At 62.2% G+C, this 57671-nt stretch carries 50 protein-coding genes and 2 tRNA genes (2 of these 52 running past the window's edge); 23 read left to right on the top strand and 29 right to left on the bottom strand.

What is annotated here, in order from left to right:
• From lptG to J2S32_RS13595, 5 genes are all read right to left on the bottom strand, one after another.
• A protein-coding gene (lptG, locus tag J2S32_RS13575; protein WP_253522171.1) for an LPS export ABC transporter permease LptG crosses the window boundary here: on the bottom strand, positions 1 to 115 show its 5' end (the start). Its footprint begins 983 nt before the window's first position; 115 of the gene's 1098 nt are visible here — the first part of the coding sequence; the start codon lies at positions 113 to 115; the stop codon falls past the left edge of the window.
• Positions 116 to 124: 9 nt separating this feature from the next.
• On the bottom strand, positions 125 to 1345 hold the full coding sequence (locus tag J2S32_RS13580; protein WP_253522173.1) for an LptF/LptG family permease: 1221 nt from the start codon (positions 1343 to 1345) through the stop codon (positions 125 to 127).
• Positions 1346 to 1428: 83 nt separating this feature from the next.
• Positions 1429 to 1791: an ATP-dependent Clp protease adapter ClpS gene (gene clpS / locus J2S32_RS13585; protein WP_253522175.1), complete on the bottom strand. Its 363-nt coding sequence runs from the start codon at positions 1789 to 1791 to the stop codon at positions 1429 to 1431.
• A 208-nt stretch (positions 1792 to 1999) separates the two neighbouring features.
• On the bottom strand, positions 2000 to 2749 hold the full coding sequence (locus tag J2S32_RS13590) for a phasin family protein (RefSeq protein WP_253522177.1): 750 nt from the start codon (positions 2747 to 2749) through the stop codon (positions 2000 to 2002).
• Positions 2750 to 2856: 107 nt separating this feature from the next.
• Complete coding sequence (locus J2S32_RS13595; RefSeq protein ID WP_253522178.1) at positions 2857 to 4722, bottom strand: PHA/PHB synthase family protein; 1866 nt, start codon at positions 4720 to 4722, stop codon at positions 2857 to 2859.
• A 135-nt stretch (positions 4723 to 4857) separates the two neighbouring features.
• Between J2S32_RS13595 and J2S32_RS13600 the strand changes: the two genes are divergently transcribed.
• The 4 genes from J2S32_RS13600 to J2S32_RS13615 all read left to right on the top strand — a co-directional run bounded on the left by J2S32_RS13600 (position 4858) and on the right by J2S32_RS13615 (position 8501).
• Positions 4858 to 6045 (top strand): LL-diaminopimelate aminotransferase, encoded by a 1188-nt coding sequence (locus J2S32_RS13600; RefSeq protein WP_253522179.1) that lies wholly within the window; start codon positions 4858 to 4860, stop codon positions 6043 to 6045.
• A gap of 107 nt (positions 6046 to 6152) precedes the next feature.
• Entirely contained in the window at positions 6153 to 6806 is a 654-nt protein-coding gene (locus J2S32_RS13605; RefSeq protein ID WP_253522180.1) for a winged helix-turn-helix domain-containing protein, read from the top strand.
• 80 nt (positions 6807 to 6886) lie between these two features.
• A complete protein-coding gene (locus J2S32_RS13610; protein WP_253522181.1) occupies positions 6887 to 7684 on the top strand; it encodes a crotonase/enoyl-CoA hydratase family protein in 798 nt (265 codons plus the stop codon).
• Positions 7685 to 7754: 70 nt separating this feature from the next.
• Positions 7755 to 8501: a hypothetical protein gene (locus tag J2S32_RS13615; RefSeq protein WP_253522182.1), complete on the top strand. Its 747-nt coding sequence runs from the start codon at positions 7755 to 7757 to the stop codon at positions 8499 to 8501.
• Between the two features lie 136 nt (positions 8502 to 8637).
• Here J2S32_RS13615 and J2S32_RS13620 read toward each other — a convergent pair whose 3' ends face one another.
• Positions 8638 to 9564: a hypothetical protein gene (locus J2S32_RS13620; protein ID WP_253522183.1), complete on the bottom strand. Its 927-nt coding sequence runs from the start codon at positions 9562 to 9564 to the stop codon at positions 8638 to 8640.
• Between the two features lie 68 nt (positions 9565 to 9632).
• On the opposite strand from J2S32_RS13620, the gene J2S32_RS13625 reads away from it, so the two are divergent.
• On the top strand, positions 9633 to 10130 hold the full coding sequence (locus J2S32_RS13625) for an RrF2 family transcriptional regulator (protein WP_253522185.1): 498 nt from the start codon (positions 9633 to 9635) through the stop codon (positions 10128 to 10130).
• Between the two features lie 56 nt (positions 10131 to 10186).
• Here the strand turns inward: J2S32_RS13625 and J2S32_RS13630 are convergent, their stop codons facing one another.
• Positions 10187 to 10591, bottom strand: coding sequence for a GFA family protein (locus tag J2S32_RS13630; protein ID WP_253522186.1), 405 nt, complete (start codon positions 10589 to 10591; stop codon positions 10187 to 10189).
• A 544-nt stretch (positions 10592 to 11135) separates the two neighbouring features.
• Between J2S32_RS13630 and J2S32_RS13635 the strand changes: the two genes are divergently transcribed.
• Entirely contained in the window at positions 11136 to 12302 is a 1167-nt protein-coding gene (locus J2S32_RS13635; RefSeq protein ID WP_253522187.1) for a hypothetical protein, read from the top strand.
• 259 nt (positions 12303 to 12561) lie between these two features.
• Positions 12562 to 13218 (top strand): hypothetical protein, encoded by a 657-nt coding sequence (locus J2S32_RS13640; protein WP_253522188.1) that lies wholly within the window; start codon positions 12562 to 12564, stop codon positions 13216 to 13218.
• A gap of 79 nt (positions 13219 to 13297) precedes the next feature.
• Here the strand turns inward: J2S32_RS13640 and J2S32_RS13645 are convergent, their stop codons facing one another.
• A complete protein-coding gene (locus J2S32_RS13645; protein WP_367398984.1) occupies positions 13298 to 14089 on the bottom strand; it encodes an acyl-CoA thioesterase in 792 nt (263 codons plus the stop codon).
• A gap of 112 nt (positions 14090 to 14201) precedes the next feature.
• Here J2S32_RS13645 and J2S32_RS13650 point away from each other — a divergent pair.
• Together J2S32_RS13650 and J2S32_RS13655 are read left to right on the top strand one after the other, a co-directional pair.
• Positions 14202 to 14275: transfer RNA gene (locus tag J2S32_RS13650), tRNA-Cys, on the top strand.
• Between the two features lie 194 nt (positions 14276 to 14469).
• Positions 14470 to 18075, top strand: coding sequence for a YobI family P-loop NTPase (locus tag J2S32_RS13655; protein ID WP_253522189.1), 3606 nt, complete (start codon positions 14470 to 14472; stop codon positions 18073 to 18075).
• A 50-nt stretch (positions 18076 to 18125) separates the two neighbouring features.
• Here J2S32_RS13655 and J2S32_RS13660 read toward each other — a convergent pair whose 3' ends face one another.
• The 4 genes from J2S32_RS13660 to J2S32_RS13675 are packed head-to-tail and all read right to left on the bottom strand — an operon-like array spanning position 18126 to position 20972.
• Positions 18126 to 18959 (bottom strand): hypothetical protein, encoded by an 834-nt coding sequence (locus J2S32_RS13660; protein ID WP_253522190.1) that lies wholly within the window; start codon positions 18957 to 18959, stop codon positions 18126 to 18128.
• Entirely contained in the window at positions 18959 to 19693 is a 735-nt protein-coding gene (locus J2S32_RS13665) for a hypothetical protein (RefSeq protein ID WP_253522191.1), read from the bottom strand. Before J2S32_RS13665 ends, J2S32_RS13660 begins: the two co-directional genes overlap by 1 nt.
• A 36-nt stretch (positions 19694 to 19729) precedes the next feature.
• Positions 19730 to 20602, bottom strand: a complete 873-nt coding sequence (locus J2S32_RS13670) for a 3'-5' exonuclease (protein WP_253522192.1) — start codon at positions 20600 to 20602, stop codon at positions 19730 to 19732.
• Positions 20595 to 20972, bottom strand: coding sequence for a hypothetical protein (locus J2S32_RS13675; RefSeq protein ID WP_253522193.1), 378 nt, complete (start codon positions 20970 to 20972; stop codon positions 20595 to 20597). Before J2S32_RS13675 ends, J2S32_RS13670 begins: the two co-directional genes overlap by 8 nt.
• A gap of 139 nt (positions 20973 to 21111) precedes the next feature.
• Between J2S32_RS13675 and J2S32_RS13680 the strand changes: the two genes are divergently transcribed.
• Complete coding sequence (locus tag J2S32_RS13680) at positions 21112 to 21387, top strand: ArsR/SmtB family transcription factor (RefSeq protein ID WP_253522194.1); 276 nt, start codon at positions 21112 to 21114, stop codon at positions 21385 to 21387.
• A gap of 12 nt (positions 21388 to 21399) precedes the next feature.
• Here the strand turns inward: J2S32_RS13680 and J2S32_RS13685 are convergent, their stop codons facing one another.
• From J2S32_RS13685 to J2S32_RS13715, 7 genes are all read right to left on the bottom strand, one after another.
• Complete coding sequence (locus J2S32_RS13685; RefSeq protein ID WP_253522196.1) at positions 21400 to 22734, bottom strand: MFS transporter; 1335 nt, start codon at positions 22732 to 22734, stop codon at positions 21400 to 21402.
• 18 nt (positions 22735 to 22752) lie between these two features.
• Positions 22753 to 23226: a YqaA family protein gene (locus J2S32_RS13690; RefSeq protein ID WP_253522198.1), complete on the bottom strand. Its 474-nt coding sequence runs from the start codon at positions 23224 to 23226 to the stop codon at positions 22753 to 22755.
• Positions 23223 to 23825 (bottom strand): transmembrane anchor protein, encoded by a 603-nt coding sequence (locus J2S32_RS13695; RefSeq protein ID WP_253522200.1) that lies wholly within the window; start codon positions 23823 to 23825, stop codon positions 23223 to 23225. The genes J2S32_RS13690 and J2S32_RS13695 overlap by 4 nt, the downstream gene beginning before the upstream one ends.
• Before the next feature lie 25 nt (positions 23826 to 23850).
• Entirely contained in the window at positions 23851 to 24573 is a 723-nt protein-coding gene (locus J2S32_RS13700; RefSeq protein WP_253522202.1) for a HupE/UreJ family protein, read from the bottom strand.
• A 65-nt stretch (positions 24574 to 24638) separates the two neighbouring features.
• On the bottom strand, positions 24639 to 27800 hold the full coding sequence (locus J2S32_RS13705) for an efflux RND transporter permease subunit (RefSeq protein WP_253522203.1): 3162 nt from the start codon (positions 27798 to 27800) through the stop codon (positions 24639 to 24641).
• 13 nt (positions 27801 to 27813) lie between these two features.
• Positions 27814 to 29055 carry an efflux RND transporter periplasmic adaptor subunit gene (locus J2S32_RS13710; protein WP_253522204.1) on the bottom strand — a complete coding sequence of 414 codons (1242 nt, stop codon included), beginning with the start codon at positions 29053 to 29055 and terminating at the stop codon, positions 27814 to 27816.
• Between the two features lie 2 nt (positions 29056 to 29057).
• Positions 29058 to 30281: a TolC family protein gene (locus J2S32_RS13715; protein ID WP_082835580.1), complete on the bottom strand. Its 1224-nt coding sequence runs from the start codon at positions 30279 to 30281 to the stop codon at positions 29058 to 29060.
• Positions 30282 to 30914: 633 nt separating this feature from the next.
• Between J2S32_RS13715 and J2S32_RS13720 the strand changes: the two genes are divergently transcribed.
• Positions 30915 to 34631, top strand: a complete 3717-nt coding sequence (locus J2S32_RS13720; RefSeq protein ID WP_253522205.1) for a hypothetical protein — start codon at positions 30915 to 30917, stop codon at positions 34629 to 34631.
• 39 nt (positions 34632 to 34670) lie between these two features.
• Here J2S32_RS13720 and J2S32_RS13725 read toward each other — a convergent pair whose 3' ends face one another.
• The 5 genes from J2S32_RS13725 to J2S32_RS13745 all read right to left on the bottom strand — a co-directional run bounded on the left by J2S32_RS13725 (position 34671) and on the right by J2S32_RS13745 (position 38403).
• Positions 34671 to 35366: a hypothetical protein gene (locus J2S32_RS13725; protein WP_253522206.1), complete on the bottom strand. Its 696-nt coding sequence runs from the start codon at positions 35364 to 35366 to the stop codon at positions 34671 to 34673.
• Positions 35353 to 35943 carry a 7-cyano-7-deazaguanine synthase gene (locus J2S32_RS13730; RefSeq protein ID WP_253522208.1) on the bottom strand — a complete coding sequence of 197 codons (591 nt, stop codon included), beginning with the start codon at positions 35941 to 35943 and terminating at the stop codon, positions 35353 to 35355. Before J2S32_RS13730 ends, J2S32_RS13725 begins: the two co-directional genes overlap by 14 nt.
• Entirely contained in the window at positions 35940 to 37130 is a 1191-nt protein-coding gene (locus tag J2S32_RS13735) for a PfkB family carbohydrate kinase (protein WP_253522210.1), read from the bottom strand. Before J2S32_RS13735 ends, J2S32_RS13730 begins: the two co-directional genes overlap by 4 nt.
• Complete coding sequence (locus J2S32_RS13740) at positions 37127 to 37339, bottom strand: hypothetical protein (RefSeq protein ID WP_063505038.1); 213 nt, start codon at positions 37337 to 37339, stop codon at positions 37127 to 37129. Before J2S32_RS13740 ends, J2S32_RS13735 begins: the two co-directional genes overlap by 4 nt.
• A gap of 248 nt (positions 37340 to 37587) precedes the next feature.
• Positions 37588 to 38403: an 8-oxoguanine DNA glycosylase gene (locus tag J2S32_RS13745; protein WP_253522211.1), complete on the bottom strand. Its 816-nt coding sequence runs from the start codon at positions 38401 to 38403 to the stop codon at positions 37588 to 37590.
• Between the two features lie 13 nt (positions 38404 to 38416).
• On the opposite strand from J2S32_RS13745, the gene J2S32_RS13750 reads away from it, so the two are divergent.
• Positions 38417 to 38752 carry a helix-turn-helix domain-containing protein gene (locus tag J2S32_RS13750; protein WP_253522212.1) on the top strand — a complete coding sequence of 112 codons (336 nt, stop codon included), beginning with the start codon at positions 38417 to 38419 and terminating at the stop codon, positions 38750 to 38752.
• Between the two features lie 106 nt (positions 38753 to 38858).
• On the opposite strand, the gene J2S32_RS13755 is transcribed toward J2S32_RS13750, so the two are convergent.
• Positions 38859 to 39368, bottom strand: coding sequence for a GIY-YIG nuclease family protein (locus J2S32_RS13755; RefSeq protein WP_253522213.1), 510 nt, complete (start codon positions 39366 to 39368; stop codon positions 38859 to 38861).
• A 272-nt stretch (positions 39369 to 39640) separates the two neighbouring features.
• On the opposite strand from J2S32_RS13755, the gene J2S32_RS13760 reads away from it, so the two are divergent.
• Both J2S32_RS13760 and J2S32_RS13765 read left to right on the top strand, forming a co-directional pair.
• Positions 39641 to 40111 (top strand): Panacea domain-containing protein, encoded by a 471-nt coding sequence (locus J2S32_RS13760; RefSeq protein WP_253522214.1) that lies wholly within the window; start codon positions 39641 to 39643, stop codon positions 40109 to 40111.
• A complete protein-coding gene (locus tag J2S32_RS13765; protein WP_253522216.1) occupies positions 40101 to 40529 on the top strand; it encodes a hypothetical protein in 429 nt (142 codons plus the stop codon). The genes J2S32_RS13760 and J2S32_RS13765 overlap by 11 nt, the downstream gene beginning before the upstream one ends.
• Before the next feature lie 37 nt (positions 40530 to 40566).
• On the opposite strand, the gene J2S32_RS13770 is transcribed toward J2S32_RS13765, so the two are convergent.
• From J2S32_RS13770 to J2S32_RS13780, 3 genes are read right to left on the bottom strand one after another with little or no spacing between them, the layout of a single operon-like run.
• On the bottom strand, positions 40567 to 42258 hold the full coding sequence (locus J2S32_RS13770; RefSeq protein WP_253522220.1) for a VRR-NUC domain-containing protein: 1692 nt from the start codon (positions 42256 to 42258) through the stop codon (positions 40567 to 40569).
• Between the two features lie 18 nt (positions 42259 to 42276).
• On the bottom strand, positions 42277 to 42651 hold the full coding sequence (locus J2S32_RS13775) for an excalibur calcium-binding domain-containing protein (protein WP_367398985.1): 375 nt from the start codon (positions 42649 to 42651) through the stop codon (positions 42277 to 42279).
• Positions 42642 to 43073 (bottom strand): hypothetical protein, encoded by a 432-nt coding sequence (locus tag J2S32_RS13780; RefSeq protein ID WP_253522224.1) that lies wholly within the window; start codon positions 43071 to 43073, stop codon positions 42642 to 42644. Before J2S32_RS13780 ends, J2S32_RS13775 begins: the two co-directional genes overlap by 10 nt.
• Before the next feature lie 152 nt (positions 43074 to 43225).
• Here J2S32_RS13780 and J2S32_RS13785 point away from each other — a divergent pair, with 152 nt between their 5' ends.
• Positions 43226 to 44170, top strand: a complete 945-nt coding sequence (locus J2S32_RS13785; protein ID WP_063511382.1) for a hypothetical protein — start codon at positions 43226 to 43228, stop codon at positions 44168 to 44170.
• Positions 44171 to 44205: 35 nt separating this feature from the next.
• Here J2S32_RS13785 and J2S32_RS13790 read toward each other — a convergent pair whose 3' ends face one another.
• Positions 44206 to 45276, bottom strand: coding sequence for a hypothetical protein (locus J2S32_RS13790; protein ID WP_253522227.1), 1071 nt, complete (start codon positions 45274 to 45276; stop codon positions 44206 to 44208).
• A gap of 368 nt (positions 45277 to 45644) precedes the next feature.
• On the opposite strand from J2S32_RS13790, the gene J2S32_RS13795 reads away from it, so the two are divergent.
• The 8 genes from J2S32_RS13795 to J2S32_RS13830 form a co-directional block, all read left to right on the top strand.
• Positions 45645 to 46556, top strand: coding sequence for a hypothetical protein (locus tag J2S32_RS13795; RefSeq protein WP_253522229.1), 912 nt, complete (start codon positions 45645 to 45647; stop codon positions 46554 to 46556).
• Positions 46553 to 48031 carry a hypothetical protein gene (locus J2S32_RS13800; protein WP_253522231.1) on the top strand — a complete coding sequence of 493 codons (1479 nt, stop codon included), beginning with the start codon at positions 46553 to 46555 and terminating at the stop codon, positions 48029 to 48031. Before J2S32_RS13795 ends, J2S32_RS13800 begins: the two co-directional genes overlap by 4 nt.
• Positions 48028 to 48951 (top strand): hypothetical protein, encoded by a 924-nt coding sequence (locus J2S32_RS13805; protein ID WP_253522233.1) that lies wholly within the window; start codon positions 48028 to 48030, stop codon positions 48949 to 48951. The genes J2S32_RS13800 and J2S32_RS13805 overlap by 4 nt, the downstream gene beginning before the upstream one ends.
• Entirely contained in the window at positions 48951 to 49967 is a 1017-nt protein-coding gene (locus J2S32_RS13810; RefSeq protein WP_253522236.1) for an ATP-binding protein, read from the top strand. Before J2S32_RS13805 ends, J2S32_RS13810 begins: the two co-directional genes overlap by 1 nt.
• A 3-nt stretch (positions 49968 to 49970) precedes the next feature.
• Entirely contained in the window at positions 49971 to 51869 is a 1899-nt protein-coding gene (locus J2S32_RS13815) for a hypothetical protein (RefSeq protein ID WP_253522239.1), read from the top strand.
• Between the two features lie 230 nt (positions 51870 to 52099).
• Positions 52100 to 52175, top strand: a tRNA-Thr gene (locus J2S32_RS13820).
• A 273-nt stretch (positions 52176 to 52448) separates the two neighbouring features.
• Positions 52449 to 54206, top strand: coding sequence for a ShlB/FhaC/HecB family hemolysin secretion/activation protein (locus J2S32_RS13825; protein WP_253522241.1), 1758 nt, complete (start codon positions 52449 to 52451; stop codon positions 54204 to 54206).
• Position 54207: 1 nt separating this feature from the next.
• Positions 54208 to 57671: the 5' portion of a beta strand repeat-containing protein gene (locus J2S32_RS13830; protein ID WP_253522244.1), read on the top strand. It continues 1594 nt past the right edge of the window; only the first 3464 of its 5058 coding nucleotides appear in the window; the start codon lies at positions 54208 to 54210; its stop codon lies beyond the right edge, outside the window.

Consider the following 57671-nt stretch of genomic DNA (forward strand, 5'->3'; position numbering starts at 1 on the left):
GGTCGAGCATCATCAGCACCAGCACCAGCACGAACAGCATGGCCGCGATGCGCACGGCAAAGAGTTTCGCCAGATACAGCGTCAGCGTGCGCGAGGGAAAGAAGTCGAGCTGCATGGGTTCCTGCTATTCGGCGGCTGCGAGGTCGATCTTGAGCCGCCGTCGGCGGAACAGCCGCCCGATCCGCTTGGCGACCTTGTCGAACCAGATTTCCAGCGCCCCGATCGCCTGTCCGCCGGGGACATGCGCAACGCGCCAGTACATCCACCCGATCAGCGCGGCAAACAGCAGGAACGGCCCCCACAGCGCAAGGAACGGGTCGAGCCGGCCGAGCGCGGCGATATCCTCGCCGTACTGGTTCACCTTGTGATAGGCGACCACCATGATGATCGACAGGAACACGCCGAGCGCGCTGGTCGATCGCTTGGGCGGCACGCCCAGCGCCACGGCGAGCAGCGGCAGCAGCGCCATCATCACCACTTCGACCAGCCGGAAGTTGAAGCTCGCCTGGCTGGCATCGCGTTTGTCGTCGGGCTGCTCGTCGCTCCACCCGACGCGGAGCAGTTCGGGCAGGATATATTCGCGCTCGGCATCGCCCCGGTCGCGGAATTGCTCGATCGCGGGCAGATCGATCGGCAGATCGTGACGGGTGAAGGTCAGCACGCGCGGCGTCTGGCTGCCCGTGTCCTGGACGATCGTGCCATTGGTCAGCCGCAGGATGATCGTGTCGGGGCTGTCGGTGGTGGCGAGAAAGGCGCCTTCCTTGGCGGAGATCGACAGCACCTGGTCCTGGTCGTTTGCCACGCGCGCGAAGATGCCCTTCAGGCGGCGCCCGTCGTCTTCGCTTTCCTCGATCCGCAGCGCCATGCGATCCGCCAGCGTGGTAAACTCGCCGACCTTGATCGAGGCGCCGAGCGCGCCCGAGCGCAGCTCGTATTCCATCTGCTCGTAATAATAGCGGCTGACCGGCTGGATAAAGAACACCAGCGCGACATTGACGATCATCAGCACTGCAGTGATCGCGTACGGCACCCTCAGCAGCCGCCCGTAGCCGAGCCCGACCGCGCGCAGCACATCGAGTTCGCTCGATGTCGCCAGCTTGCGAAAAGCGAGGAGGATGCCGAGCAGCAGGCCCAGCGGGATGGCGAGGCTGGCATATTCGGGCACCAGCGCGATCAGCATCTTGAACACGACCCCCACGGGTCCGCCCTCGATCGCGACGAAATCGAACAGCCGCAGCATCTTGTCGAGCACGAGCAGCGAAGCGGCGATGGCGAACACCGAAAGCATCGGCACGATCACGAGCCGGAAGATATAGCGATCTATGGCGGGCAGGAATCTGAGCAAGGTGTCGCCGGTCAGTTATTTTCGCCGGACGCCCTAGCGCGCTTTTCGGCGCAGGTCATGTCCCTTGTGCCGCGCCGCGGGGCTCAGGCTTTCTCGAGCGTGCACTGCAGCGGGTGCTGGTTCTGGCGCGCGAAATCCATCACCTGGTGCACCTTGGTTTCGGCGACCTCATAGGGGAAGATCCCGCAGATGCCGACGCCCTTCTGGTGGACATGCAGCATCACGCGGGTCGCCTCTTCCATATCCATCTTGAAGAAGCGCTTGAGCACGATCACGACGAATTCCATCGGGGTGTAATCGTCATTGAGCAGCAGCACCTTGTACTGGCTCGGCTTCTTGGGCTTGGCGCGGGTCTTGGTGGCAATGCCGACCTGACCCTCGCCTTCGCGCGTGTCGTCATTGTCGTCGGCAGCGCAGATCGGGAAGGGGGGCAGAATCTCGGTCATTGCGGAGCCCAATATCGTATCGCATCGCCAAATCGCAAGCCGCGAGCGGCGCGCGCTGCCGATTGCGCGGCGGGAACCGCGCGCGGCGAGGGCGGAGAAGGATAGAAAAAGGGCCGGATGGCAAATACCATCCGGCCCACGGTATCCAATTTCACCGAGCGAGGGAGAGAGGAGAGAGCCCGGCGGAATTGAAGCTGGTTGACGCCGTTCAGGCGGCCTTGCCGACCTTTTCGGCAGCAAGGCTCATGCGGTTCGACATCGGGGCGAACGCCTCGTTGACGAGCTTGAGCATGGTTTCGGTGTTCTTCGACGTGGTCGAGACCATCGCGTCGAAATTGCGGCGGGCAATCTCGCCCTGCAGCTGGAACATCTCGGTCGGCGACTTGATCGCGGCGAACTTCTTGACGTCGTCCTGCGTGGTCTCGGCAACCGACTTGGCTTCCTCGACGCAGGTGCGGCCCATGTCCTGGATGCCGCTGGCAAGGATCTTGCCCGATTCCACGAGCGCTTCGAGATTGCCCTTCTGGAACGCGACGGCTTCCTTGGTCATCTCGGTGCCCTTGTCATAGGCCGACTTGACGCGGGCCTGCATGTCGGCGGCCAGTTCCTGGGCCTTGGCGGTGTATTCGGTGGTGGTGTCGTTCTTGGCGGTGGCCATGATGGTTTCCTTCAACTGGGGGATCGGGGTGGTCGGGGCAGCAGCGGCCTTCGCGGGGGCAGCCTTGGACGTCGGGGCAGCGACCGGCTTTTTTGCCGGGGCGGCCTTCTTGGCGACGGCCTTTTTCGGTGCGGCTTTCTTCACCGCGACCTTCTTCGGCGCCGCTTTGGCGGGCTTCGCAACCGCCTCGGCGACCTTTGCGGTATTCACCGGGGCCGCCTGGTCCCCATCGACGGCCTGCGCGACCTTCGTGGTGCTCACCGTGGCGGCGGCATCGCTCTTGCTCGGGCTCTCGGCCATGGGGAAACCTCACTTTTGTTGCAGTGCACAAAATAGGCATTGCAACCGCGAAGTCAAGCAGATTTGTGCAGTGCACAATAAAGCGGATCGGCGCGTTTGTGCGCGCGTTAGCGCGTGGCGACGTAGCGTCCCGGCGCGTCTTCGATCACGGTGTCGCCGCGCCCCCCCGGCTTGCGCTTGCCCTTGGCGGGCACCGTCGCGCCATCCTGTGCGCGCAGCCACTCGATCCAGTCGGGCCACCAGCTGCCCTTGTGTTCGGCGGCGCCTTCACGGAATTCGGGCAGGCTGCGCGGCGCGGCGTCATTGGTCCAGTACTGGTATTTCTGCGCCTCGGGCGGGTTCACCACGCCGGCAATATGACCCGAGCCGGCGAGTACGAATTTGAGCGGGCCGGTGAAATGGTCGGTCATCCGCCAGACGCTTTCGGCAGGGGCGATATGGTCTTCCTTGCCCGCCTGGATATAGGCCGGGGTCGCAACCAGCCCGAGATCGATCGGAGTGCCGTCGACGCTCAGCGCATCCGCTTCGACCAGCCGGTTGTCGCGGTAGAGATCGCGCAGATATTGTTCGTGCCACTTGGCGGGCAGGTTGGTCACATCGCCGTTCCAGTGGAGCAGGTCGAAGGCCGGGTAATTCTCGCCCAGCAGGTAATTGTTGACCACGTAGTTCCAGATCAGATCGGTGCCGCGCAGCAGGTTGAAGGTCGCCGCCATGTACCGCCCGTCGAGATAGCCATCGGCGGTCATCGCCTTGACCACGCCCAGTTGCGGATCGTCGACGAAATTGAGCAGCTCGCCCGCTTTCTCGAAATCGACCTGCGCGGTGAAGAAGGTCGCGCTCGCGACCTTGTCCTGCTCGCCGCGGCGGTGGAGCAGCGCAAGCGTGGCAGCGAGCGTGGTCCCCGCCACGCAATAGCCGATCGCGTGGACCGCGGGCACGTCCAGCCGCGCGCGGATATGGTCGATCGCATCGATCTGCGCGCGGACGTAATCGTCCCACACCACGTCGCGCATGCTTGCATCGGCCGATTTCCAGCTGACCATGAATACGGTGACGCCCTGTTCGACCGCCCAGCGCACGAAGCTTTTCTTGGGGTTGAGGTCGAGGATGTAGAAGCGGTTGATCCACGGCGGGAAGATCACCAGCGGCGTTTCCATCACCGTGTCGGTGGTCGGCGAATACTGGATCAGCTGGTAGAGCGGGGTTTCGTGCACGACCTTGCCCGGCGTCACGGCGATGTTCTCGCCCAGCGTGAAGGCGCTGTCGTCGGTGTGGCTCAATTGCCCGCGCCGCAGGTCGGCGAGCAGGTGTTCCATGCCGCGCACCAGATTGTCGCCACGCGTCTCCAGCGTCCGCTCCATCACCACCGGGTTGAGCAGCGGGAAATTGGACGGGCTCGCCGCCTCGGTGATCGTCCGGGTGGTGAAGCGCAGCTGTTCGCGTTTCTCGTCCGACAGGCCCTCCATGCGGTCGACCATCTCGGCAACGCGTTCGGCGAGGAAGAGATAGGTCTGGTGGATCAGCGCATAGGCGGGGTGCGCGCGCCAGCGCGGGTCGGCAAAGCGGCGGTCCGAACGCGGCAGGTCGGGGTCGCCCTCGGCCACCGGTTGCCCCTCGGGGCTGAGCCCGTATTGCCCGAGCACCTGCTGCCACAGCGCCATGCCTTCCTGCATCAGCGCCTGCTGCCGCGCGGGATCGGCGAGCGGCATCTGGCGGTACCAGTCATCGGCCATGCGCATCCAGCGCGCCGGATCGAAATAGGCGGCGAAGGCCTGCGGATCGCCCAGCTGCTCGGTCTGGTATTCGAGCCACATGCCCTGCAGCTTCGTCCCGACTTCGGCCCAGTGCTGCATGTCTTCGGGTTTCAGCGCCGTGCCGGTGGTCGCTTCGGTCAGCGGCGCGAACAGCGCCCGCGCGAGTTTGGCCGGGGCTTCGAACATGTTCGTGAAGGGATCGGGGCCGTCGTCGGTCATCATCGCTCCTGCCTGCTGCCAAGCGTCTGTTGGGGGGACGATAGGATATTCCGCCGCCGCATGCACGCGTGCCGATTGCACCTGCATGATGAATAGGTAATCAGTGTGACTCGCCTACAGCCCGAAAGAGCCACGATGTCCGACGAATTCTACCGTATCAAGCGCCTGCCGCCCTATGTCATCGCCGAAGTCAACGCGATGCGGCATGCGGCGCGGCGCGCGGGACGCGACATCATCGATCTCGGCATGGGCAATCCCGACCATCCGCCGCCGCAGCATGTGATCGACAAATTGTGCGAAGTCGCCGCCAAGCCCAGCGCGCATGGTTATTCGCAATCGAAGGGGATCCCCGGCCTGCGCAAGGCCCAGGCCAATTACTACGCCCGCCGGTTCGAGGTCGAACTCGATCCCGAAAGCGAGGTGGTGGTGACGATGGGGTCGAAGGAAGGCCTGTCGTCGATGGCCACCGCGATCACCGCACCGGGCGATGTCGTGCTGGCGCCCAGCCCGTCCTATCCGATCCACACCTTCGGCTTCATCATCGCCGGGGCGACGATCCGCAGCGTGCCGACCACGCCCGACGAATACTACTGGAAGGCGCTCGACAACGCGATGGCCTATACCGTGCCGCGGCCGACGGTGCTGGTGGTCAATTATCCCAGCAATCCCACCGCCGAGACGGTCGATCTCGCCTTTTACGAGCGGCTGGTCGCCTGGGCGCGCGAAAACAAGGTCTGGGTGCTGTCCGACCTCGCCTATTCGGAACTCTATTACGACGGCAAGCCGACCCGCTCGATCCTCGAAGTGCCCGGCGCCAAGGACGTCGCGGTCGAGTTTACCTCGATGTCGAAAACCTATTCGATGGCCGGCTGGCGGATGGGCTTCGCGGTCGGTAACCCGACGCTGATCTCCGCGCTGTCGCGGGTGAAGTCCTATCTCGACTACGGCGCCTTTACCCCGATCCAGGCGGCCGCCTGCGCCGCGCTCAACGGCCCGCAGGACGTGGTCGAGGAAAACCGCGCGCGCTACCAGCACCGGCGTGACGTGATGGTCGAAAGCTTCGCCCGCGCCGGCTGGGACATTCCCTCGCCGCCCGCCAGCATGTTCGCCTGGGCCAAGCTGCCGCCGGGCTTCGAGGAAATGGGCAGTCTCGAGTTTTCCAAGCAATTGCTCGAGCATGCCGATGTCGCGGTCGCGGCGGGCGTCGGCTATGGCGAGGAAGGCGAAGGCCATGTCCGCATCGCCATGGTCGAGAACGAGCAGCGCATCCGCCAGGCCGCGCGCAACATCAAGCGGTTCCTCGCCGAACACGCGCGCCGCTAGCGCCAGAGATACATCCGGATCGGGCGCATCTCCGCGCCAGCCCGGTTTGCAAACGATTTCCTCTACTTAGTCTGCGACTCATATCGGAGTACCGAGAGGGTCGATTCGTGAGGGGTCCGACATTCGTATGGCTGTCGACCAGCCCGATTGTTCCGATCCGGTGGGATTTGCGGTTGGCGGACTGGTCGATGAAGCATGCGCGCGAGACCGGGGGGCTCCCCGGCATGCTCGATTGGCGCGCGGCCAGCAGGCCGGGCGACTGGCGCGAACTGGCGGCGCGTGGGCGGATCGTTGCGGTCGGCGTCGACAATGCGTGGGAACGCGCACGGCTGCTCGATCACGGGCTGGGCGATGCGCTTGCCAGCCATGTCGCGCATGTCGAACTCGATGCGCGGCTGTCGCGGATCCATGGCCAGGCGGCGGGTCTTCCGCGGCGCATCCAGGCCGGCCCCGTGCTGCTCGACCTGTTCCACCGCGACGGGCGGCTGCACGGTCGCTGGCTCGGCCTCCATCCGCGTGAATTCGCGCTGCTCTGGCGGCTGGCGGAAACCCCCGGTCAGCAGGTGACGCGCGCGCAATTGCTGCGCGATGTCTGGCGGCTCGACCACGTGCCCGAAACCAATTCGCTCGAAGTGCATGTCTCGCGGCTGCGCGCCAAGCTCCACGTCTCGCGCTGCGGCTGGCTGGTCGAAACGCACCCGGAGGGTGGCTACCGGCTGGCGGCTGACGGCGTCGCCCCGCCGCTCGCCCGTTCTGCGTGATCGCCCGCGGCGCAACTGGACTTGTCCCGCCCGATGGCTACCAAGGCGCCAAGGGATAATTTCGGAAGAGAGGCACTGCCATGAATTTCAACGACCGCGTTTCCATCGATCTGGCCGACAATGGCGTGGCGCAGGTGCGCTTTACCCGCGGCGACAAGATGAACGCGCTGGACCCGGCACAGTTCGAGGCGGTGCTGGCCGCGGGCGAGGCGCTGCGCGACATGCCGGGCCTGCGCGTGGCGGTGCTGTCGGGCGAGGGCCGTGCCTTCTGCGCGGGTCTCGATACCGCGAGCTTCGGCGGCGAACCGGCGGGCTCGGCCGCGCTGGCCGAGCGGACGCATGGCAATGCCAACCGCGCGCAGGAAGCCGCAATGACTTGGCGCAAGTGCCCCGTCCCGGTCATCGCCGCGGTCCACGGCGTGTGCTTCGGCGGCGGGCTGCAGATCGCCAGCGGCGCCGATATCCGCGTGGTGCACCCGCAGACGCGCATGGCGGTGATGGAAATGAAATGGGGCCTCGTCCCCGACATGGGCGGCTATGCGCTGTGGCGCGGCCTGGTGCGCGACGACACCTTGCGCGAACTGACCTACACCAACCGCGAATTCATCGGCGAGGAAGCGCTCCAGCTCGGCTTTGCCACCATGCTCGAGGAAGACCCGCTGGCCAGGGCCAATGCGCTGGCCGAAACCATCGCCAACAAGAACCCGCAGGCGATCCGCGGCGCCAAGCGGCTGTTCCGTGTGATGCACGAAGAGGGCGAGGACGCGATCCTGCTGGCCGAGAGCGAAGAGCAGGACGGCATCATCCGCCAGCCCAACCAGATCGAGGCGGTCATGGCCGAAATGCAGAAACGCGCGCCGGTGTTTACCGACGTCTAGCGGAGCGGGGGCGCCGCTCTGGCTGCGCGCGTTAACATAGCCATGAGGATCTGCGCCTAGGCACACTGCTATGCAGCAATTCGGCCAAATCATTCGCCGCATGTCCGGATGGGTCATGCTCTGCCTTGCACTGGCAACCTCAGCATGCGCTTCGGACGATACCGCGCCCGACTATCGCTATCGCCTCACGGTCGAGGTGGAGACGCCCGAGGGCCTGAAGACCGGATCGAGCGTGATCGAAGTGAAGCAGCGCCTGGTGCGCGCCGGCTCCAGCCCGGCAAATATGGCGGTGGAGCGTCGCGTGCGGGGCGAAGCGGTGGCGGTCGATCTGCCCGGCGGAAAGACGCTGTTCGCGCTGCTGCGGTCGGACAACAATGTCGATTGGGCATCCTATGTCATGCAGACGCTCGCCCCCCACCTCGACAGCGAAACCTTCGCGCAACAGCTCGACAACATGCTCTTGCTCAAGGGCGAAATCGTCCTGCCTCGGACATTCCCACCGGTCGGACATCTCAAGGAACGCTCGGCCTATCCGATGCTGGTAACCTTCGGCGATCTCGACGACCCGACCAGTGTCGAAGAGGTCGATCCTGACGATTTGGCCGCGACTTTCGGCAAAGGGATCAGTCTCAAGCGCATCACCGTTCAGATGACAGACGACCCGTTGACCGCTGGGATTGAGCGGCGCCTGGGGTGGTTGGAGGCGCACGGGCGTCACCACGCGAGTCTGAAGCCCAGCGGGTCCCGCTATTTAGACGAGGCCCAGTTGATCAATCTAGTTACTCACGGTGATTTCAGCACGGAGCTGTACAGATGAATCGCGCCGTCTTTCTGCCGCTGATGGCCCGCGACGCGCGCAATCGCGGCAACGCCAGAACGTCAGACTGACTTCGGCATTCTCCATATCACGGGACGAATTCGGTTCGTAGCTCTCCGCTTCCCGCACCCACCAATCACCCCGCCCGCGGGATAGCGCAGGCCGAGGCATAGCCGAGCCCGCGCTTGATCGCGGGGAACAGCCTGCCGCTGGCTGCGGCGAGCGTCATTTCGGTGCGGACGGGGCGCGAATGCTGCGCCTCGATCTCTTCGCCCAGTTCCGCCGCGCGCAGGATATCGCCGCTGGCGATGGCCTCGCCAAAGCCGAAGGCGAGCGCATCGGCTTCGCTTTCGGGTCTGCCCATCAGCGCGTTTTGCAACCGGTCCTTGTCCATGCCGTCGGCCAGCGCGAAATTGCGGACGATCTCGACGCAGGGCCCGCAATCCTCCGCGCGGGTGGAGCCGAGCCGGGCCATGTGGATCAACTCTTTGGGCGCATGGTAATAGTGCCCCGCCAGCAGCATGGAGTGCTGGAATTTCTCGACCGCGAAGCCGCCCGCAGCGGACAGATCGTCGTAATAGGGCTCGGCGTCGCCCACCATCCGCCTCATCCCGTTGATGAAAACGCCTTTGGGCAGGGGAACGGGTGAGACGCGCTGGCGGCCCAGCTGGATCGCCATCGCAACCAGCACCACCAGCGGCGGGCCGAGCACGCCGGGCGCGTCGCGCCAGAAGATGCCGGGGCCGCAGATCCCGGTGAGCACTTCGTAGATATGCAGCACGCCATGCGCGCCCAGCCACAGCGCACCCGCCAGCGCGCTGCCCCAGCGCAGCCCCGGATTGGCCGCGGCAAAAGCGATCAGCGCGCCCGAAACGAGATAGGCGAGCCCGATATCCCTGATGAAATGCGCATTGGCCGGACCGCTTGCCTTGACCGTGTCCACGAACTGGTACCACCCGAGCGGGTCGGCGAGCATGAACAGCCCGAAGACCAGTGCGAACAGCGCGGCGAGCGCCAGCAGGGCTTGCACCAGCCGGTCGAGCGCGTCAGGTTTGCCATACATTATCGGACTCCCTATATCCGGATATCGAATATCCATTTAAGGGGGGCCGCGCAAGAGGAATGTCGGGCATGCGGATCAACAAAGGCGTCGAATGGGCAGGCCATGCCTGCGCGCTGCTGGTGCCGCTGTGGCCCGACAAGGGCTTGCCGCTGTCGGCGCTGGCCGAATTCCACGCGCTACCCGAGCCCTATATGGCCAAGCAGATGCAGGCGCTGGCGCGCGCGGGAATCGTCACCGGCGGGCGCGGGAGGAGCGGGTTCTACACGCTCGCCCGCGCGCCCGCAGAAATCACGCTGCTCGACATATTGCTGGCGGTCGACGGTGACGAGCCGATGTTCCGCTGCAGCGAGATCCGCCAGAACGGTCCCTGCGCCAGCAAGCCCGCCGATTGCAAAGTGCCGTGCAATATCGCCGCGGGGTTCTGGCGCGCGGAGGAAGCCTATCGCTCCAGCCTGGCGCAAGTCGATCTCGCGACGCTGGCAGGTGCGGTGGCCGCGCAGCTGGGCCCCGAAAAAACCGCCCGGGCAGGCGCGTGGATTTCCGGCAATGTGCGGATGCGCGGCTGACCCGTAGGGGTTGGGGGCAGTGGTCAGGGGCTGGCGCGGATCGCGGGCGCTTCAGCTTACCCCAGCGATCGGGCCTCGCGCACATAGGTAAAGTCGCCGTCGCCCGACCAGTCGCGACCATTGGGGTGGCGCAGTTCGATCCCCGCCAGGTCGCCTGCATCGGCCAGCCACATGTTCACGCCCATCATCGTGTTGCCGTGAGCCGCGATGGCTTTCTCGGTCAGCACGAAATGGCTCGTTGCGCCGCATGTCGGACAGAATTGAACCTCGGCATTGGGTTCGTCCTTGTCGGCCCTGCGGAACCCCTGCGCCTGGCCGTGAACGGTGACCTCGGAAGGGTGGAAATAGGCCCAGCGCGCACCCGTCTTGCTGCACAATGTGCAATTGCACTCGTGAATGAATTCGGGTCGCTTTGTCAGCTCGAGACCGATCTGGCCGCACAGGCAGGACGTTTTTATCATCCGCGGGTGATAGCGCTGGCGGCGCGCGTTTTGCACCCGAATTCGGACACCTCCTCGCTGGAATACCTATGCGCCGCGTGCCGGGCCGCGTTCTCGCTCACCCTCGAAAGCCATCCCGGGGTTGGCCAATTCCGCCCAGCAGCCGCCCAACCCCGTCGCCGCGGCGCTGACCGGGCGGCATGAAGTTCCGCAATGGGACCGGAATGGACCTAGTGATCGTGCTGCAACGGCAGTGATTGCGTCCACGGAGGCGAGCGCGAAGCTTCCCGGTTGGGCCGGGCCAGTTCGCGCAATCATCCCGTCTATCGAGAATTGCCCGGCGAGTCGGGAAGTATATGATTGAACAGATCCCGCCGTTCTGGACGTAATTTAATTACCCTGCACAAGCGTCATGCCGTGGACGCTGTAAATATTCGAATGTATAAAGAAAAAACCACGCCGACTTAAAGGCGAACTTTGCACAGAGCGTTCGCGTTCTATGCTCGTTTGCGCGCCTGATCATTTGGATTCATCTTGTCGGTCTGGCAAACAGGAGGATGTTGCAATGGCTCTTCACCACGCATTCCGCAATAGCGCTCGGAATATCGCCGATGTTCAAAGCGCATATAAGCAAAGCGTCATCTTCGTGAATAACGAAGCGACCGGCGTTTACAGTTCGCAACTCGGTGTTCTGAACACCCTGCCTCCCGACTGGCAGGATTTCGTCAACGCGCACCAGGCCGCCCAGGCGGACGCGCTCGACTGGATCAACAATGTAATGGCTCGCTTGCTCACCGTCCCCGCCAGCGTCCAGAGCTATAACGCCACCATTTCCGCCGCCCTGCAGGATGCGAGGAATCAGGCTCAAGCGCTGATCCAGAACCCGGCAAACGCGGGTGCGAAATCAGCGCTGACCGCGGACCTGAACCTCATCAAGTCGCAGGTCTCGCTGGTGCTTGCCTTCGTCTCGGGCACGCTCTCGGCCGTGCAGAATTACCAGAACAAGGTGCCGGATATGGCGCAACAATTGCAGACGATCGCGAACAAATCGTCGGCCGACGCCGGGGCGGATCAGCAGAAGATCGATGATCTGAACACCGCGATCGAACAGCTCAAGGCGGATATCAAATCGCTGACCGCGGCCATCGTTGGTCTCGCTATCGCCGACGGCATCGCGCTTACCCTCGGTGTGGTCGCCACGATCGCTGCGTGGCCTGCCGGGGCGCTCGTCTGGATCGTGCTCGGGCCTGTCGTTGCGGTGGCCACCACGTACATCGCCCTCGATGCGATCAAGATCAAGGCGGACAAAGCGGAGATCGAAGCGAAGCAGGCCCAGATCACCGGGCTCACCCAAGACGTCGCGGTGCTCCAGGGCATGGCGAAACAATATGGAGATTTCGCGGCGCAGACGGCCGACGTGCAGTCGAACCTCGAAAATGTCGAGGCGGAATGGCAGACGCTCGACAACGAGGTGACGAATGCTGTGAACGACATTCAGGCCGCCATCGCCGATGAACAGGCGTGCAACTATCAGGCGGTCGCCGACGATCTGAACGAAGCCGTCGCCGCCTGGACAGATGCCTATAACCAGGCGGGCAGCCTGATCCTCGACATCAATGTGAACAACGCGCAGCTCGAACCGGGCATGTCGCAGCAAGCCGTGCAGGATGCGCTGGCCACCGGCCAGACGACCGATCTGGTGAACTATTTCAACCAACTGCAGACCGCGTAGATTATGGCTCGCGATGGTGGGGCCGCGCAGCAGACGGTTACCGGGCCGGCACCATAAGACCTTCGCATCCTGCGCCGGCATCAAAGGCGCCGGCGGCCTGTCCCGGGCCTGGCTTGTGGGGCGCTGCCCCGCAAGCCAGGCGTCTGCGCAGCGCGCAAGCCGGCCCGGACCTGCATCCAACCAGGTAGTGCTCGACGACGTCCCGGCCCTTACCCAAACCCCCTTTCCTACACGCGCCGAATTTGTCTTAACCTTGCGGATGACAGACCAACCGCACCCTTCCTCCTTCGTGCCGGCCGGTGACGACATCGCGCCTGCATCGCTCCCCGCCACTTCCACCGACCCGCGCCATGGCGGCTGGACGCCCGTGCGGCAGGCCGCCTTCCTGCGCGAGCTTGCCGCGACGCATAATGTCTCCGCTGCAGCGCGCGCGGTGGGGATGGGGCGGCAATCGGCCTACAAGCTGCGCGCGCGGCTGCGCGGGACGCCTTTCGACAGGGCCTGGGAAGCGGCCTTCGCGGCGCGCTTCGATGTGCTTGCCGAGGCGGCGCTCGACCGTGCGCTCAACGGGGTCGAAGTGCCGCATTATTATAATGGCGAACTGGTCGGCACCTCGCGCCGCTATGACGAACGGCTGACGCTGGCCTTGCTCGCCATGCGCCAGGGCCTGGTGCGCAAGCCCAGATACGATTTCCTGCCCGAAGCAGCCTTCGAAACCGGCGATCTGGCCGCGCTCGCGGATCGGGTCGAACGCGGGCCGCCGCACTGGCGGGGCGATGCCGAAGAGGAGCGCGAGGCACTCTCCGAGGCCGAAGGGGACCGGCCCGAACATGGCGAGGAAGCCGCCGATCCGGGCGAAGAGGGGGCGGGGGTGCCCGCCGAAGTGTCGCCCACCGATAGGGGCGGAATTATCTAGTAATTACAGTGTCATGTGACGTCGCTATGGCGGGCGACACAGTGTCGCCCTTGTCGCCCGACTGTCGCCCCGATCGGGCTCAGCCGAACACCGCCACGCATTGCATCCCGTCGAGCACCTGCTTGCCATCGGCATTCCACAGCCGCAACCTTTCGGAGGAATAGCCATGCGCGGCGTGCTGGCTGGCGTTCTCGCTCATCCACCAGCCGTCGCGAGTCGCGGGCGCGGGTTCGAGCAGGTTGAACGACCAGTTGACCGAACTGATCGGCCCCGGGCGCTTCATCGCGCGCATTGCACCCGGCGGCAGCACATCGCCCAGCAGGATCAGCTCGCTCACCGGATCGAGGCCCTCGCGATCGGTCAGCCGCGCCCAGCGGCGCACCACCGGTTCGCCGGGGCCCTGCTGCTCCTGCGCGCGGAGGATCTCGAAATTGTTCTGGATGAAGGCAGGACCCTTGCCGTGCATCGCCGGTTCCGCCTCCTCGGGCGGTCCGGGCCAGTCGGCGACCGGTGCGGCATCGTGTATCGCATTGGCCTCGCGTTCGGTGCCGAACAACCAGAAGGCGGTGAGCGTGCATTTCCCCTCGCACCAGATCTCGCTGCGCACCTGCGCGACATTGCGGCCCTGCCGCACGATCTCGCGCCGCAGTTCGACCTCGGGGCCGGTCGGGGCGACAAAGGCGACCTGCGCGCCGCGCAATGGCGGCAGGTCGGGAAAGGCGCGGGCGACCGCGGTATAGGCGATCAGCGCCGAGGCGCCGCCATACAGCGTGCGGCCCTGCATCCAGTGGTCGAGCCCGGAAAAGCGCGTTTCGCCGCCTGCTGCAGTGATCGGATCGAGGAGGTTGGCAATGCTCATGCGCAGGGTCATTGCGCCGATCCCGTCACGCGTCCAGACTGACGTTACGTAAGGCGCGACGAGGCGATTGCCTTTGCCCGCGAGAATCGCTAGTGCGCCGCTTCCCGACCGAGAGGCCGGGCGAGGCCCGATGGCGGAGTGGTTACGCAGAGGACTGCAAATCCTTGCACGCCGGTTCGATTCCGGCTCGGGCCTCCACTTCCCTATCAGATTGCACCAAGAGCCCCTCATTTTTGCAGAGTGAGGGACCTTTCGTCTTGCCTATTTCGCGCGCAGAGACTGCTCAAATTTTGATGTAACCCCTGAATACCTGAAGGTTCCGCAACGGATCGCGGGGACAAGAACCGACGCGACCATTTGCGCAAGGCCTCGTCGTGCTACATCGTCGCACGATGAAAATTATACTCAAGAAGACGCTCGAATGGTCGGCCGACAAGCTGTCGGGTATCGCCGCGGCTATCGAGAGAGAGGACGAAGCCGTCGAAGCTCCGTCGAAGTTCGTTGATCTTGCGCCGACGGACCAAGCGGACAAATCCGGCGTCTACTCGGAGGCGCTCGAATACGCGCTCAGCAGACCCAAAGTCTCAAACATTGCGCTCACCGGCCCCTACGGATCGGGCAAGAGCAGCATCATACAGACTTTCCTTAAGAACTATAACCGCAAGGCGCTTCATATATCGTTGGCGGCCTTCCTGCCCGAAGCCGGTTCCCAAATCGAGAAGGTAAGCCGGCAGGAAATCGAGCGAAGCATCCTCCAACAGATGCTCTATGGGGAGGACGCCGACAAGCTACCCCTCTCACGGTTCAAGCGGATCAGGTCACCAGGCCTCTCGGCCACCTTCGTCTCGATCTTCATGACCATCGGCCTGATCGCGCTCTGGCACGTCCTCTCGCAGACCTCGACAGTCGTTGACGGCAGCTTCTTCGTTCCATTGGCGCTCGAAAACTGGCGCAACCTAGCAAGCTTCGCATTCGCGACAGCGTTCCTTTGGGCGACCATCCATCACCTCTACGTCGCCAGCTTCGGCCTATCGTTGAAGAGCATCTCGCTCAAGGACGCGGAGCTCCGGCCAGCCTCCGACGACCTCGAATCGATCCTGAACCGCCACCTCGACGAGATCATCTACTTCTTCCAGTCAACGGACCACGATCTCGTGATCATTGAGGATCTGGACCGGTTCGACAACGCCGAGATTTTCGTGACCCTGAGGGAGATCAACAGCTTGGTAAACGAGAACGCGGGCGTGAAGCGCAGAGTCCGTTTCCTCTACGCGCTGCGTGACGACATGTTCGCGAACACGGATCGAACGAAGTTCTTCGAATTCATCATCCCGGTCATCCCGATCATCAACACTTCGAACTCCATCGACATGGTGCTGCAGCAGGGAGAGAGGTTGGATCTCGACGAGAGGCTCGATCGCCAGTTCCTGCGCGAGGTGTCGCGCCACCTCGACGACCTGAGGCTTATCCAGAACGTCTTCAACGAATACGCGATCTACTCGGCCAACATCGAGAGCGACGAGGACAATCTCCTGGACGCCAACAAGCTGCTGGCCATCCTGATCTACAAGAACGTGTATCCTAGGGACTTCGAACGACTGCATCGCAGCGAAGGGAATCTCGCCCACCTGTTGGGCGGCAAGCCGAAACTCGTTGCGGAGGGAGAGGCGGCAAAGCGCGATGAGATTACGCAACTCGAAACCCTGCTCGAGTTCGGCGAGCGACAGGTCGCTGCGGACTTGAGGCAGTTGCGGCAGATCTACGCGATGGAGCTCATCGAGATACTGCCGGCAAATACGCTGAGCGTTGGCCTGAACCATAGCGTGATGGTTTCGCTATCCGATCTAACCGGACACGACGGCTTCGACGAGTTGGTGGTCGCGCCTAACATAATCGCACGGGTCTACAACCAGAACCAAAGGTGCGACATCTCCGAACTTCAGCACCGTGTCGATCCAGACAATACCTACGAGGAGCGGAAGTCGGCCATCAAAGCGAAGGCGCACGATACTCGGAACGACACCATGCGCCGCATCCGAACTCTGCGCGCCGAGATCGCTTCATTAAGGACGAGCAGGTTCGAGAATCTTCTGCGTTCGAACGCCGATAGGCTGGATGAGCTCTTCTCTCCGTTCGGGGAGAACGGTGCGCTGGCGCGCTACCTGATCCTCGAAGGTCATTTGGATGATACCTACTATCAATACACTTCGCTGTTCCATTCCGGTCGCCTGTCTCCTGACGACAACAGGTTCCTCATCCAGATCCGCGCCTTCACCACCCCCGAGCCGGACTTTCCGATCGACAACCCGACGGAGGTCGCCGCAGCCATGAGGGACGACGACTTCCGGCAAAGCTACGTGCTGAACGTCGCTCTAGTAGATTGCCTCTTGGCCGATCCCGACCGATACGCCGATCAAATCACGAAACTTCTGGAGTTCATGTCGGCCAACTTCGAAAAGGCCGAAAACTTCCTCGATGTCTACTATGCCAGCGGAACCGGGGTCCCGTCGTTGCTCGACGCCCTCTCAGCAAGGTGGAACGGCTTCGTCCCGGCGGTCATCTCCAGTGAGCGGAACATCTCCCACGTCACCCGCGTGCTGAACTCGCTGTCCAAAAGGCGATTAGGGAAACTTGCCACGCGGTTCGACGAATTCCCTCGGTTCGTGACGGAGAACCTCCCGAAGATTCTCGCGGAGGTGCCGGAACTCGATCCCATACGCCTCGAAAGCCTCGGCATGGCAGTCGAGGACCTCTCGTCCATCGAGTCGCATCAGGTCGTCCTGCGTCACATGTTCGAAAGAGGATTCTTCGAATTGTCCTTCGAGAACCTGGCCTACGCCTACGAAAAACTGCTGGGCGAGAAGAACGTCGAGGGGTTGCGATCCAGCAACTACACTACGCTGAGGGCGGTTAGTAACACGCCTCTGTCGGAGAGAGTTGAGCGCGACTTCGCCGTCTACCTCGGCAAGGTCCTGTTGGAACTCAAAGGCAACACCGAGGAGAGCCCAGACGCCCTGTTGGCGATTATCAATAGGGACGATGTTGACGAGGAGGCCGTTGAACATTTCCTGACGCGCCAAACCACCTTCATCCCCAAGCTCGAAAACGTCCCGGCGCGATGGGTCCCGAAGCTGTTCAACCTAGGACGCATCCAACCGACATGGTCCAACTGTCTCGCCTTCATGGATGCGGAAGGCTACGAAAAGGAGCAACTCGCCGATTACCTCGATCGCGACGAGGTGCGGGCCACAATTCTGCAAGATCCCATACCGGAAGATGACGGCGCCGCCGGTCTGCGAAGCTTCCTCCTGAATGCAGGTTCGCTAAAAGAGGAAGCCTATCGGGACTACGTCGCAGCGCTTCCGCGGCCTTTCACGGCTTTTCCGGAGGGGATCGGGCATGAGAAGTCGCAGATACTAATCGAAGAGCAGAAAATTGTATTCGCGAAGGACACGTTCGAGGCGCTCGCGGGAGATCGCGACCTTCAGATCTCCTTCCTGGCCAGCAATATCGAGACGTTCTTGGCAGGCAAGACCGACATCTCGATCGATGATGATTACCGGGAGGAGCTCGTCAAGGCGGAGATCAACGACGCGCAACGTCACACGCTGATCAAATCGATGGACTTGGCGTCGTTGCCGAACACGCCGGGAAGAGCGGCGGTGATCGCCCCCATCCTCGAGAGGGTGGACCGGCCACTCCCCGAGCTTTCAGCGGATCAGGCCAGGCTCCTCATCGAGAACGCAGGGCCGGTTCGATCACAGGTTTCGCTACTCAATAAGGCCGCCAAATCTTTGCTGGACGACACTGTGCGGGAGATACTGTCCGCTCTTCCAGAACCGTATTCTCGGATCAGGAAGGGCTATCACACACCATACCTCAATCCGACCGTGGAGAACCTCGAACTGGTCGCTTGGCTCGACGACAGAGACATCATCTCGTCGTGGAGTAGAGGCATTCTAACGGGGGATATACGCGTCAACCTCAAGCGCCCATGAACGCCCAACGACTGGTGTCGAATGAGCCCACCCGAACAGGCGGGGAAAAGTCATCTCGTATGGCTCTGGAACCGATCACAGAACGCCAGCTTCATGAAATGTTCGGTCAAGGCGCGAGCGCCATCACGGCTGACCATCTCGCTCCATTCATCCCAGCGATCGATGCGCTCGAGCAGCCAGAGGTAGAAGCGGTCGCGCGCGAGACGGTCGCCATCAGGCCAAGCCATCGTCCACAGGGTGCTGCGGACTGGAATCTCGCGGGTGATCCGCAATCCGATCAGCTTCACCACCGGGTCGTCGCCGATCGTATCGGTAGCGAAACGATGCGCCATGCGTGCTGCGACGCGCTCCCGCCTTCCCACTTGCTCGGCAGCTTCCCTTCGTTCGGAATTACCTGCGACCGCCCGGTTCGCGATAATCCAATCAAGACCTACATCCTCCGCAGCATCCTCACGTGTGCGCGTAGCAATCAGCATCAGCAATACAGAGCGCCCTTCAGGCGTCGGTCGGCCGTCCGTGTCGTTCACCAGCCCGGCAGCCAGCAGGTAGGCCCTGAAGAACTGGTCGAGGTGTCCATCGCCTAGGAAGATGTCACGGACCCGCTCTTCCGGCGCGACGAAGCGACCGTCGGCAATAGCGAGGTAGCTCGCCATGAATTCCATGATTCCGCTCATCCAACCAGAATGGATGGAAGGCAGTCCGAGGCGATGGACCCAGAATGCTTCGCGCACCGATCCCCATTCCCGGCCGTCCTCATCGACCAGGGGTGGTTCTCCCGGCACCGATCCGCTCGAAACCATCCAGTATCCCCAGGGTAGATCGGGATGCCGATCATCGCCGTAGCGTTCCTCGCCGGCACCAAAAGGGTGAAACGAGCTGACCATCACTCACCCTTGCGCTCGGCGGGAGCCGGAAGGCCGAGTGGCTCGCGGATCGGCGTATCTCCGGCCTGACCGTCCTCGATCAGCGACTTCAACTTGCGCGCCAGTTCGATGCAGTTCTCGTAGACGAAGGACTGATCGCGATAGACGTCACCCTTGCGACCTTCGCCGTATCGACCGCCCGGAACGAGGTCGCCCGGATGATCGGTATCGAAACCCAGCCACCACAGATCCTCGTGGAACTCGTCCTCGGTGGTCTGCACCGTGCGATAGTCCTGCACCGTCCTGACCCAAGTCGTGTGGCAAACCGTGTAGCGTTCCAGACGCGGCTTGCCGTGGGCTCGCCGTTCGAACCGGTTGACCTCGCATGCCTTGCCGTAGGTCACGCCGCCATGGACCGTGTTGGAAACACCGACCGGCACGGCGTCCGCCTCATAGCCGAAGAGCGGATGCTCGGGGTTCACCCCCACATAGCCAGAGATCGTCCCGTTCTTCTGGCGAAGCATGATGCAGCCGAGGCCGGTCTCGTTGTCGATCCAGGAGACCTTGTCTGCCTCGTTGTTCCAGGGACCGTCGCCCGACGGTCGGCGATCGGGATTGTGATACACCTGCAGGGCCGTAATGCTGGTGTCCGCCACCTTGTAGGGAACCGGTGCGGGGTTCAACAGGCCGTCCGGCAGCGTCGCTTTCGTGACGTGCTTGCCGGCAGTCTTCCGCTGGGTCAGCTTCCTTGCCATATTCGGTCCTCCTGAGCTGCTTTTTCTGGGCATCGATCAATCCGCACCATCGAGTCGATAGCGGCTATATGCGTCTCGCCGCGTGAGCCGGGGGCCGAGGGCTCGTGCTCCCTTTCCGCTCGCGTAGACTTCGCTGGCCAACCACGCCTGTTCCTCGAGAAGGCGGAACTCCATGACCTCACGCCACCAGACCTGTGCCTTCGGATCCCAGCGGTAGCCGCGCATCCGCAGAGCATCCTTGGTCGAGAAGGCCGAGCCGACCGCTTCGATAACGAAGCTTTCGCACGAAGAGCTGCCATCGAGCTCGTAGAGCAGCGGCCGTCCATCGGTCCGCTCATGGCGCAGGAGCTGGATGAGCGCATCCACATCCCCCTGCGCTCGGTGCGCATCATAGAACCATCCTGCTTGCGCGCAGAGCCAACCAAGCGAACGGCCTTCGAAGCCAGCGGCGGCCCAGTCGATCTCCACGCACGAGCAGGCCCACTGCTTGATCGGCAGGTCGGTGAGGCGCTTCTCCACCATGGGACGGTCGAACGCGGCGTTGTGGGCGATGACGACATCGGCAGACGATATGATATCGGTCGCGACCCGGTCGTCTATCCGCCGACCGATCAGGTCCTGATCCGTGATGCCGGTGATCCGGGTGATGTCTTCGGGCAGCGTGACGCCGGGATCCTCGCGCCAGCACCACGCCCGACCGATCTCGGTAATGTGCCCGCCGGGATCATACCTGAAGCGTCGCACCGCCAGTTCGATGACCCTGTCGCTTTCAGGGTCGAGCCCGGTGGTCTCCACATCCAGAACGGCCGCGACACGTTGGGGATCGTCCGGATCCCCGAAGCCTGTTTCGCCTACATGAAGATCGACACGGCGGAGCTGCCGGATGTCGGACTGCGCCGGTTCAGCCACGTCCGGTCCCCAAGGATGCCGAATGATCGAAGAGCAATCGATCGATGACTGCCGGATCGGCGTCGAGGCCGAGACCCAAGCCGTGAAGGAGGATCGCCTTCGAGCAGGCGCTGCGCTCCATGCAGGCTTCGATCGGCGCGCGGCCTTCGAAGAGCTCGAGCGGCGAGACCATCCAGCCGACCGGATCCTCCGCCAAGCCGTCCCGCTGCATTCTCGCCCCGGTCTCTGCAGCCACGCATGCGATCCGAACGAGCGCGACGCGGTGAACAGCCACCATGCCTCCACTCCTGTCCTCGAGAGGATCGAGCGCCCAGTCCACCGGGGCCTGCTCGAAATAAGGGTCGATTTCGAATTCTGCGGTATCGCTCATCGCACCGCTCCCCACGTTCCGCGCCGGACCTACCAGCGCCTCGTGACACGGCACATAGCATGAACAGAAAATACTTCAATAGGTAATGAATTATTGAATTAACTTGTCGGTAGGGATCGCTGACGCTATCTGCAGGAGAATGGAAAAGATGGATGCCGTCGCGAAACTCAGTGCCCTGGCCCAGCCAACCCGGCTGGAGATATTCCTGGCCATAGCGCGAGCGGCGAACGGCATCACGTCCAGCGAGGTTGCCGAGCAGACGGACACCATGCCCAACAACACTTCGGTGCACCTGTCGGTATTGCGAAACGCAGGCCTCGTCTCTTCGACGAAGGAAGGGCGGTCAGTCACCTACCGAGCCGAGCGAGGGGCCGTGGAGAGGCTCGCGACTTTCCTGTCCGAAGCTGCCAACTAGCTGGCATCCTCCTCAAGGGCGTCCGGGCCAACGTCCGTGCAACTCGTCAATCACAAAAGCATGCCTATGCTCACCCGGGAACTGCCGCGACAAATGCGGATGATCGGACGGAAGTTCAGGGTGTTCATGAGCGATTTCTTCGGGATCAACCTTGGGCCAGCGCCACAACGCCGAGATGGCGCCGATCGCCGCAATCGCTGCCAGCGCCAAGAAAGCAACGCCCATACCCGAGTTCGCGCCGATCTGCCCAGCCACCGGATAAGCGAGAAGCCAGCAAACATGGCTGAGGGCGAATTGCGCCGCGAACAGCGCCGGCCTGTCCCCTTCGTTCGAAGAGCGACGCAACAGCCTGCCGCCAGGCGTTACACTGAGCGAATACGTCACGCCCAAGACCAACCAACCGCCTAGGAGGAACGGCCAGGCGATCAACCCGGCGGTTCCCAGCGTCATCATCGCGAAGACCGACAGCGTGGCGGTTAGCAAGAACGCACCTGCGATCATCACCGAGCGGTCGGAGATCGAGCGCAGAACCCGAGGGAGGATCAGCGCTGCCAGCATCGACCCTCCTCCATAGGCTGCGAGCGCGAGTGCGACGTCCTCCTCTGAGCGGCCCATGCCTTTCACGATGACCACGGTGTTCACGATCACCATGGCGCTCCCAGCCGCAGCTGCCAGCGTCACTGCCAATAGTCCGACCAAACGCGGTGTCCTGAGGTAAATCCGCGCGCCACGCGTGGTCTTGCGCCAAACGCTCTCGACAATCTTCTTCGCTGCCTGGCGATGCGGCAGAGCGGAGGTGACGACAAGCATGGCGGAAATCACGAAGCCGACCGAGGTGCCCGCGAACAGCCAGTGGAAGTTGATCACCGTCAGCAGAGCGGCGGCGAGGATCGGGCTGAGCAGGCTTTCCAGATCGTAGGCGAGACGCGAGAGCGACAGCGCAGTTGTATATTCCTCCTCGTCCGGGAGGATGTCCGGGATGGTCGCCTGGAAGGTCGGTGTGAATGCCGCCGAGGCCGACTGAAGCAAGAAGATCAGCAGGTAGATCTGCCATACCGCATCGACAAAAGGCAGCGCTATCGCGACGACAGCGCGGATCACATCCATCGCTACCAATAGGGTCTTACGCGGCAAGCGATCGGCATAGGCACCGACGACCGGTGCGATCCCGATGTAAGCGACCATCTTGATCGCCAGCGCCGTGCCGAGCACCGCGCCCGCATCCGTTCCGGCAATCTCGTAGGCCAGAAGACCTAACGCAACCGTCGCGAGGCCCGTCCCCACCAGCGCGATGACCTGCGCCGCGAGCAGGTGCCGATAGGTTCTATTGGTCAGAATACTCAACATTTCGAATTCTCCACGGGCCTACAGCGCCCAACCCAGAATCGATGCCGCGAGAACAGCATATCTCATGAACTTGGCGACAATCACGATGACCACGAAGATGAGAAAACGGACCTGCAAGACTCCGGCGACCAATGTCAGCGGATCGCCGATCACGGGAACCCAGGAAAAAAGCAGAATCCAATGGCCGTATCGAGAGAAGCGCGCTTCCGCCTTGTCCATAGATGCAGAGGAAAACGGGAACCACGCTGCGTTTCTGAACCGCGCGAGATTGCGCCCCAAATACCAATTGAGCACCGAACCCAAGACGTTTCCCGAGGTCGCGGTCAGGAGAAGCACAGAGGGTTCATAGCGTCCGGACGTCAGCATGGTGGCCAACACGACCTCCGACTGGGCCGGAAGGACCGTCGCGGCGACGAACGCGGCCGCGAACAGTCCTCCGTATCCAAGCCAAGCCAGGTCAAGGCCCGTCGCGACCCAGTTCGGGATGATCACACGACGCGCTTGATCTCGGCATAGGCGCCTTCCGTCCTGAGGGTTACGGTGACCGTTCCCCCCGATCGATTACGCCAGAACCAACCATGGCTGCCATCGAACGCGGCGACAAGCGTCCCGGACTCACCCGTCGACTCCCAACCCTTATCATAGCCGTGGTAGGAAACGCCCGGTGCGTCGGCGTGCGTGTCGTAGTTGACGTGTCCACCTGCGACAGACCATTCATACCGCAGAGAAGCGCCATCGGACATTACCGCCTTGACTTCTGCCCCCTCGCCAGGAGCAAGTGTCAACTCGGTGATATCCTGACGACCCTCCGCCTCTCCTTCGGAGTCCGGCGCAACGGCTATCGAGCGGACCTCTGCTCCCGCAGCGTTCTGCTCATCGGCCGCCGCTTCCGCAGCAAGCTGCTGCTTGATTTCGCCCATTTCAGCAAAGCCGAGGACCCGACCTACTCCGGTCGGATCGATCGCGTATTCAGATGGGAGCACCACAGTCACGAGAAGCGTGCCCGCCGCGACGACAGCGATACCCGTGGCCTTCAGCAACTGCCGGGTGGTCGGTAGATCATTGGACGAGGGACGTTGGGAATTGAACATATCTTATACTCCAGAATGCAAGAATTCAGGCGACGGCAAAGCCGACGAGCTGGTAACCGACGAGCATGAAGCCGGCGGCCATGAGAACGGTGTTGGCTGCGAAGGCGTGGCGCATGAAGCTTCCCGTCCGGCGCCAGAATCCCATCAGGATAAGGATCATGCCGAGTGCGAGAAGCTGCCCGATCTCCACTCCCACGTTGAATGCGAGAAGATTGGGAACGAGACCGTCTTCCGCGATATCGAACTCGATGATCTTCGTGGCCAGACCGAAGCCATGGAAGAACCCGAAGACGAGCGTCGCCGCCTTGGTGCTGGGTTGGAAACCGAACCAGCGCTGGAAGGCTCCAAGGTTGTCCATCGCCTTGTAGACCACGGACAGGCCGATGATGGCATCGATGAGATAGGCGTTGGCAGAAATACCGGTCAGGACGCCGAACAACAGAGTGGTGGAATGGCCGATCGCGAAAAGCGTCACATAGATTCCGACGTCCTTCAGCCTGTAGAGGAAGAAGATCACACCGAAGAGGAAAAGAAGGTGATCGTAGCCGGTGACCATGTGCTTGGCACCCAGGTAGATGAAGGGCAGGATCAGCGTGCCGCTGCTTTCTTGGATATAGCCCTTGTCGCCTTCTGCGACATTGTGGGCCCAGGCCTCGGCTCCGGAAGCGAGGAATATCAGCAGAACAGCCAACAGCGCGAACAGGCGCGTCAGTGTCTGGGCCGGAAGTTTCTTCGTCAGTTGCATCATCTATTTCTCCGATTGCAGGGGAGGACCGCCTGCGGGATCGCTCCACGCGGACGGCCCGACCGTCTTCAGCCTGCAGTTTGAATACTGGGGGGTGTTTCGGTGTCGTCGGCGGTTGACACCTCCGCTCGGTCGCCACGGACCGCCCGGTAAAGGGCAGGCAGGACGAGCAACGTCAGGGCCGTCGCCGATACGATGCCGCCGATCACCACCGTCGCGAGCGGCCGCTGCACCTCCGAACCGAGTCCGACATTCAGGGCCATCGGGACGAACCCGAGACTGGCGACCAAGGCCGTCATGAGGACAGGCCTCAGCCGGGCCATGGCGCCCTCCTTGATTGCAATGTCGAGCGGCCTACCCTCATCCATCAGTTGGCGAATGAAGGTCAGCATCACCACGCCATTCAGCACCGCAATGCCCGACAAGGCGATGAAGCCGACGCCTGCCGAGATCGAGAACGGAATCCCTCTCAGCATGAGCGCAGCGACACCTCCGGTCAGGGCCAGCGGCACTCCCGAGAAGACAACCAGAGCGTCCTTCACCGAGCGGAACAGAGCGACCAGCAGGCCGAAGATCAGCAGCAGGGCAATCGGGACGACGACCTGCAGCCGAGCACTGGCCGACTCCAGCTGTTCGAAGGTTCCGCCGTAGTCGATCCAATAGCCCTCGGGCAGATCGACTTCAGCGTCGATCCGTTGCTGAGCCTCGGCGATGAAGGACCCGAGGTCTCTGCCCCGCACGTTGCTGGTGACGACAGCTCGACGCTTACCGGATTCGCGACTGATCTGATTTGGGCCCTGAACGTTCTCGATCGTCGCCACTTCCGTCAACGGGACCGATCCACCACCTGGGAGAGCGATGGGAAGACGTTCGAGAACCTGCCGATCCTGGCGCATCTCCTCGGGTAACCTGACGACGATATCGAAACGCCTGTCGCCTTCGAAGATCTGACCAGCCTCCGCGCCGCCGATCGCGGTCGATACGACGGTCTGGACATCATCGACGTTCAAACCGAGCTGGGTCAGACGCACACGATCAGGGAGCACCTGAATAAACGGCAACCCTGTCACCTGCTCGGTCTGGGCATCCTGAGATCCCTCGATCGAAGAGACCACTCCCTCGACTTCGGCCGCAACGGCGGCGAGCTGGTCGAGATCGTCTCCGAAGACCTTGATCGCGACATCGGAACGAACGCCTGCGATCAGTTCGTTGAAGCGCATCTGGATCGGCTGGAGGAACTCGTAGCGCGAGCCCGGCACCTGCTGGACCGCCTCGTTCATCTCAGCGACGAGCTGCTCCTTGGGCTTCCTGGGGTCGGGCCAGTCCTCCCTAGGCTTCATGATGACGAAGGTGTCCGCCACCGATGGCGGCACGGGATCGGTCGCGACATCCGCCGTGCCGATCTTCGCAAATACCTGATCGACCTCCGGGAAGGTGCGGATCCGGTTCTCCAACGCGGTCTGCATGGCGACGGCCTGGCTGAGGCTCGTCCCGGGAATACGTAGCGCGTGCAGCGCGATGTCTCCCTCATCCAGGTTCGGGATGAACTCCGAACCCATCCGACTGGCGCCGAACCCGGCAAGGACCACCAAGGCAACCGCTCCAGCGAGCACCACCTTGCGTGAACGCAAGGCGAAATCGAGCATGGGCTGATAGCCCGACTTCGCAGCCCTCATGACCCGCGTCTCCTTCTCCTCGACCTTGCCCGTTACGAAAGTCGCGACCGCGGCTGGGACGAAGGTCAGGGAGAGGACCATGGCGGCTGTGAGCGCCATCACGACCGTGATGGCCATCGGGTGGAACGTCTTACCCTCGACCCCTTCCAGAGCGAAGATCGGGACGTAGACGATGGTGATGATCAGGATGCCGAAGAGGCTCGGCTTGATCACCTCCGCCGATGCGCGGGCCGCCAGTTTGAACCGCTCATCGCGATTCAGCAGTCTTCCGAGAGAATGCTGGGCCTCACCAAAGCGCCGCAGGCAGTTCTCCACTATGATGACCGCCCCATCGACGATCAGACCGAAGTCCAAGGCGCCAAGGCTCATGAGATTGCCGGAAACGTTGTTCTCGACCATCCCCGTGATCATCAGGAGGAAGGATAGCGGTATAACGGCAGCGGTAATGAGTGCGGCCCGGAAGTTGCCCAGGAGGACGAACAGAACGACGATCACCAGCAGCGCACCTTCGGCGAGGTTCTTCTCGACCGTGGACACGGTCGCCTCGACCAGTTCGGAGCGGTCGTATACGGTGTTGGCCACCACGCCGCCAGGGAGCGAACGGTTCACTTCCTCCAAGCGTTCGGCCACCGCAACGCTGACATCACGGGCATTCTCACCGACCAGCATGTATATCGTGCCGAGGACGACCTCGCGGCCATCCTTCGTGGCTGCGCCATTGCGGATCTCGGATCCGATCTCGACGTCCGCCACATCAGCGATCCGAATGGGAACGCCGTCACGATAGTCGACGATGATTCCGGACAGGTCGCGTTCGCCCTCGGCCTGCCCGGGAACGCGGATCAGGTATTGAGATCCGGACCTCTCGACATAGCCAGCGCCGACGTTGGCGTTGTTGTTCTCGAGGGCATCGATCACATCCTCCACGGTCAGGCCGAAACCGGCCAGCCTTTCCGGAAGAGGCGCAACGATGTATTCCTTGCGGTAGCCGCCGATCGAGTTGACCTCGGTCACGCCCGGAACCGTTCGCAGTTGTGGCCTGACGACCCAATCATGAAGCGTCCGCAGGTCCTGCGCGGTATAGGGCGACCCATCTGGCTTGATCGCACCTCGCTCGGCCTCCACGGTATACATGAAGATCTCGCCAAGGCCGGTCGCGATGGGGCCGAGCTCAGGCTCAACCGCTTCCGGCAGGGTCGAGCGGACCCCTTGAAGCCGTTCGTTGACCAACTGCCGGGCGAAATAGATATCCGTCCCGTCCTCGAAGACGACCGTGACCTGGCTGAGTCCGTAACGAGAAACAGATCGCGTATATGAAAGGCCCGGAAGCCCCGCGATCGCGGTTTCTACCGGATAAGTGATGCGTTGCTCGGCTTCGAGCGGAGAGAATCCCGGCGCGGACGTGTTAATCTGCACCTGGACATTGGTGATGTCCGGCACGGCGTCGATCTTGAGCCGGCCAAAACTGTAGATGCCCACGGCGGCGCAAATGAATACCGCCGCAAGCACTGCGAAACGCTGTCTGATCGACAGCTCGACTATCTTCTCTAACATGGAATCGCGCTCCTCAGTGATCGTGGCTCGCGCCCGACTTCTCGATATCGGCCTTGATCACGTAGCTGTTCTCGGATGCGTAGACGGTGCCCGCCTCGATGCCGCCGAGGACCTCGGTCCACTCAGGACCTTCCTGGCCAAGCTCGAGCATCCGAACCTCGTAGGTCTCGCCGATCTTGGCGAAAACGACCCGAAAATCGCGGAACTGCTGAATGGCATCCGTCCGAACGGCGAGAGGAACCCGCCGCTGATCGACCGAGACCAAGCCTCTGACGGCCATTCCAGGACGCCAGAAACCGTCCCTGTTCGGCAGCGACGCCCGGGCGGTGACCGCCTGGCTGCTGACTTCCGCCAACGGCAGGAAATCCCGGATGCGGGAACCCTGTGCACGGTGGCCTTCCAGGCCTCGTATCTGAACCGCCTGTCCGGGACGCACCCGCTCGATGTCTCGTGGAAAGATCGGGAACGTGGCGACAGTGCGCGATGGGTCGGAGATGACGAAAATCGGGTCGCTGCCGGCAATGTCGCCGACATTGGAGTCCCGCTGGGTGATAACCCCCGAGATCGGCGCATATATCGAGTAAGTCTGCAGCGACGAACTGCTCTCCACCCGCGCAAGCAACGCACCTCGCGAAACGCGATCGCCGAGATTGGCGTGCAGTGAGACCACGGGGCCGGGGAACTTGGCGCCTACTTCGGCACTCCCCGAAGGATCGAGCTCGACACGGCCGATGATCTCGATAGTTTCACCGATCTGCTGCGGCCCGACCGTTTCGGTTCGAATCCCGGCCGCGCGTGCTGCCTCGTCAGCGATCTGGACACGGCCTTCATAGGACTCGAACGCCCACCGATGGGAAGTGTCGCCTTCGTTGGCCACCACAACCACATCGAAGCTGTGCGGTTCGATGAGAACACCCTGGCCACGCAGGTAATCCTGTTCCGGTTCGAACTCGAAGGTCGTCTTCTCACCATCCAAACGGGTGATCATGACCCGCGCGCGGACCGTCTTGGGATCGACCGGTTCGTCATCACGGTAGGCGTAGAGACGATACTCCGGAGGCACGCCGTCCTCGAATACCGTGACTTCGATGGCGAATTCGCCATCCCGGAGCATCCGGCCGTTATGGGGCCCGCGCTCGTAATCCCCTTCCGCCGCGGCCTGTTCCTCGGTGGACTCCGGATTGCCGTCAGATTGCCCGCAGGCGCTAAGTGTCACTGCGCACAAGGCAGCAAGGAAGAAATGCGTCTTGCGCATGATCAGTATCCCCCAACAATTTCGATGAAGCGGCCAGTCAGTCGATCGTAATCGACCTTGGCCTGATGATATTCCGCCAGAGCGTCGACGAACCGCACCCGGGCGTCGTGCAAGGCCGTCTGGGCGAGGGACACATCGAGGAAGGTAAACCCTCCCCGATTGTAGCCAGCCCTCACCTCCCGGAGCGTCTGTTCCGCTCCAGGAACGACCGCCTCCTGTATCGCTTCGGCCTCATGACGGGCCTCTTCGACACGCTCAGCGGCCAATGCGATCCGTCGCCGAAGCTCGAACCGCTCCACGCCCAGGTCGGCCTCGACCTGCCGCTGCTCCGCAGCTGCGCGATCGATATTGGCACGGTTCAGAGCGCGATTAGGAAGGGGCAGTGAGAACCCGGCAACGAGAGCAACATCCCCGTTGCCGAAGACACGTGGTCCAGCGAAGACGGTTGGGTCGGTGCGAGAATTGGCCCGCTGAAGTCGATAGTTCGCGTCTGCACGATCGCGGCGTGCTTCGAATACCGCGAGATCGACCGGCGTCAGATCGACCGGCCCGACTACGACCTCTGATGGATCGAGAAAGCCGGTAGTCACGACGTCCATCCCTTCGGGATCACCGCCGGTCAGCAGGGCCAAGCGTGCCAAGGCCGCCGTGTAGGCGTGCTCGGCCAGACCGAGGTCTACACGGGCCTCTGCCAACTGCGTGCGGACGCGTGTGCCGGCAAACAGAGGATCGCGTGCTTCGTCGACCCTTCGCTGGACCTCCTTGGCGAGCGTCTCGGCAATCTCGACCCTGCTCTTGGCCAGCTCAAGGGTCAGCGCGGCGGATTGGGCCTCGACATACAGCTCCTGAACCTCGCGCGCGAGATCCAGGCGCCTGACCAGGGCCTCGGCTTCAGCCAATTCGATGTCACCCATGGCCACGCCGACCCGGGCAGCGCGCTTGCCGCCACGCTCAATGCGCTGGTTGTAGGTTCCGTCGACCTGCCACTGTGAGAAGCCGGGCGTCCCGATGTTCTCTACTGTCCCATCAATGGACGGCGCAGGCCGGGTGTCGGCAGCTGCTCTGGCCGCATCCAGAACATCGAGGCGCGCGGCGACCGCTTCGCCTTGGGGTGAGTGAGCGACCGCGTTTCGGACGGCCTCTTCTAGGGTGAACGTTTGGGCTGATGCCGCGTTCGCCCACAGCAACGTGGCCGCCAAAAGGGCGGCACGCGTGGACACGTGCATGATAAATTACTCCTGATCATCTGAACGAAAAGCAGCCCGAAAACCGGGCCGAATTCAGAGATCAGGCTGAAGGCGGTTGCGTCAGAGGGGCCGACGGATAGCCGACGAGGGGGGCAGATTCGCCAGGACGCAGAAGAACCCTCGAAAGCGTGCCATTCGGCACAAGCGCAGCGTCATCTGGCAAAGTGATAGAGCCATGCGAGTGAGACGCAGCATGTGGGACAAGCTCGTCCGAAGCAAATGCGTCCGATTGCGGCTCAACCTCGACCACATCTGCGGATCTGTGGTCATGCGCGTGCGCTGCACTAACCGTATCATGCGCATGAGCCGCTTCGAGATGCGGAATCGCCCCAGGCAGCCCGCCATGCGAGACTACCAGCAGTATCAACAAAAACAGGAAGCGAACCTGGCGCATCGCGCTTGCGGTATACGATTGTGCGGCGCGAAGCAAGCGTTGGAGGGCTGTGATCTGCATTCATTTTACATAACCGCAACAACCCCGGAATTCCCTGCGTGCGCACGTCGACTTTCCTCGGCGTCAATCATGTCAGGAGTCGGGTAGTATACCGTAGCTATATTACCGGACGAGCGTGTCCGATTGCCTAACGCGACAAGCCCAGCCATCTACGTGGCATGGAACTGGAAGCAATGGCGACGGCGGGAGCGGTCCTCGATATCGAATCTCTAACGGCAACGCATGAGCGGCTGTGCCGACGGCTGCGCAAGCTCGATCGAAACGCAACTTGCGGCATGGTCGCAGGGCTTATGCTCGATCCCAGCCTTCAAGGCGGTATCCTTCGACTGGAAGTGCTCGCCCACTTGGCGGCTGCACACTGCGGTGGACAAGAAGAACCCTCGGCTGCGCGGATCCGCGACTTCCTCAATAATGACCTCGCGCGCGGGGCCGTATGGCGTCTGGAGGATCCCTCCGAAGACGTCTTCGTCTCCAACATCACCACAGGGGCCGGCGACTTCCGCATCCTCGAAGGAACCTGGGAAGCGAACGCCGCCTATACCCAGAGCTGTCTCTCTGCGCTCAACAGCGCAATCGCAGATGGTCACGAATGGGCCCAGCACGGAATGCGTCAGGCAAACGCGTTGTTGGCAATTGGCGAGGCGGTGGCGGAGCGAGCAGGACTGCGACGCTACCAAGCTGGTGAGGGCAAGGCGCGCGACCGATTTCGGTTCGATACCGCGAAGGCACTACGTGCATGCGCAGCTGTCACCTTCACCGAGGCGGAACTGCGCGCGATCGGTGTGGAACCGTTCGACCTTCTCCCTTTCGACTTCTCGCGCATCGATCCGCAGCTCTTGCGGAACGAAACTATCAACTGGACGAGCCTCGAGCGGTGGCCCGTCTCGCGAACGGAAGATGGCATCGTGGTGCTGCTTCCCACGGCAATTGGCGCGGCGGTCCGCCGCCGCGCACTGGAACTCGCGAGGGATAACCAAGCGGGGGATGCTTACGAAGGACATCTAACCGAACATCAATTCTTGGGGGCGGTAGGGGACGCTGTGCGCGGACTCGACCTGAGCCCTGCCGCTCCACCCTGGTCGGATGTCCAAAGTCACTGCGTGGTCCAGTTATGCAGGTTCGATGCGGGAGCCTATTGTCAGGTCATATTCGTGCCGGACCGCCCAGATGACGTAATCGCGGAAGGCTTCCGTTCGGTCCAGGACGTTTCAGCGCCTGTCCGAAGGCTGATGAGGCAAGCAGCGGCAGAGTGCAGCGCGCGCGATGACTACTTGCGCGGCATGACGCTGCTGGTCTTCGGTGGACAGGGCCGCGGTGTGGTCGCCGATCACGGAAGACCTCCAGACTGCTGGCAGATCGTCGGGCTTGGTTACGACGACCTTTCGCTTCTGGCATCCGCCGGGGAGATCGATGCATTGCGCATTTTCAGGGTTCTCGAGCAGGAGGATCAACTCGCACGGCGAGGCATCCAGCTGTTCAATCCGAATGGGTTCATGAACCTCTACGGCATGGTCGAAGAGCAGGATTTCACGCTTCTGCCCGAGCAGGTCGATCACTCGGCGCCATCCATGATCCAGATGGGAACCGATCATCTCAGCAAGCTGCGCATCCGGATTCGGCAGGCGCTCGACAAGCATAGCGTCGCTCGTCCTTCGAGAGGCTATCGGGCGGAGGTGCAGCGCCCTTCCGCGTTGCCCTTGTTCGAGGCGGCCAGCACCGAAAGCGCGTTCGTGAGCGTTGACGATCTGCGTCATGGCCACCCTGCGGTCGCAATAGAGGGCAGCAGGACAACGTGGTGGCTGACGGTAGAGGCCATTGACCCAATCACTGCCGGATCGCTCCCCTTTCGAGTATGGGACATGGCACAGAACTGGCTCATCCCGCTTGCGCCAGAACTCGAAATCCATCTGGGTGAAGAATTGCCGGGACATGTCGAGGTAGTCCTGACATTCGGACGGATTGATGAGCAGGAACTGCTGGCAGAGGAAGGAAAAATCGAGCCGCCCAATGTCTCCCTCGGCGGCGGGACGATCCGGATCTCCTGCGCGGAACCCTATCTTCGTTCTTTCGGCCAACCGGGTAATCAGGGCGACCGATGGATGGTGCGGGCGATCGCCTCGGGTGCCGCCGGCCTGGCAAACCAAGACCCGTCTGCGTGCGCTGATGCGGTGGAACGCGAGATAGTCAAGGATGACGCAGCGCGCCATCTTCACGTGTTCAACGCTGCTACGACCACGCAGATGGTGATTGCCAGTGCCGTCCATCATCCGCTTCGGAAGGTGCAACCGGAGGTCCGGGCGTGGGCCGAAGTCGGACTGGCAAGCGTCGGTGCCGACGACGAAACGAATGTAGTTCGCGGCCTCGAAGCAACCAAGTTCCTCGCTGGTTTGGTGGACGATCTATGGGCCAGTATCCGAACGAGGCTTAAAGACCTGGACAGGGCCAACGTCATCGAGATTGCGCTTCGCCATCATCATGCGGTGGACAAGGACAGGAACCGATGGCGAACGACGGCTGCGGCGGTTCTCTCGCTCCATCCCCCCGAAGAGGGTGTCCGGGTCGCCATCAACCTTGAAAGCGAGCGAGCCGAAGCGGGACTGTGCTCACGGGTCCTGGCTGAAATGGCGCTGTGCACCTCGCCTACGGAGCATGGGCGCGAGTGCTCGGTCTACGACTTCGATCAGATGATGGCGGAAATCTCCTTGATGAATGCGATCGCGTCCCGAAGTGACGAGATCCACCATGGCTTCGCTTCCGAACTCGCGGTGATGCCGAATGGCACACTCCGCTTCGAAAACGATTTCGCCGAACAAGTTCATACCCCTTACCTGCGTGCATCGTCCCAGGAGCAATTCGAAGCCGCTGCTGGCGATTACGCTGATATATATCGACGTGCAGAACCATTGGAGCGGGACGAGTATGCGGAAAAGAGGGACGCGGCATTCGATGCAGCGTTCCTGGCCGAATACGGCGTCGATCCCTTGGGCATGGCCGACATGGTGTCATTCGTCGGTCTGATCGCACTCGAACGAGGCGGAGACATCGTGCGGATGCGTCGTTCCGAACTGGTCCAGCTAGCCAAGGACAGGCTCGAAATCGATCGAGACGGAATTGGTGCTCTTCTCGATGCATGGTCGCTGCGACCTCGGCCCAAGTGGGACGAGAAGAAGCCCGAGGGCGCGACCGCCAGGGACTGGTGGCCGTGGCGCCATGCGCGCCGCCTCAGCCTTCTGGCGCGGCCGGTCATAAATCTCGACGGTAGAGACGATCCCGAACTTGTGCTGTCCCCAATCCTCCTGGACCATGCCCTGACCTACGCTCTGCGTGCGCATTCGGGCGGACTGCCCGTCGATTTCTATCGCAGTGATGAGATGCGGAGCTGGATAGGCGCTGTCATTGACGAGAGGGGGCACGCGTTCAACCAGAAGGTCAGAGACGACCTTGAAGCAATGGGGCTGGAGGCAATCGCCGAGGTCGATATGACGCGGCTGGGAGGCACGAAGCGAAACGGCGACGTCGATGTGTTGGCCTGGCGACCCGCTGACGGCCGCGTCTTCGCCATAGAATGCAAACGTCTCCGCGCCGACCGGACGGTCGGCGAAATCGCCGAACGCCTCTCGGAATATTCACCGAGGTCGGCGGAGGGCGCAAAAAGGGGGCCGACGGTCAAGCACACGGACCGCATTGCGGTGTTGAGGGATCATCTCGAAGACCTAGCGAAAGTCACCCGCCTGGAGGCCGGGGATGTCTCTCTGGTATCCGCGCTCGTCACGTCGTCACTGGTCCCGATGCAATTCAATGCCGCCTTGCGACAGGCCTTCGACGTCATCACATCGGTCGCGGATCTCTCGCCCTTCGTCGCTTCTCGACGCTGACGGTGAAACCGGCTCGCCATTACGCGGATAGCCCGCTTCCTAATGCCCCTTGCCAGTCTCGTCGGTTGTCCCTGCAGAGCCGATATGGATTGCACCGCCCGCCAGGTATTCGGAGGGGAAACCAGCTGCCGCGACGATGTCGCTTCCGTTTCGCCCAACAGGCGTCGCTTCGAGATCCAGCGCGGTTGCGATCATCGTGATGATACCGAGAAGTGCCCCAGCGTCCCGCCAGAACAGCGATTCCCAATTTCGGTAACACGCTTCGTAGCGTCGACGATCACCGATGAATTGAAGGGTGATCCCGTGCTTCGAGCTCAAAATCTCGTCTATCTCGTTCCGATTGAGCGAGACGGCGGTTTCGAAAGAGGAGGAGCTCCGAAGTTCGTGTGCTTCAGGATCATATAATCCGCACCAAGGCGAGCCGTCGATGGGAAGACAGGCGATGCCGAGCGAGTGGAGACCCCCTGCGGACGGGGCCGCGCGGCTCTCCCACTCGCCGAATCTCGAATTATTGTTCCGTTCTCGAAGAAGCATAGCATGCCACAGAACAGAGGACAGTTCGCGCTCGCTGACAGAACCTCCCAGCGCGGAGCCGCGCCTAGCCAATACCTCGAAGAAATTGTCAGAACCGGTCAGGATCCGCCGGGTCAGAGGAATGACGTGCTCGAACGCCGGCCAGGATCTCGTCGGAGCTTCTACGCCCGCGACCGGTCGAGGCTCGTCAAAGATCCCCATATACGTTCGCGATCACTTCCACGTTCTTGTAGCAGCCCCTGCAGTCGCCGCAGGCCAGATCGCCCCTGTGACAGGAATGCGCCCATGCCAGGACGGATCGCGGAACCTTCGACTTCACGATCAGCTCTTCGGTGGACATCCCGATCGCGGGCGCTGTCACGTTCAGGCCTCCCTCTTGCCCGGACATCAACCGGTCCAGGTCTTCGAAGAACCGGGGAAGGCCATCGGCATGCGAACCGTCGCCTCGAACCGCTCCGAATATCAGCTCCGTTACGCCCAATTGAACGGCTTTCATGCCGGCCAATGTTGCCAGCAGCTGATTTCGGAATGGCCACCATTCGGGAACCGGCGCCAGTTGGTGCGGCGCGTCGCCCGCCATGTCGCCCGAGCCAAGCTCGGGACATCTCGCTTCGATGACCGTATGCCCGATGCCCAGCTCCTCGCATACCTGACGCGAGGTTCGCGTTTCGGCGATCGCTGCAAGCTGTCCGTAATCGACGGTGATGGCTTGCTCGGGCCTCAGCCACCAAGCAAGCGCAATCGAATCCATGCCGCCCGAGAGAAGCAGTCCCTTCATGCCAGCGCCCAGATCGAATGGTAGATGGCGGTCACGAGATCCGATACGATCAGGCACCCGCTGCCCTCTGGCATCTTGGCATCCTCGTCGCGCATGTTCTGGGCTAGGCAGATGACGGGCTTGCCTTTCGCCACCGCATATCCAACCTCGAATATCGTCCCTGGATCTGAACCGCTGAGGACTGCCAACACGACATCGGCTTGGTCCAGTCCTTCGAGGTCTCGCAGCGCGACCTCCTGCGCCGTTCCCAAGCCAACATCGTGCAACGGCGAGAAAACGCCAACGCCCATGTCGAGCAGACGCTGCCTGATCTCCTCGACGAGCCAGAGGTCAGCCAAAGTGAAGAACGGTGCTGCGATGTAAACCCGTCCGCTCGACGGCGTGACGGGCGAGAGGTCCAGCGCCGCGAGTTCCTTCTTCGCGGGGATCGGCAATGAGCGGGTCGATGCATATACGGATACCGACCTCGAAGCGAGATCGGCAGCTTCCGTGGGTTCCAGGCCATCGCATGCCCAAAACTTTGTGAAAGCAGCCGAGAAGACATCCCCGGTGCCCAGCTTCCATACCGTGTCGCTGCGGTAGGCAGGAACCCGGGTTCGCGAAGTTCGCGTCGCGACTATCGCTCCATGACCGCCAAGCTTGAGAACCACGATGCTGGCATCCTGCTTCTCGATCAATGCTTCGACCATGCGTTCGGGCTCGGTCTCGTTCGTCAGCCGCCTTGCCTCGAAAGCGTTGAGGATGAGGGCGAGCTCGTCTGCCGTGGATCCATTCTCGTGGAACGGCCGGGGATCGAAGGCCGATTGCGGGTCGTAAACTGCCCGGCGGGCTGTCACCCTCGCATCCCCTTCGAGCATTCCGAACCGTAGAACGACGTCGCCGCTGACTTCGATCGGTGGGTGGACGCTAATGGAATCGGGCCGAGGTGCGATCCTGGGCTCATCGAGAGAATGGATATATCGAAAACTCACCGCATCCCGGACCTCGGGGCCTTCGATCGGGAAACCATAGATGGCCGACAGGTTTTCCAGCCCATCTGCCAACGCCGATGACCGATAGGTGACGAGCTTCAGATCATCGCACCAGCCCGAAAGCGCGGCTGCCGCGCGGCCGCCCGACCCGTATACATCGTTCCAGAACGGTTCGAGGCATTCCTCGGCGTAAACACCGCCGACGACAGCGGTCATTTCGGTTCGATCCTCAAGGCAATGAGGGCGCCCGTCTTCTGGACGACCGTCGCCTTGTAGATGTGTCCGGTGCCAATGCACTGGATGATCTTCAAGTGGCCGGGGTGTGTGAGCGAACCTGCAGCTTGTCCGCCCGCGGTGCTCACCACCAAGCGATTACCGGAGGGAGTATTCTGAAGATCCACCTCAAGCACATCGCCGACCTTCAAGCCCGAAACGACGGCTGGGACCGGACTGGAGAGAGGCGCGGTCTGGACGAAGAGACAGTCGTCAGCATCGGAGCCCCCACCCGCTCCGGATCCGCTACCAGGTGAGCCACCGCTGCCGATCGAATTGCGATTGTGATCCGTTCCCGAATCCGGCCCTCTTCCAGACATTATACTTCTCCCTTGAAAGGAAGAATGATGTCCGGTGCGCACGCGCGTCAACCGCGAACATGTTCATTTCAGCGGAATACTCAGTTGACCGAAGCAAAGAGAGGAAGATCGGCTGTCGGTTCCAGCCTGCGATCGATGACTGGCTGCCTGGCCAATTCACGCATGACGTTCCACATGACCGAATCGAGCAGCGAGGGGCGCGCTCCGATCACCTCTGCAAAAGCGAGGAATGCTTCCTCCATGGCGAGATAGTGACGCTCCACCGTCCAGCCGGGCTCGAAGAGGCCGATATGTTCGCAGGCGCGAACGATATGAATATCGAGGATGGCGACCAGGTCGCTGTCCCGCCAGTTGCGCACGACCCACGACGCCGTCTTCGGGCCAATTCCCTTGAGGGTCATGATCCCGTCGCGCAGAGCACGATCGGGAAGACCCTGGTCGATCTCCGGCAGAGCCTGAAACGAAGATGCCAGGAAGTGCGCCTTCTGCCGCGCGAACCTGTAACGCACCTTCCGCCCCCTGACCTCGAGCGGCCTGCTCAGCAGATCCAGCACAAAACCCTCATCCGCCAGGGCCTCATAACGTCCATCGCATTCGGATCTAATGCGCTCGTAAGCGGCGATACCGACTTCGGCTGGAATGCCGTAGCCACCCAGAAGGCAAGCGATCAACTCGTCCTCCAAGGTGGTTCCGAGCTTGTAATGCTGTGGTGCCTCCAGCCCCCACATCCAGGATTGCGCCGCCCAGTAGGCCGGGGTCTTGGGATGGTCATGCATTCCCCATTTCAAGTCCGAAATGCCGACCCCGGTGGACGCGGGAGGCAAGCGCAATTCGAGGAATGCCTCTTCTTTCAACGCGTAGACGATCTGGTCGGTTGAGAGGGCTAAGGAATGCATATATTCATATTATATGCATTCCGATTCGGCAGCAAGAAGTCTTCTGGAAAAGATGGAGCGCGCCCGCCTGGCGCGTCGATTCACCCAGCACGCGGTCGCGGAGCAGCTCGGAATAACGCAGCCGCATTACAGCAAGATCGTGCGAGGAACCGCAGCTCTTACGAATGGCATGCATGACGCTATTGACGAATGGCTGAACCAGAATCCTCCGCCTCCGGTGCAGCGCGCCGATGAACTCATGCGTCTCACGCGTCGGATCGAGCGCGACGTAGCCAAGCTTAATCGATTATTGGCGCAGGAGGGGCGTCGCCCGCAACGCCGCGCGCTAGCGTCGGAAGAAGGACCCTAATCGGCCTGTGACAGCCAAGCGCCTGGGGCAGATTAGAAGTTCGCAGGGCCGCCGAACTCAGTCAGCTGCTCACGTCGCCGTCGTCCCGCCTTCGGCGTTTCACACATCAGGGAAGGTTTCCGCCTCCCTCGAAATCGGTCAATGCGTCACAATTCATGCAGTGATACATCCAGGATGCGTCCTGGAAATGCATCCCGCAAAAGCAACCGCAGAACGGGCAGCATTCGTCGAACTCCAAGTCTGCCCAGTCCCAGACGCCGACATACTCGGGAACCGCATCGCGGTCGTAGCCCACAATCTCGAACGCGTCCGCGTTCTTGGCAACGAAACCGAAACGACCCGCGTGTGCGAGATCGGCAAGAATATCGGCCGGTTGCAGGTAGAACCATTCCCGCGCCGCGACCTCGCTACCTCTATTCACATTGGCCAACGCATACTTGGCATGCAGACGAGCCTCCATCACAGCGTCGGATCCGTCATCAATCCAACCGACCAATTTGAGCTGCCGCGAGTTTCCGGTCTGCAAGGCGCGACCGCGACCCTGCGGGTTGCGTGATCGCCCGATCTTCATTCGCCAATCAGCGTCGTTCTCTTCCAGAATGAAATAAACCGCCATTCGCGCCATCTAGCACACAACCAGACGTCTGCGAGCCGTGACCGCAAGACGCGGCTAGCAGTTCGCTTCCCTCGAAGGCGACAGCGGGCTCGCCTTGGGAAATCGTAGCACCTTCGACGCGCTCGGCGTGCCGGGCGGTCAGCCTTCAGGCGTTTTCGTCATTTTTCGACTGGGCGACGCCTGGATCTAGCCATCGATAAACCGAGGACTGTTTTTACGGAAATTTCGGGATTGAAGTTCATCTTGGAAAGGAAAACAAAGAGATGGAAGATATGGCCCGTAAGATCGATGCCCACGATGTCGCAGACTGGTTTATCAATCGGATCGACCGAAGGATGGGTGAAGTCATCACCACCGACGTTGTCCACCGGCTCCTTTACTTCGCACAGGCCTGGTATCTGGCCAATACCGGGCACGAAATGTTCGAAGAGGAATTCGAAGCCTGGGGCACAGGTCCCATAATTCCCGCGATCTACGAGCGCTTCGAGCACATGGATGTCGCGAGCCTACCGGACATCGAGAGCAGCCGCACGATCAAGGGTAGCAAACTCGAGATGCTCGAATGCATCCAAAGGGATTATGGCTGCTACATGCCGTTCAAGCTGGACGAACTCGCCAAGGAGCCGGGCGGCCCCTGGCACACAGCTCGGAAGGGCCTCGCACCTTTGGCACCCAGCGACAAGATCATCCCCAAGGCCGCCATGAAAAGCTTCTACAGGGAGAAGATCAAGGATGCCGCATAACTCCGAGAAGAGCCGTATGCGCACCGATCGGCAAGATCCTCGCCCATCCTTGGGGTCATTAGAAGATCATGAAGGCGTAACGGTGAGTTTCGCCCATTACAGGGCAGAGACGGAATGCCTTTCGAGCTGGAACAAGGCTGATCTCAAGAGCTTCGTCGGAGCGGTCGAGAAACTGCGGACGATGGATGTCACGACACTTCGAAATTCCAGCCTTTGCTCTCCGCATCGAGGCGAAGTGCGACCGGCGAAGCGTTTCACGAGACCCGACACGATCGGGAAGGACTACCGAATGCATGAGATCAGAGTTGATCGAAGCAACACTGCACGAATGCATGGCGTGATCGAGGAATCGGTGTTCTACCTTGTCTGGCTCGACCGTAAACATGAGGTGTTTCCCTGGAGGAAGAACAAGAAGTGAGTGTGCAATTTTCTCTCACATTCATGCATCTCCAAGGTCACGTTGCCTGTATGATCTCTGCTAGCGTCACGTGATGCGCCAACGGATTGAGCAAATCGCGGACTAGTCGCGCCTGGCTTGCGTGTATGGAGTCAGAGGGGCCTTTGACCTCGACGAACCGAACCTCGTCGCCGCGCCAGAGCGTGAGATCCGGCCAGCCCGCCCTCAGATCGTAGGGCGCAGTAGAAAAACGATCCGCAATGGCGGCGAGGCGTTCGTTGCCGAGCGCCTTGAAGAGGCCTTCCACGCCATCCCACCAGACGCCTGGATAGAATGCAGGGGAATCCCCTGAACGCTTGGATATCAGAGCCCAGTTCCGTCGCAGCTGCCCGATGTCCGCTCGCCTGACGCTCGCCAGCAGATTGCCGATGGCATATCGATCCTCATCGAACGCGACGTTCTGCGCATACAGTGCTTCGATGTAGGTGTCGGCATTACGCTCCGCCAGCTTTGCGAAGGACGCGGCCTTGATAACCGTGAGGATCAAGCCTCCTTCGGCTGCGGCCCCGCTCCACCCTCCATCGAGGTAGTGCTCTAGCGCGGCATTCTCGATCGACGTCCATTCGCGGAAGGCGGCACTCCTCCATAGCTTGTTCTCGCCCTTTTCAAGTTCGACGACCTCATGCTTCATGCCGAACCGGTCAGCCTGCTTCTCCAGACGTCTCTTGCGCGGTGGCTTCGTCTTCGACGTCCCCCCAACTGCGCGCCGCAACTTTTCCGAACGCCTGAAAACGCCGACCTGAGGGTCAAGCAACAGCGCGCTCTCATACGCTTCCAGCGCTTCGGCATCGCGATCCAGTTTCTCGAGTAGTTCGCCCTTTGCTCTAAAGGCTCTTGCACGAAGCCAATCAGCGTCGGTGCTGCATGCTACGGCGAGGCCCTGCAGAATCGCCGCGATGTCTTCGGACGCAGCATCTGACCCGGCCTGCTCGATGGCCGACTTGATCACGTTGAGGTCACCGCGCCCAATCCGAGCACGCTGCCACTCAGTGGCATTCACCAATCGACCGGTGAAGTCATAAGCCGCGCGATCCCCTTCCTCCGTGACGACGTGAACCAGGTCAGCATCGGTATCGAATTCATAGCCGGCTACGGATACGGGTTCCGGATCCCATCGGGCGAGTTCCCGTCCCGCATGCACATCGAACAGGATCAGCTTGCAACTATCACTGCTCCCCGGAGAATTGAGCGTCCGGCAGATCGCCATCCTTCCGTCAGGAGAGAGTGCGTGATCGTCGATGTTGGCCGCTAGGACGTGGTGTAGAAGCTGCTGTCCCTCGCTCGAGAAGCCAGCGAGCACTCCGTCGAGCCCATCCCCGAACAACCAGTCGCTTATCAATACCGTGCCGTCGTCTGCGACCTTACCGTCCTGGGGACGCTGAAGGTTGCCTTGTGCAATCAGACGATCGCCCTCGAGCAGGATCCATCGCCCCTCTCCGTGATACCGGTGGCCGCCCCTACTGCCATCCGGACTGCGATCCGACCAGCCAACGACATAACGGCCATTCGGCGAGCGGGAAAACTGCCCGAAAAAGCCAAGATCTCGTATGGTGAGAAACCGATCGGAGAAGAAGTCGAGCGCGTAACGCGTAGGGTCCTTGGGTTGCGAGGGAGGGTCCCGCGGGGTTGCCGCTGTCGGAGCAGATGCGAGTTCGGCGAGCCTGCGCCAAAGACCTTTCACGTCGACCATCCCGCTCGCGTGCGAAAACTACTCACAACCGACACCATCGCCATCGCGATCAAGGTGCCTCGCATATCCCGGGTCGCCTCTCCTGACGGGAGCTGCCCCCGCAGCACGCGCCGCGGCGCAATTCGCATAGTATACAGCCCCGCTTGCTGGCGGACGCTCCCGTGCTGGTGAGGCCTGAGCGCGGTGGCAGTGACGACCACCGTTCTTGCGATCATTGTGACATCCGTCGGCCGCGAGACCTCCGGGATGGGCCGAAGCGGCGGCCGCCCACACAAGCGAAGCAACTGCGAACACCAGCGATCCGAACATAAGCGTTGCGACCAGCCCAAACTCCAGCCGGATCAACCAACCGCGCCTTTCGCTCTTCCGATCGCTCCATTCCCTCAGCGACATTCGTGCCTCCCCCAATACCGGTCCCACCGAGCGGCCCAACCTCCGCGAACCATAGCGCAAGATAAATCACCGGACTTCGGCGAGGTGCACCACGCGCCTGTCCGGTCACCTCCTGCAGAACCGGTCGAAACACATCGCATCGGAGGACCCGCTACGAGGACATGACCGTGGCGCCCAGTGCCGGTGGGGCGGCCGATCAAGTCGACCAATGCGTCGCGCGCCACCATCGCATCGGCTGCGGGGCAGGGGTGATCATCGGAACAGGAGCCGTCGAGCTCGCGGGCTGCAATGCCGGCGAGCCGGATACGAGGACCTTCCTGGCACCATACGGGGCCATCGCCGTCCCACACGGCTTCGGGGGTGCAGGTGAAAGCCTCGCCGGCCGGCACGACTGCGGCTGCGAGAAGAAGAAGTGCCGACATTCGAACTTCTTACCGGACCTTCCGATCCATTCAATGGCCGTCGCATCGAGGCGCGGTGAACGCGCGCGGTCGCAGACGCCCGACAACCCTCTTGGGGTGGAGGGGAGTGGAATGAGCCAAAGTTTGCAGTTGTAATAGTTAGGAGTGGAAAAATGCCTGAACCGGACTTTGCCGGTATCGAGCCGACGCGCGTGCCCGAGGCCAAGCGCAGGTTAGCCGCCATAGACAAGTATCTGAGCTTGCCGTCTCCGACCGGCGAGGATGCCATTCGCCTCGCTCGCTCGATCGGGATAACGCGTTACCAGTTTCAGCGGCTGGTCAAGGCATGGTGCGAACACCGGAATGCGAAGATGCTCGTAGTGACCAAGCGGGGAAGAGCGACGCGCAACTACGGCATCGACCCACGTGCCAAGGCGATCGCGACCGAAGTCATCGAGGCAAGCGGCGCTGATGCGCAACTGACGAAAGTGGCGCCGATCGTCGAACAGCGTTGCGTCGAAGTCGGAGCCAAGCCACCGTCCCGCCCAACGATCTACAACTGGATACGCCAGCGACATGCCCAGGCCGCGAATGCGGAGGGCGCGCCCCGCATCGTGGTTGGCCGAATGTGGCCGCGGTTGGTGGTGAAGGCGCATCCCGATGCCTTTCCACTCGTCCTTGTGGCTGTAGCGTTGCCGGAAAAGTGCATCCTCGCCCATCGTGTGTCCTTCGACCCGGCACGGCCGGCCTCTGTCAGGAATCTGTTCGATGATCTGCTTCGTAAGCGTTCGACGAAGGCGATGGCCCGGCCACTGCTCTTAAGTCCGAATGACCTAAAAGAGGCACGCCCATCACTGGGCGTAAATGGCCTCGATGACTTGAAGAGCCACCCGCGGTCGCTCCAGCGGATCATGTCGCAGACCTTCGGAGGCGCGCTGGCGGATATTCGCGTCGTGTTTCAGATCCAGAAGGCGTTGAAGACCTCTGCGGCCAACCTCTCCCGGCAGGACGAGGCGATCAGTGAAGATTTCGCAATCGCGACAATCGACCAGGCCGTCAGCGATCACAACTGTCGTTGCGGATCCGACCAGGTTTCCTTCGACATCATCGATGGCTGAGCCCCAAGCAAAGGCCGTCCGGTGTCAGGTGCGATTCATTGTAGCTCGGCAACTATCTGAAGTAGTTCGAGCACATCCGCAGGGATCTCGCTCAGGGCGCCGGAAGCTAGAGCCTGCTTCTCTCGCATGACCTCATCATTATACTCCGCTGCCTTGATGGCGAAATGGGTCTCAAGCTCCGAACGCGACCATGGGGTCATATCCCCGTTCGGAGGCAGGGCATCTCCGCGCAACGTCCTTGCCGGTGTCAGGGACAGGAGACCAAGCTTGCCGCCCACCAGCTTCTTAAAATATCGACCGAAGCGAGCGTCGCTGTCTGCGTGTTGGACATTGCCGGCAATGGCTGCGTCAAGGCGCTCGACAAGCTTGGCAGTCGCTTCCTTGTCGAGTCCGGACTTGATTTCCACCTCGGTCAGTCGCGTTGCCCAGATCGGTGGGGACAGATCGTCAAGTTTCGCCAGGGCATCGCAAGCCGCTCGCTGATAGCCCGGGAGCGCTAAGGCGCTCTCCGCGACATGCCAGCCGAGTATCATCCGCGTGCCCACGTCGAGAACGACGAATAAGATCCAAGGCCGGCCATCCCCCTGCGGGGCGCTGATAGCCGAACAATCGAAGCGCAGAGCATGACCTGCTTCGCCCGTAGCCTTGACGCGCCGAATCTCTGTCTCGACGATACGGCGCAAGACCATTGGGCTCGGCACGGAGGTCGGATCAACTCCAGCTGCTTCGACCATGTGGCGGGTCAACTGGGCGACAGACGCATCGGCGTGGGCGCGAACGACCTTACCAACAACGGCTTGAAGAGCGTTCACGACCTCCCCTTTGGACGGTCGAGCCCGAGCGGACGCGCCTGACCCTCGGCGCACCGCGAGAGATCCAAGCGATGGGTGGTCGCGCCAGGCAGCCGCAAGCCTGTAAAAGCGACTGATGCTCACGTTCGCAATTCGGCATGCCTCTTCAATGTCGAGTTCACCGTCGCGCCACCCTTCTATCGCATCGATCCGACGTCGCGCCAGATCGCGCCGGGAAGGTGATAGTAGCTTCCACTCCTCTTCATCAGTGGCCGGGAGCGAGCTGGGCAGCGACACCGATGCGCCGCCTTTCATGTCTCGCTTTCCACCATATGCCAGTGGCGGGTGAGCGAAGATGCTGGCGTCAATTTTTCATCCATACCTGCCGGGGTAACACAAAAATTCTACATGCCAATGCGAATCTCCTTGATTTTCTGAAACGCACTTTCTAAATGCCAACGCACTAAGGGAGTTATGCGTATGAGCATTGAGATCGAACCACCGGCGAACAAGAGTAAGCCGAAGGGTGAATGCCCGTTCGCTGATAGCGAGCATTCAGAGCGCGATCATGATCGCGGATCTGCCGAGTGGAAAAATGCGGAAGATGGGCAAACGAACTACGTTCGGGCGGATCTCACCGCTACGCGAGTTGGTTCAGCCCGCTCCATCCCGCCGATGCCGCGATGGAACCGACACCCGAGCATCTCGGCGATGCGTTCGCGGCGCACCTCCCCTTGGCGGTGGACCCCGGTCAGCGGGAGGTCCGTGTCGTGACCATCAGCCATCCGCAAAGATCTCAGGCCATCCCCGATCTTCGGGATGAAGCCCAGCCAGCGGACGGACGCCGGCTTGTTCGGACCGGCACTGGCGAGACCGATAATCCTCCGCTCGGCCACATCGTGGTGTTCCGCCACGGCGGGACGGAGAGACCAGTGGTGACGCGCGGAGGTCTCCATCTGCGTTTCCGCATGCCGTCGGTGAAGACCGGAATGACGGAAGTCGGCGAGGGAAGGGGAGAGGAACTGCTCGCCATGCAGTGCGAAGTCGATGGCAACATCGTCCAGTTCAAATGCCATCCCTACAAATTCGACATCGCATTCGGCGGGCCGCGTTTCACCTATCGTCCCGATCTCGCGATCCTCTACCGCGATGGCCGGATCGAGATCGTCGAGGTCAAACGCACTCCGGACGATCTCAGCACCGACGACAAGGTCAGCCTGGCGAGAGTTCGGGAATTCGTCCGCCGGTGTGGCTGGAAATTCTCGATCCGTTACCTCGAAGATATTCGTGGTTCGAAATGGCGGGAGCACAACGTCGCCAACATCTTCGGACGTCGCGCGATGGCGCTGACCCACGATGAGAGTTCGCGCGCGGATGCAGTCCGAGCGAAAATGCATCAGGTGAGCTGGGGCGACCTTAGCACCCTCATCGCTCCGCATGATCGCAAGCACGGCAATGCGGTCGTCGAGCGCCTCGTTGCCGGCGGGTTGTTCATCGTCGACTTCGATGCGCCTTTCGATGACCGGACCATTCTCCGTCCCACTTCGATCGCCGCACCGCGAGCGCTGCCAGGATTTGAGGAGATCGCAGCGTGATGATGCCCCTCGCCTACCCTCAAGAGAAAGGGGATCCCGTCGAGATCCTCGGCCGCGATTACTACTTCGAACGCGTCGATCCCGACCACGCGGTCACATATCGCGCGCCTTACGGCGCCTCCTATCCCGACTTCATGGTCGATGACGATAACGGACATCCCCGCAAGCCCACCACGTCTGAGATGAATGCCATTTTCGCACAGGATGGCATCATCTTCCGCTCGAAGCCCTCGAGTAATGCAAGCCGCCGACTGGCTCGCAACATGGAACTGGACGCCGATCAGTGCCGAAAGATGGATGCAAAGTCTCCTCTGCGCGTCGCGATCACCCTCTTTTGTGACGACAACTGCGGCTCTCTCTCCGACGACGCGATGCGGCCAATTATCCGCCGCGCCGTCTCGCAGCCGGATATCGCTGCGCTAAATCCCATGGAATGGGAGCCGCACCCCACCACAGTTCGCGAGTGGTTGCGGGAACGCGGGGAACCGGGCAGGCGCAAGCCGCGCGATGGCGTGTCGATGGCCGGTCGCTACCTGCGTTCGATCGTCAGCAGACACCCGGTCGAGCTGATCCTCTATCACATAATGTCCGCCTGTCTCGCGAATGACCGGAATCAGATCCAGAGCTTCTACGACTGTTACGTCGCAGACCTGTGGAAGGTCAACAACGGCAAGCCGCTGGACCGCCCCATGCTCATTGAAGGCGAGGACGGAGCCTGGAGCGTCGGCGACGAGGTCGCAGAATATTCACGGCCCTCGACACCCTATAAGGCCGTTCACTACACCACCTTCTGGCGCCGGGTCCGCGATATGCGCACCCCGAAGCTCTTCGGCCTCGCGACTACCGAGAGGGGAAAACGCGCTCGCTACGGCGGCGGTGGTTTCAGCGAGCGCCCGTCCTTCGGTTCGCTGTGTGAAGCCGACGAAACGCCCGTTCCCTACGTCTTCCTCGTCGATGACGACACCGGCATCGGCATGGGCTCGGCTACAATGTCACTGATGGCCGAATGCAGCACGACGGCATTGGTCGGATGGGATCTGTGCGCCGAGGCGGCTTCGAGTGCCTCCCTGCTGCGCACCGTCAGGCACGCGAACTCGATCAAGGAAGTTCCCGCTGACCTGCTCGAGAAATTCCCGGACCTGCCTTTCGTCAGACTCCGTCCCGACCGCATCAAGGTCGACAATTCCGCAGGCGCGCACTCCCGTCATTTCGAGGACGCGTGCGCGGAAGCCTACATCCAGGTCAACTTCACCGGGAAGGAGCATCCCACGCACAAGGCTCTCATCGAGAGGACCATCGGGACGATCCTCCAGTTGCTCTTCAAAAAGCTGCCGAGCCACAATTACAACATCGCCCTGATGCGTAAGTTCGGTTTCGACCCGGACAAGCAGGTCCTCTGCACGATCTCGCAGGCGCGGGAACTGCTCGACCGGGCCTGCTTCACCTACAACATCACGAGGCACGAGGGCCTATGAAGCGGCAACCCCTCCTGATGTGGCGCAAGGCCACCGCTGCCCGCGCGCCCAATGTCATCGCGGATCTTGACGAGTTCGATCGCAACATGGGCTGCGTGAAGTTCGACGCTGGCGTCTACGCGACCGGGGTCGTCTTCATGCACAATCGGTATTCATGCGATGAGATGGGCGATATCGCCGGGCTCTTCGAGCGCGGTAACATTCCCGAGGGAGACGTCACCCCGAAGCAGCCCCGCAGGAATCAGGATCCGCACGGCAAGATCACCGCCCGTGGCAAGCTGAAGTTCGATCCGGATGACCTCGGGGTAGTGCATCTCTGGATCCCATTCGGCGAACACAAGCGGTGGGTGACGCTCAAGTGCGACAATTCTGACATGAAAGGCGTTCCCGTCTGGTTGCACGAGAAGTGCATGGAGCTGGCGAACATCGAGGCCGACGAATTCTGCTCTAAGGAGGAGCAGGCCGTGTTCCGCGCCAGACTGTTCGACATGATCTCGAACGTAAACGAGAAGGCGTCGGCGAAAAACCGCAAGCTCCTCGGCCGAGCCTTGGCAGATAAATCGACGGCGGCGTCACTGCGGCGCTACGTCGAACTCACGCCCGAGGAAGGCGTGGACACCCCCGCTGTTGAGACCCGGACCGATACCGACTCCCAGGACATCCATCCGTTCGAGCCGGACGCGTGCGTCATCGACAATGCCCTTGCGGGAAGTCGGCGCAAGGACGCGGGAGACATGACCCCGCGGCCCAGGAAAATGGCGAAGCAGACGCCCAAGACGTGGGCACAGATGCAGCGCGCGAAGAAGAGGGGTGTCCCGGTCCGCGCGCGCAATGAAAACGGCAGAGCGAACTCGAGAACGCGGCGAGAGGCGCCGCCGCGTCGATCCTCGGGAAGAGGCCTTACATGGAAGGAGAAGTGATGAGCAAGAAAAGCGAAAAGGCCGAAATACAGGATGTCACTGAAGCTGATCAGTTGACCATCTCTCCGGCGATCAAGGATGCCTTCCGGTCGCTGCGCGACCAAAAGGTGGCCATGCGCTCGACTGCTGCGACCCGGGCGATCGCGGCATTCAACACGATCCGGCTTCCCTATCCCCGCCAGCTCGAAGCCATGCTGACCTTTCAAGAGGCTCAGGATCTTGGACGTGCAATGAAAGGACGCAGGCAGACAGCGATCTGTGTCTTCGACCCGCCACACACGGGAAAGACCACCGCGGCTGAAACCTTCGTGGACGTGGCTAACGAAGGCGCCGAGGAAGGAATTAGGCCGGTCGTCTTCATGAGTTTCGGCAGTGGTGGCGGGCCGAGCGACATGTATCGCGCGATCCTGAAAATCCTCGGCGAAGGCTTCCCGGCGACAAAGGACCTCGAAATCCTCCGTGATCACGCCTGCGAGGCGATGCGGCATGCCCGCACAGATCTCCTCATGATCGATGAAGCGCACGAGGGAGGCAAGGGATCGGCCTACGGCCCGCGCCTCACGGCGGAGCTCAAGACGCTGCTTAATGGCGGACACGTGGGGATCGTCCTGCTCGGGACCGAAAAGGCAGAAGAGATGATCAGCAAGGACCAAGAGTTCCTCATGCGGACCATGGCACCGTGTCGTCTCGGAGCACTCGACTGGGCAGTCGACGAAGACAGGGACCTGTGGATCGGATTCCTGTCAAAGCTCGATGAAGAGATGATCCGGATCGGCATCATTGCCGAACCGACCGGCCTCGCCGATGAGGAACTGGCGTTGGCTCTCTGGCAGGCATGCGACGGGATCATCGGCCAGCTCATGAGCGTGGTGAGACAGGCGCTGCGCATCTCGATCCACGACGACCGCGATTTCATCTCTGTCGACGATCTCGTAGTCGCAGTCGATGACTGGTCGATCTCGCTCGGGCTGTGCGATACCAATCCGCTAGAGCGCCTCCTCCTCGAAGCAGCCTGACGCATGCTCGCTCTGGCCGATATCTCGCAGGAACTGCTGCGTGGGGAACGTTCGACAGACGATGCTCCTCGTCGGCTGCTCTATCGGGACCGGGTTTCCTTCTCCTTCAGAGATGGGGAATCCCTGCGAGGCGGCATGGCCCGAGCCTGTGAACTCGCCGGCGCGCCGAACAGCTGGACGGTCCTGCGGGAAGTCGGGCTCAAGCACCGAAATCGGGTGCTAGTTTCCGAGGATCCCGACATCGATATCGGCGCACTCGCGGAGGCGCTTGGCGTCACGCGCGAAGAGGTGGCCGCCAGACAATATCCCGAAAAGGAGAACGGAGCCCGGGAATACTTCGGAATGATCGTTCCCGCAGGCAGCATCGAAAGCCGTGCAAGGAGATATTCGCCCACGTTCCTTCGTGACCGAGGATATCATCTCGCTGCTTGGGAGCTGAAGTTCCTCCCCTTCTGTCCGGTGACCTGGGACATCCTGCTGCAACACTGCGATGCGTGCCGATCGCAGCCTCCGCAGGCGCAGGGGTGGGTCAGGACGCTCACGCCCGTCGATCGTTGCGACGAGTGCGGGAGAAGGCTGGCCGAAAGATCGACGTCGAACGTATCCGAGGGACTGCGGCCAGCACTCGAGATTATCTCGTGTCTAGTGCGCTGCACGGAGAAGGAACGCGCGTCAGTTTTCGACTTACTCCCGAGTGATCTCGGGAGGGCTGATCCGCAGGCACTGCTTGACGTGATCCTGGGGCTAGCGAAGCACATGAAAGCCCCTTCCACCGAAGAGGATGGTGACCCGCAGGTGATCCGCCTCCATCGAGCTTGCAAGGCCGTCCAAAGCTGGCCGACTGGTCTGGATGACATCGAGTTCAGTGCATCACCCACAGGCCAGACCCTTCCGCCGCTAATGCAGAGCTACGCAGCCTTGGGAGCAGAGCCGGCTATCGATGCGGCCGAGGCGGAATACGCGAGCATCAAGGCCATGAACCACCTAACTTGTGGCGACGAACTTGATCGGATCGTCGGGCTCAGAGAGGCATCTGCGATTTCAGGGTTGGAAGACGACACGCTTCGCGCCGCGTGGGAAGCGCAACTGATCACCCGGAGGTATCGCGCTCATGGGAATAGATTGCTTCCCGCTTTCGAGGTGCGAGAATTGCTGGCATTCGCTGAAGCGTGGAAAACCCGAGTGAGCGCATCATCGGTTGCCTCGCGTTTCGGGCTTCCGACATATGCCATCGAGCAATGCGTAATACGGGGGCACCTCATCCCCACCGCGCTCAGCCTGCCGGGATCGGGCTACTTCTTCTCTAAACAGGCCGCCGATCGCTTCTGCGATGAGACATCTCTGAAGCAGCCCGCACCTCACGTTGCGACGGTCGCTCTATATGATCTGATGCGACTGGTCTCGGGTAGACTGAAGCCCTGGGGTGAAGTCCTGAGTGCGGTAGCGCTTGGCCGAATTTCGGCAGAGCTCGAGCCGGGAGATGATAATCAGTTAGCCAAGCGGCTTCAGATCGACGAAAGTTCCGCGAAATATCTAATCGGAAAAGAGGCTGCCAAGGGGGTGCCCTCCTTGTGCGGCTTGTCATCAACCATCTGCCAATCCGATGCTTATGAAGTGCTGAATTGCTCGGCAACGAGTTCCGGCATGCTGGACGGAATCGCCAGCACGGGCATCAATCCAAAGCTGTTCCCCCTTGAGCTTGTCGCCAAGCGTGCCGGAGAGGTCGCGGCAACCTCGGAAATCGCGAAGCGTCTCGACTTGGATCCGACGCGGACATCGCGCCTCTTGAGTGCCGCGCGGGTCCGAGAGATCGTTCCGGGTGGTTGGGACCGTGCTCATGCTTTCGAACTGATCAATCGCGCAACGCTGATACGCGACGCACAACTCTCGTTGAGTTTCTAACTTACCCCTTGGCCACGTGCCTCTGCGGCCAGCCGCCGGATTCCCATTGCCTCCCCGATAGATGGCGCACTTTGGATGCGGAGGGTGAGCGTGTATCTGCAGAAATAGGTTGATCTGAGGGAAAACTACTGCAATCGGCCCCAACGCGATTGTGAAAACATCCTTTGATTCCAGTTGGAATTTGAGGGGTTCTCAGTGCAATCTGATATTCCCGCGCAACCCGCGAAAGTGCCGCTTTAGCTCAGTTGGTAGAGCACATCATTCGTAATGATGGGGTCACAGGTTCGAGTCCTGTAAGCGGCACCACGACTTCCGCCTCACTCCATTGCCGCGCGACTTCTCCGGGCCGCGAGCGTCCCTCGTTGGGGCGTTCAAGATTCAGCATTACATTTTGCGTAGGGGGATGGTAAGGCCTTGCTTACTACAAGGAAGAGGCCCGGATAACGGGCCCGGCGGATCGCTGACTAAATCGACGAGTGCATGTCATGTGCTGTTGGGGGGGCGATCTGAATGGGCTTGGGCCAGCATATCCAAACGAATTTGAATAGCGGCCACGGCGCCGCTTTCCACCGGGCACGCATGGTCCTGCTCGCCGGGGCGGCGGCGTTCGCGCTGGCCACTCCCGCCTCGGCGCAGGCGCAAGCGGTGCCGAGCCGCGGCGAGCTGACCCCGCCGCAGGCACGCGAGCCGGTTGCGCCGCCCACCACGCTGACGATCGACGGGGGCATGGAGCGCTCGCCCTGCGCGCTCGACGCGCCCGATCTGGCCGACATCACGGTGACGCTCAATTCGGTGCGCTTCACCGGGGCGGACAAGGCGCCCGAAGTCGACCTCACGGGAGCTTATCAGGGCTATGTGGGCCGCGAACTGCCGATATCGGTGCTGTGCGATGTCCGCGCGGCGGCCAACCAGCGGCTGCAACAGGCGGGCTATCTCGCCACGGTCGAAATCCCCGCGCAGCGGCTGTCCAATGGCGATGCGGAAATGCGGATCGTATTCGGCCGGGTCACCGCATTGCGGGTGCGCGGCGATGCAGGGCCTTCCGAGCAATTGGTGGCGACCTATCTCGAACCGCTGACGCAGGATGCGGTGTTCAACACCAAGCGGGCCGAGCGCTACCTGCTGCTGGCCGACGACCTGCCGGGGGTCGATGTCCGTCTCTCGCTGCGACCTGCCGCGAGCGGCGAGCCAGGCGATCTGGTCGGCGATATCGCGGTGATCCGGCGGCGCGGAACGCTCGATCTCAATGTCCAGAACTTCGGCTCCAAGGCGCTCGGCCGGTTCGGCGGGCTGCTGCGCGGCGAGGTCTATGACCTGACCGGGCTGGGCGATCGGACGAGCGTCGCACTGTTCTCCACCGCCGAGTTCGAGGAGCAGAAAACCGTCCAGCTCGGGCACGATTTCGCGATCGGCGGCGATGGGCTGCGGATGTTCGGCCAGTTCACCTACAGCTGGACCGACCCCGATCTCGGCCTGCCGGGTCTCGATGTCGAATCCGAGACGCTGTTCGCCTCAGCGGGGCTGTCCTACCCGATCCAGCGCAGCCGCAGCACCTCGCATATCCTGAGCAGCGGGTTCGATTACGTCGACCAGGACCTGACAGTGAACGATCTGCGCCTGACGCGCGACCGGGTGCGGACGGTCTTCCTGAGAGTGGATTCGCTCTACGCCGATCCCGACAGCATTGCAGGCGCCAATGGCTTCAGCGCCTTCGAACCCCGGCTTGGCGCGCGCGGCGGGGTCGAGCTGCGCCAGGGGATCGACATCTTCGATGCCACCCCCGATTGCCGCACCGATCCGCGCACCTGCCTTGTGGCGGGTGTGGCCCCCAACCGGATCGAGGCCGATCCCACGCCCCTGCTAGTGCGGTTCGAAGGTGAGGCCGATTACCGGCCCATACCCGATCTGCGCTTCTCGCTCGGCCTGAATGCGCAATTCACCCGCGAGCCGCTGCCCGCCTTCGAGGAGTTCTCCGCCGGCAACTATTCGCTTGGCCGCGGCTACGATCCGGGCAGCATTCTCGGCGATAGCGGCTACGCGTTGTCGTTTGAAATGGGCTATGGTTCGCTGGCTCCCGCCGGCCCCGCCAAACTGGCGTGGGAAGGCTATCTCTTCACCGACATGGCCTGGGCCTGGAACGAGGACCCGAGCCGTTCGCCGCTCAATCCCGATCGCCTGTGGTCGGCAGGCGGCGGTATGCGCTTTGCTTATGGCAGCGCGCTGCAGGCCGATGTGGCGGTCGCGGTGCCGCTCGAGAAACCCGATTTCGCTGCCGATCGCGGAGACGTGCGCGTGCTCGTTTCGCTCACCACTCGCCTGCTTCCCTGGAGCTTCTGATATGGCCCGCTCGATCAATCATCGTCTGCCCCTGCTGCTTGGCGGAGCAGGCCTCGCCATGGCCGCGGTTCTGGCGATTCCCTCGCAGGCGCGGGCGGAGGCTTTCAATGGCTTTGCCGAGATCGTGCGGGGCACCGTCGATATCGATCGTACGGTAGCGGGCGTCGACACATTCACGATCACCTCCGCAACCGCGGTGCTCGACTGGTTCCCGTACGAGGATGACGCGGGCAACGCGCTGATCTTTCTTCCCAATGGCAGAACGGCCTATTTCCAGGACGGACCGGGGCAGGGCGGGTTCGCCGTGCTCAACCGGATCCAGCCTTCCACCAATGGCAATGCGATCGTCTTCCGCGGATCGGTGATCTCGAACTTGCAGGATGCGAGCGGCACTCTCTCGACTGGCGGAATGGTCGCGTTCTATTCGCCGACGGGTATTTTGATAGGCGGCAATGCCACTTTCGATGTCGGGCAATTGCTGCTGACCACGCTCGATCCCGATCTCGACAGTTTCGATAGCTTTGCCGCGGGCGGGACATTGCAGCTGATCGGCGCCCAGGGGACGACTGCCAGCATCTCGGTGGGCGAAAACCCGCAGATCACGGCACTCGGTGAAGATAGCTACTTCGTCGTTGCTGCGCCCCAGATCACCATGCGCGGCAGCGCTTATATCAACGGTTCGAGCGCCTATATCGCTGGCGAGCAGGTCAATCTGACCTACAATAACGGCCTGTTCGACATCGAGATTCCCGTCGGGACGAGCGTCGCCGCGGCGATTGACCACCGCGGGTCGACCGGTGGACCATCGAGCCTCGGCGCGGGCGACAACCATGTCATCTACGGTGTTGCACGGGCCGCTGCCGATCCGATCACCATGCTGCTGCGCGGTAATCTGGGCTTCGATACCGCGGCTACTGCCGGGGTGGATAATGGCGATATCATCCTCTCGGCCGGCTACGACGTCTTCGGTCGGGATGTGACGACCGGCGCAGTGAACGACACGGCCGTCATGGAATCGATTGCGCTGTCCGGTGCATCAAGCCTGAGCTCGAGCGTGTTCGCGGGCGCGACGGGCGGCTTCACTGCCAATTCGAACGGCGGGGCGATCGATTTCGACGATGGCCTCACTGTCGAAGCTGCCCGGTCGATCGAGTTAAGCGCCCGCAATGGGCACGACATTTCGATCACCGGGGATGCTTCGCTGTTGTCTCGCGGGACGATCGCGACATCGCTCGATGTAATCGGAGGTGCGATCGACCTCATCGCCCGCGCAGGGTCTGCCGTGAACGTGACCGGGGATTTGAGCGCAGACGCGTCGCCGCTCCAGCTCTCCGGCGATGCTACCGGGGGCGATATCGACCTGCTGGGCAATGGCGGCACGATTTCGATCGGGGGCGACGTCAGCCTGTTGGCGCAGGCCAACTTGCGGCTTGGGACGGGCGCGGTCGGCGATGGCTTTGGCGGAACCGCGCGCCTCTACGCGTTGAACAATGGGTCGATCGATGTCGCGGGATCGCTGGAGATCGATACCACTGCCTTCGGTAATGATTTCGCCGGCAGCATGGCGACCGGCGGCCGCAGCGAAGTCGTTGTGCGAAGCGGTGGGCGGATCGATGTTGCGGGCGATGCATCGCTCGATGCGAGCGGCCTGGGCGGTGATGCCGACGGGGCACTGGGGGTGATCGACGGGGGCGCGGGCACCGGGGGCCTCGCCAATGTCGATGCGCGGGACGGGACAATCACGTTTGGCGGCTCGCTTTCGGTCAATGCGCTGGGCCAGGGCGGGGAAGGGGCGAGCGCATTCAATGGCGGACCGGGCGACACGGGCGGTCTCGGCCGCGGCGGCGAAGCGCTGGTCAACACTATCGACGGAACGATCACGATCGCCGGCATCGCCACGCTTCGCGCGAGCGGGAGAGGCGGCGAAGGCGGCTCTGGCGGTGCGGGCATCGGCGGAGTGTCGCAGGTCTTCGCCGATGGCACGGGAGCGATCAGCACGGGAGGTGTCACCGCCTCCGCTATCGGTCTGGGCGGTGATGGCCTGGCCTCCGACGGCGCGGGCGGCGAAGGCGAAGGCGGGCGGGCGATCATCCTGACCCAAGGCACCGGGGATATCGTGCTGAGCGGCAACGCCAACCTTCTGGCCGACGGGACCGGCGGCGATGGACATGTGGGCGGCGACGCCACTGGCGGCAATGCGGGAGTGCTGGCGGTCTTCGGCAGTATCGCGGTCGACGGCAATGCCTCCTTGTCGGCCCTGGCCACCGGCGGCGATGCCGCTGTCGGCTTCGGTGGTACCGGCGGCAATGCGCTGGGCGGCACCGCCTATATCCAGGCCGATGGTTCGCAGGCGCTTGCCGCCAGCCTGACGATCGGCGGCAACGCCTCGATGAACGCCTCGGGCGTGGGCGGGGACGGCGGCGAAGGCGACGGTAGCACGATCGCCGCCGGTGCGGGCGGCAATGGCACGGGGGGCACCTTCCAGGGAACACCCGGTTCGGGCGGCGCCTTTGCGCTGGCCGGCCGCGATAATGCCACGCTCACGGTGGGTGGCGGCACCGCGCTTTCGGCGAGCGGTCTCGGCGGCACGGGCGGCTCCGGCGGTACCGGACAGGCCGGCGGCGCCGGTGGGTCGGGTGTGGGCGGTACCACGCAAGCCGGCACATTCAGCGGCCGCGGCGATGGATCGCTCGGCGAAGGGCTGGCCGAGTACGATACGCTGACGCTCGAAGCAGGCGGCTTCGGCGGCGATGGCGGATCGAGCGCGGTTGCTCTTGGCACCGGCGGAATCGGTGTGGGCGGCTTCGCAGGCGTGTTCGCCAACGCTTCGCAGGTCGACGCAGGAAGCATTTCGACCCGCGCCGATGGCATCGGCGGGGATGGCTCGACCGGGGGTGACGGCTTCGGCGGCAATGCCGGGATCGGGATCGTCGGCGGCACGCTCAACGCCCTCTCCCTCATCGGCACTGCCCAGGGCACCGGTGGCAATGGAACGACGGGCGATGGCGGCGCCGGGCGCGCGGGCGAAGTCTCGATCGACAGCGATTCGATCCTGAACGTGACTGGCGACATCCAGTATGCCGCGACCGGCAGCGGCGGCGCGTCGGAAGCGGGCGATGGCGGCCTGGCGCTGGGCGGGGTTGCCAGCATAACCACTTCGGGCACCGCTATCCTCACGGTTGGCGGAGGGGTCGTCCTCAATTCCTTCGCGAACGGCGGGGCCGGGGCTGTCGGCGGGGATGCGACAGGCGGAACTTCCTTCATCGATGTACGGGAAGGCGCTGCGACCCTCGCGGGCCCGACCACTCTCGATGCGAGCGCCACCGGAGGCGAGTCGGCTGACGGCGATGGCGGCAGTGGAACCGGCGGTCTGGCCTATGCGCGCAGCCGGGACGGTGGCAGCCTGTCCTTCGGGAATGCAACGCTCACCGCCAACGGGATCGGCGGCTTCGACGCAGCAGGTGT

It is taken from the genome of Qipengyuania citrea, assembly GCF_024171405.1.
GTDB lineage: Bacteria > Pseudomonadota > Alphaproteobacteria > Sphingomonadales > Sphingomonadaceae > Qipengyuania > Qipengyuania profunda.

What these genes read in the sequence shown, in the direction of transcription:
- clpS (WP_253522175.1), bottom strand. Translation starts at nt 1,791, where the DNA reads ATGACCGAGATTCTGCCCCCCTTCCCGATCTGCGCTGCCGACGACAAT.
- J2S32_RS13590 (WP_253522177.1), bottom strand. Translation starts at nt 2,749, where the DNA reads ATGGCCGAGAGCCCGAGCAAGAGCGATGCCGCCGCCACGGTGAGCACC.
- J2S32_RS13595 (WP_253522178.1), bottom strand. Translation starts at nt 4,722, where the DNA reads ATGACCGACGACGGCCCCGATCCCTTCACGAACATGTTCGAAGCCCCG.
- J2S32_RS13600 (WP_253522179.1), top strand. Translation starts at nt 4,858, where the DNA reads ATGTCCGACGAATTCTACCGTATCAAGCGCCTGCCGCCCTATGTCATC.
- J2S32_RS13610 (WP_253522181.1), top strand. Translation starts at nt 6,887, where the DNA reads ATGAATTTCAACGACCGCGTTTCCATCGATCTGGCCGACAATGGCGTG.
- J2S32_RS13615 (WP_253522182.1), top strand. Translation starts at nt 7,755, where the DNA reads ATGCAGCAATTCGGCCAAATCATTCGCCGCATGTCCGGATGGGTCATG.
- J2S32_RS13620 (WP_253522183.1), bottom strand. Translation starts at nt 9,564, where the DNA reads ATGTATGGCAAACCTGACGCGCTCGACCGGCTGGTGCAAGCCCTGCTG.
- J2S32_RS13625 (WP_253522185.1), top strand. Translation starts at nt 9,633, where the DNA reads ATGCGGATCAACAAAGGCGTCGAATGGGCAGGCCATGCCTGCGCGCTG.
- J2S32_RS13630 (WP_253522186.1), bottom strand. Translation starts at nt 10,591, where the DNA reads ATGATAAAAACGTCCTGCCTGTGCGGCCAGATCGGTCTCGAGCTGACA.
- J2S32_RS13635 (WP_253522187.1), top strand. Translation starts at nt 11,136, where the DNA reads ATGGCTCTTCACCACGCATTCCGCAATAGCGCTCGGAATATCGCCGAT.
- J2S32_RS13640 (WP_253522188.1), top strand. Translation starts at nt 12,562, where the DNA reads ATGACAGACCAACCGCACCCTTCCTCCTTCGTGCCGGCCGGTGACGAC.
- J2S32_RS13645 (WP_367398984.1), bottom strand. Translation starts at nt 14,089, where the DNA reads ATGACCCTGCGCATGAGCATTGCCAACCTCCTCGATCCGATCACTGCA.
- J2S32_RS13655 (WP_253522189.1), top strand. Translation starts at nt 14,470, where the DNA reads ATGAAAATTATACTCAAGAAGACGCTCGAATGGTCGGCCGACAAGCTG.
- J2S32_RS13660 (WP_253522190.1), bottom strand. Translation starts at nt 18,959, where the DNA reads ATGGTCAGCTCGTTTCACCCTTTTGGTGCCGGCGAGGAACGCTACGGC.
- J2S32_RS13665 (WP_253522191.1), bottom strand. Translation starts at nt 19,693, where the DNA reads ATGGCAAGGAAGCTGACCCAGCGGAAGACTGCCGGCAAGCACGTCACG.
- J2S32_RS13675 (WP_253522193.1), bottom strand. Translation starts at nt 20,972, where the DNA reads ATGAGCGATACCGCAGAATTCGAAATCGACCCTTATTTCGAGCAGGCC.
- J2S32_RS13680 (WP_253522194.1), top strand. Translation starts at nt 21,112, where the DNA reads ATGGAAAAGATGGATGCCGTCGCGAAACTCAGTGCCCTGGCCCAGCCA.
- J2S32_RS13685 (WP_253522196.1), bottom strand. Translation starts at nt 22,734, where the DNA reads ATGTTGAGTATTCTGACCAATAGAACCTATCGGCACCTGCTCGCGGCG.
- J2S32_RS13695 (WP_253522200.1), bottom strand. Translation starts at nt 23,825, where the DNA reads ATGTTCAATTCCCAACGTCCCTCGTCCAATGATCTACCGACCACCCGG.
- J2S32_RS13700 (WP_253522202.1), bottom strand. Translation starts at nt 24,573, where the DNA reads ATGATGCAACTGACGAAGAAACTTCCGGCCCAGACACTGACGCGCCTG.
- J2S32_RS13705 (WP_253522203.1), bottom strand. Translation starts at nt 27,800, where the DNA reads ATGTTAGAGAAGATAGTCGAGCTGTCGATCAGACAGCGTTTCGCAGTG.
- J2S32_RS13710 (WP_253522204.1), bottom strand. Translation starts at nt 29,055, where the DNA reads ATGCGCAAGACGCATTTCTTCCTTGCTGCCTTGTGCGCAGTGACACTT.
- J2S32_RS13715 (WP_082835580.1), bottom strand. Translation starts at nt 30,281, where the DNA reads ATGCACGTGTCCACGCGTGCCGCCCTTTTGGCGGCCACGTTGCTGTGG.
- J2S32_RS13720 (WP_253522205.1), top strand. Translation starts at nt 30,915, where the DNA reads ATGGAACTGGAAGCAATGGCGACGGCGGGAGCGGTCCTCGATATCGAA.
- J2S32_RS13725 (WP_253522206.1), bottom strand. Translation starts at nt 35,366, where the DNA reads ATGGGGATCTTTGACGAGCCTCGACCGGTCGCGGGCGTAGAAGCTCCG.
- J2S32_RS13730 (WP_253522208.1), bottom strand. Translation starts at nt 35,943, where the DNA reads ATGAAGGGACTGCTTCTCTCGGGCGGCATGGATTCGATTGCGCTTGCT.
- J2S32_RS13735 (WP_253522210.1), bottom strand. Translation starts at nt 37,130, where the DNA reads ATGACCGCTGTCGTCGGCGGTGTTTACGCCGAGGAATGCCTCGAACCG.
- J2S32_RS13745 (WP_253522211.1), bottom strand. Translation starts at nt 38,403, where the DNA reads ATGCATTCCTTAGCCCTCTCAACCGACCAGATCGTCTACGCGTTGAAA.
- J2S32_RS13750 (WP_253522212.1), top strand. Translation starts at nt 38,417, where the DNA reads ATGCATTCCGATTCGGCAGCAAGAAGTCTTCTGGAAAAGATGGAGCGC.
- J2S32_RS13755 (WP_253522213.1), bottom strand. Translation starts at nt 39,368, where the DNA reads ATGGCGGTTTATTTCATTCTGGAAGAGAACGACGCTGATTGGCGAATG.
- J2S32_RS13760 (WP_253522214.1), top strand. Translation starts at nt 39,641, where the DNA reads ATGGCCCGTAAGATCGATGCCCACGATGTCGCAGACTGGTTTATCAAT.
- J2S32_RS13765 (WP_253522216.1), top strand. Translation starts at nt 40,101, where the DNA reads ATGCCGCATAACTCCGAGAAGAGCCGTATGCGCACCGATCGGCAAGAT.
- J2S32_RS13770 (WP_253522220.1), bottom strand. Translation starts at nt 42,258, where the DNA reads ATGGTCGACGTGAAAGGTCTTTGGCGCAGGCTCGCCGAACTCGCATCT.
- J2S32_RS13775 (WP_367398985.1), bottom strand. Translation starts at nt 42,651, where the DNA reads ATGTCGCTGAGGGAATGGAGCGATCGGAAGAGCGAAAGGCGCGGTTGG.
- J2S32_RS13780 (WP_253522224.1), bottom strand. Translation starts at nt 43,073, where the DNA reads ATGTCGGCACTTCTTCTTCTCGCAGCCGCAGTCGTGCCGGCCGGCGAG.
- J2S32_RS13785 (WP_063511382.1), top strand. Translation starts at nt 43,226, where the DNA reads ATGCCTGAACCGGACTTTGCCGGTATCGAGCCGACGCGCGTGCCCGAG.
- J2S32_RS13790 (WP_253522227.1), bottom strand. Translation starts at nt 45,276, where the DNA reads ATGAAAGGCGGCGCATCGGTGTCGCTGCCCAGCTCGCTCCCGGCCACT.
- J2S32_RS13795 (WP_253522229.1), top strand. Translation starts at nt 45,645, where the DNA reads ATGGAACCGACACCCGAGCATCTCGGCGATGCGTTCGCGGCGCACCTC.
- J2S32_RS13805 (WP_253522233.1), top strand. Translation starts at nt 48,028, where the DNA reads ATGAAGCGGCAACCCCTCCTGATGTGGCGCAAGGCCACCGCTGCCCGC.
- J2S32_RS13810 (WP_253522236.1), top strand. Translation starts at nt 48,951, where the DNA reads ATGAGCAAGAAAAGCGAAAAGGCCGAAATACAGGATGTCACTGAAGCT.
- J2S32_RS13815 (WP_253522239.1), top strand. Translation starts at nt 49,971, where the DNA reads ATGCTCGCTCTGGCCGATATCTCGCAGGAACTGCTGCGTGGGGAACGT.
- J2S32_RS13825 (WP_253522241.1), top strand. Translation starts at nt 52,449, where the DNA reads ATGGTCCTGCTCGCCGGGGCGGCGGCGTTCGCGCTGGCCACTCCCGCC.